Annotated in this window: 53 protein-coding genes and 1 tRNA gene (1 of these 54 running past the window's edge); 34 read left to right on the plus strand and 20 right to left on the minus strand. The window is 75.5% G+C overall.

Annotated features, from left to right (window positions below; translation table 11 throughout):
* Positions 1-940 precede the first annotated feature (940 nt).
* Genes D0Z06_RS25490 through D0Z06_RS25120 form a run of 3 tightly spaced genes read left to right on the plus strand, consistent with a single transcriptional unit; the run spans position 941 to position 2552 of the window.
* Positions 941-1093: a hypothetical protein gene (locus D0Z06_RS25490; protein ID WP_158580032.1), complete on the plus strand. Its 153-nt coding sequence runs from the start codon at positions 941-943 to the stop codon at positions 1091-1093.
* A gap of 31 nt (positions 1094-1124) precedes the next feature.
* Positions 1125-2237: an IS630 family transposase gene (locus tag D0Z06_RS18860; RefSeq protein ID WP_117379093.1), complete on the plus strand. Its 1113-nt coding sequence runs from the start codon at positions 1125-1127 to the stop codon at positions 2235-2237.
* Between the two features lie 6 nt (positions 2238-2243).
* On the plus strand, positions 2244-2552 hold the full coding sequence (locus D0Z06_RS25120; RefSeq protein ID WP_147332081.1) for a hypothetical protein: 309 nt from the start codon (positions 2244-2246) through the stop codon (positions 2550-2552).
* Positions 2553-2634: 82 nt separating this feature from the next.
* On the opposite strand, the gene D0Z06_RS18865 is transcribed toward D0Z06_RS25120, so the two are convergent.
* Positions 2635-3723 carry a DUF4062 domain-containing protein gene (locus tag D0Z06_RS18865; protein ID WP_158580033.1) on the minus strand — a complete coding sequence of 363 codons (1089 nt, stop codon included), beginning with the start codon at positions 3721-3723 and terminating at the stop codon, positions 2635-2637.
* A gap of 527 nt (positions 3724-4250) precedes the next feature.
* Between D0Z06_RS18865 and D0Z06_RS27200 the strand changes: the two genes are divergently transcribed.
* Together D0Z06_RS27200 and D0Z06_RS18875 are read left to right on the plus strand one after the other, a co-directional pair.
* Positions 4251-4523 (plus strand): DUF2510 domain-containing protein, encoded by a 273-nt coding sequence (locus D0Z06_RS27200; RefSeq protein ID WP_370453375.1) that lies wholly within the window; start codon positions 4251-4253, stop codon positions 4521-4523.
* Between the two features lie 356 nt (positions 4524-4879).
* Complete coding sequence (locus D0Z06_RS18875) at positions 4880-5902, plus strand: tyrosine-type recombinase/integrase (protein WP_158580034.1); 1023 nt, start codon at positions 4880-4882, stop codon at positions 5900-5902.
* Positions 5903-5975: 73 nt separating this feature from the next.
* On the opposite strand, the gene D0Z06_RS18880 is transcribed toward D0Z06_RS18875, so the two are convergent.
* Positions 5976-6051, minus strand: a tRNA-Arg gene (locus D0Z06_RS18880).
* 243 nt (positions 6052-6294) lie between these two features.
* Here D0Z06_RS18880 and D0Z06_RS18885 point away from each other — a divergent pair.
* Positions 6295-6831 (plus strand): single-stranded DNA-binding protein, encoded by a 537-nt coding sequence (locus D0Z06_RS18885; protein ID WP_158580035.1) that lies wholly within the window; start codon positions 6295-6297, stop codon positions 6829-6831.
* Between the two features lie 98 nt (positions 6832-6929).
* Positions 6930-8600 carry an energy-dependent translational throttle protein EttA gene (gene ettA / locus D0Z06_RS18890; RefSeq protein ID WP_117379098.1) on the plus strand — a complete coding sequence of 557 codons (1671 nt, stop codon included), beginning with the start codon at positions 6930-6932 and terminating at the stop codon, positions 8598-8600.
* A 158-nt stretch (positions 8601-8758) separates the two neighbouring features.
* On the opposite strand, the gene D0Z06_RS18895 is transcribed toward ettA, so the two are convergent.
* Positions 8759-9229: a protein-tyrosine phosphatase family protein gene (locus D0Z06_RS18895; protein WP_233517805.1), complete on the minus strand. Its 471-nt coding sequence runs from the start codon at positions 9227-9229 to the stop codon at positions 8759-8761.
* 60 nt (positions 9230-9289) lie between these two features.
* Between D0Z06_RS18895 and D0Z06_RS18900 the strand changes: the two genes are divergently transcribed.
* The gene (locus D0Z06_RS18900; RefSeq protein ID WP_117379156.1) at positions 9290-9703 is read left to right on the plus strand and encodes an acyl-CoA thioesterase; all 414 of its coding nucleotides are present in this window, start codon (positions 9290-9292) and stop codon (positions 9701-9703) included.
* Positions 9704-9736: 33 nt separating this feature from the next.
* Here the strand turns inward: D0Z06_RS18900 and D0Z06_RS18905 are convergent, their stop codons facing one another.
* The 6 genes from D0Z06_RS18905 to D0Z06_RS18935 all read right to left on the minus strand — a co-directional run bounded on the left by D0Z06_RS18905 (position 9737) and on the right by D0Z06_RS18935 (position 15137).
* A complete protein-coding gene (locus tag D0Z06_RS18905) occupies positions 9737-10192 on the minus strand; it encodes a YccF domain-containing protein (protein WP_117379100.1) in 456 nt (151 codons plus the stop codon).
* A gap of 131 nt (positions 10193-10323) precedes the next feature.
* Positions 10324-10923 carry a biotin transporter BioY gene (locus tag D0Z06_RS18915; protein ID WP_117379102.1) on the minus strand — a complete coding sequence of 200 codons (600 nt, stop codon included), beginning with the start codon at positions 10921-10923 and terminating at the stop codon, positions 10324-10326.
* A 114-nt stretch (positions 10924-11037) separates the two neighbouring features.
* A complete protein-coding gene (locus D0Z06_RS18920; RefSeq protein ID WP_117379103.1) occupies positions 11038-12321 on the minus strand; it encodes an alpha-amylase family glycosyl hydrolase in 1284 nt (427 codons plus the stop codon).
* Positions 12322-12394: 73 nt separating this feature from the next.
* Positions 12395-12832: a globin gene (locus D0Z06_RS18925; protein WP_117379104.1), complete on the minus strand. Its 438-nt coding sequence runs from the start codon at positions 12830-12832 to the stop codon at positions 12395-12397.
* On the minus strand, positions 12829-14118 hold the full coding sequence (locus tag D0Z06_RS18930; protein ID WP_233517807.1) for an MFS transporter: 1290 nt from the start codon (positions 14116-14118) through the stop codon (positions 12829-12831). The genes D0Z06_RS18925 and D0Z06_RS18930 overlap by 4 nt, the downstream gene beginning before the upstream one ends.
* Positions 14115-15137 carry a mechanosensitive ion channel family protein gene (locus tag D0Z06_RS18935; RefSeq protein ID WP_117379105.1) on the minus strand — a complete coding sequence of 341 codons (1023 nt, stop codon included), beginning with the start codon at positions 15135-15137 and terminating at the stop codon, positions 14115-14117. The genes D0Z06_RS18930 and D0Z06_RS18935 overlap by 4 nt, the downstream gene beginning before the upstream one ends.
* 245 nt (positions 15138-15382) lie before the next feature.
* On the opposite strand from D0Z06_RS18935, the gene D0Z06_RS18940 reads away from it, so the two are divergent.
* From D0Z06_RS18940 to D0Z06_RS18950, 3 genes are all read left to right on the plus strand, one after another.
* Complete coding sequence (locus D0Z06_RS18940) at positions 15383-16351, plus strand: ABC transporter substrate-binding protein (RefSeq protein ID WP_117379158.1); 969 nt, start codon at positions 15383-15385, stop codon at positions 16349-16351.
* A 131-nt stretch (positions 16352-16482) separates the two neighbouring features.
* On the plus strand, positions 16483-17472 hold the full coding sequence (locus D0Z06_RS18945; RefSeq protein ID WP_199522417.1) for an ABC transporter substrate-binding protein: 990 nt from the start codon (positions 16483-16485) through the stop codon (positions 17470-17472).
* Between the two features lie 246 nt (positions 17473-17718).
* Positions 17719-18705: an ABC transporter substrate-binding protein gene (locus D0Z06_RS18950; protein ID WP_117379106.1), complete on the plus strand. Its 987-nt coding sequence runs from the start codon at positions 17719-17721 to the stop codon at positions 18703-18705.
* A 50-nt stretch (positions 18706-18755) separates the two neighbouring features.
* Here the strand turns inward: D0Z06_RS18950 and D0Z06_RS18955 are convergent, their stop codons facing one another.
* Positions 18756-20837, minus strand: coding sequence for a prolyl oligopeptidase family serine peptidase (locus tag D0Z06_RS18955; protein WP_117379107.1), 2082 nt, complete (start codon positions 20835-20837; stop codon positions 18756-18758).
* A 277-nt stretch (positions 20838-21114) separates the two neighbouring features.
* On the opposite strand from D0Z06_RS18955, the gene D0Z06_RS18960 reads away from it, so the two are divergent.
* The 4 genes from D0Z06_RS18960 to D0Z06_RS18980 all read left to right on the plus strand — a co-directional run bounded on the left by D0Z06_RS18960 (position 21115) and on the right by D0Z06_RS18980 (position 24450).
* Positions 21115-21579: an HNH endonuclease gene (locus D0Z06_RS18960; RefSeq protein WP_233517808.1), complete on the plus strand. Its 465-nt coding sequence runs from the start codon at positions 21115-21117 to the stop codon at positions 21577-21579.
* Positions 21576-22436 carry an SCO6745 family protein gene (locus D0Z06_RS18965; RefSeq protein WP_117379108.1) on the plus strand — a complete coding sequence of 287 codons (861 nt, stop codon included), beginning with the start codon at positions 21576-21578 and terminating at the stop codon, positions 22434-22436. The genes D0Z06_RS18960 and D0Z06_RS18965 overlap by 4 nt, the downstream gene beginning before the upstream one ends.
* A gap of 249 nt (positions 22437-22685) precedes the next feature.
* Positions 22686-23759 (plus strand): hypothetical protein, encoded by a 1074-nt coding sequence (locus D0Z06_RS25495; protein ID WP_158580036.1) that lies wholly within the window; start codon positions 22686-22688, stop codon positions 23757-23759.
* Position 23760: 1 nt separating this feature from the next.
* Positions 23761-24450: a class F sortase gene (locus D0Z06_RS18980; protein ID WP_117379111.1), complete on the plus strand. Its 690-nt coding sequence runs from the start codon at positions 23761-23763 to the stop codon at positions 24448-24450.
* Between the two features lie 142 nt (positions 24451-24592).
* On the opposite strand, the gene kynU is transcribed toward D0Z06_RS18980, so the two are convergent.
* Both kynU and D0Z06_RS18990 read right to left on the minus strand, forming a co-directional pair.
* Positions 24593-25849: a kynureninase gene (gene kynU, locus D0Z06_RS18985; RefSeq protein ID WP_117379112.1), complete on the minus strand. Its 1257-nt coding sequence runs from the start codon at positions 25847-25849 to the stop codon at positions 24593-24595.
* Between the two features lie 20 nt (positions 25850-25869).
* Positions 25870-27072 carry an MFS transporter gene (locus D0Z06_RS18990; RefSeq protein ID WP_117379113.1) on the minus strand — a complete coding sequence of 401 codons (1203 nt, stop codon included), beginning with the start codon at positions 27070-27072 and terminating at the stop codon, positions 25870-25872.
* Positions 27073-27096: 24 nt separating this feature from the next.
* Here D0Z06_RS18990 and D0Z06_RS18995 point away from each other — a divergent pair, with 24 nt between their 5' ends.
* Genes D0Z06_RS18995 through D0Z06_RS19005 form a run of 3 tightly spaced genes read left to right on the plus strand, consistent with a single transcriptional unit; the run spans position 27097 to position 29443 of the window.
* Positions 27097-28521: an amidase gene (locus tag D0Z06_RS18995; RefSeq protein ID WP_117379114.1), complete on the plus strand. Its 1425-nt coding sequence runs from the start codon at positions 27097-27099 to the stop codon at positions 28519-28521.
* Between the two features lie 37 nt (positions 28522-28558).
* Entirely contained in the window at positions 28559-28930 is a 372-nt protein-coding gene (gene ctaJ / locus D0Z06_RS19000; protein WP_199522418.1) for an aa3-type cytochrome oxidase subunit CtaJ, read from the plus strand.
* 51 nt (positions 28931-28981) lie between these two features.
* Positions 28982-29443 (plus strand): DUF5130 family protein, encoded by a 462-nt coding sequence (locus tag D0Z06_RS19005; protein ID WP_117379115.1) that lies wholly within the window; start codon positions 28982-28984, stop codon positions 29441-29443.
* Positions 29444-29654: 211 nt separating this feature from the next.
* On the opposite strand, the gene pepN is transcribed toward D0Z06_RS19005, so the two are convergent.
* Complete coding sequence (gene pepN, locus D0Z06_RS19010; protein WP_117379116.1) at positions 29655-32204, minus strand: aminopeptidase N; 2550 nt, start codon at positions 32202-32204, stop codon at positions 29655-29657.
* 112 nt (positions 32205-32316) lie between these two features.
* On the opposite strand from pepN, the gene D0Z06_RS19015 reads away from it, so the two are divergent.
* Positions 32317-32982, plus strand: a complete 666-nt coding sequence (locus tag D0Z06_RS19015) for a mycothiol-dependent nitroreductase Rv2466c family protein (protein ID WP_117379117.1) — start codon at positions 32317-32319, stop codon at positions 32980-32982.
* A 123-nt stretch (positions 32983-33105) separates the two neighbouring features.
* On the plus strand, positions 33106-33861 hold the full coding sequence (locus D0Z06_RS19020; protein ID WP_117379118.1) for an SDR family oxidoreductase: 756 nt from the start codon (positions 33106-33108) through the stop codon (positions 33859-33861).
* A 21-nt stretch (positions 33862-33882) separates the two neighbouring features.
* Here D0Z06_RS19020 and D0Z06_RS19025 read toward each other — a convergent pair whose 3' ends face one another.
* Positions 33883-34560, minus strand: coding sequence for a DUF429 domain-containing protein (locus D0Z06_RS19025; RefSeq protein WP_117379119.1), 678 nt, complete (start codon positions 34558-34560; stop codon positions 33883-33885).
* 26 nt (positions 34561-34586) lie between these two features.
* Between D0Z06_RS19025 and D0Z06_RS19030 the strand changes: the two genes are divergently transcribed.
* Positions 34587-35078 (plus strand): ribose-5-phosphate isomerase, encoded by a 492-nt coding sequence (locus tag D0Z06_RS19030; protein ID WP_117379120.1) that lies wholly within the window; start codon positions 34587-34589, stop codon positions 35076-35078.
* Positions 35079-35258: 180 nt separating this feature from the next.
* Here D0Z06_RS19030 and D0Z06_RS19035 read toward each other — a convergent pair whose 3' ends face one another.
* Genes D0Z06_RS19035 through D0Z06_RS19050 form a run of 4 tightly spaced genes read right to left on the minus strand, consistent with a single transcriptional unit; the run spans position 35259 to position 39233 of the window.
* Positions 35259-36494 (minus strand): GNAT family N-acetyltransferase, encoded by a 1236-nt coding sequence (locus D0Z06_RS19035; protein WP_117379121.1) that lies wholly within the window; start codon positions 36492-36494, stop codon positions 35259-35261.
* Between the two features lie 41 nt (positions 36495-36535).
* A complete protein-coding gene (locus D0Z06_RS19040) occupies positions 36536-37285 on the minus strand; it encodes an MBL fold metallo-hydrolase (protein WP_233517809.1) in 750 nt (249 codons plus the stop codon).
* A gap of 11 nt (positions 37286-37296) precedes the next feature.
* Positions 37297-37941, minus strand: coding sequence for a response regulator (locus D0Z06_RS19045; RefSeq protein WP_117379122.1), 645 nt, complete (start codon positions 37939-37941; stop codon positions 37297-37299).
* Positions 37929-39233 carry a sensor histidine kinase gene (locus D0Z06_RS19050; protein WP_117379123.1) on the minus strand — a complete coding sequence of 435 codons (1305 nt, stop codon included), beginning with the start codon at positions 39231-39233 and terminating at the stop codon, positions 37929-37931. Before D0Z06_RS19050 ends, D0Z06_RS19045 begins: the two co-directional genes overlap by 13 nt.
* 218 nt (positions 39234-39451) lie before the next feature.
* On the opposite strand from D0Z06_RS19050, the gene D0Z06_RS19055 reads away from it, so the two are divergent.
* From D0Z06_RS19055 to D0Z06_RS19065, 3 genes are all read left to right on the plus strand, one after another.
* On the plus strand, positions 39452-41101 hold the full coding sequence (locus tag D0Z06_RS19055) for a hypothetical protein (protein WP_117379124.1): 1650 nt from the start codon (positions 39452-39454) through the stop codon (positions 41099-41101).
* A gap of 83 nt (positions 41102-41184) precedes the next feature.
* The gene (locus D0Z06_RS19060) at positions 41185-42162 is read left to right on the plus strand and encodes a sigma-70 family RNA polymerase sigma factor (RefSeq protein WP_117379125.1); all 978 of its coding nucleotides are present in this window, start codon (positions 41185-41187) and stop codon (positions 42160-42162) included.
* 117 nt (positions 42163-42279) lie between these two features.
* Positions 42280-43038 carry a potassium channel family protein gene (locus D0Z06_RS19065; RefSeq protein WP_117379126.1) on the plus strand — a complete coding sequence of 253 codons (759 nt, stop codon included), beginning with the start codon at positions 42280-42282 and terminating at the stop codon, positions 43036-43038.
* A 53-nt stretch (positions 43039-43091) separates the two neighbouring features.
* Here the strand turns inward: D0Z06_RS19065 and D0Z06_RS19070 are convergent, their stop codons facing one another.
* A complete protein-coding gene (locus tag D0Z06_RS19070; RefSeq protein ID WP_158580037.1) occupies positions 43092-45452 on the minus strand; it encodes an Ig-like domain-containing domain in 2361 nt (786 codons plus the stop codon).
* Positions 45453-45769: 317 nt separating this feature from the next.
* Positions 45770-46588, minus strand: coding sequence for an alpha/beta fold hydrolase (locus D0Z06_RS19075; RefSeq protein WP_158580038.1), 819 nt, complete (start codon positions 46586-46588; stop codon positions 45770-45772).
* 160 nt (positions 46589-46748) lie between these two features.
* On the opposite strand from D0Z06_RS19075, the gene D0Z06_RS19080 reads away from it, so the two are divergent.
* The 10 genes from D0Z06_RS19080 to D0Z06_RS19125 all read left to right on the plus strand — a co-directional run.
* Positions 46749-49634 carry a BTAD domain-containing putative transcriptional regulator gene (locus tag D0Z06_RS19080; RefSeq protein ID WP_117379129.1) on the plus strand — a complete coding sequence of 962 codons (2886 nt, stop codon included), beginning with the start codon at positions 46749-46751 and terminating at the stop codon, positions 49632-49634.
* A 113-nt stretch (positions 49635-49747) separates the two neighbouring features.
* Positions 49748-50245: a hypothetical protein gene (locus D0Z06_RS19085; protein WP_117379162.1), complete on the plus strand. Its 498-nt coding sequence runs from the start codon at positions 49748-49750 to the stop codon at positions 50243-50245.
* Between the two features lie 214 nt (positions 50246-50459).
* The gene (locus D0Z06_RS19090) at positions 50460-51164 is read left to right on the plus strand and encodes an Ltp family lipoprotein (protein ID WP_117379130.1); all 705 of its coding nucleotides are present in this window, start codon (positions 50460-50462) and stop codon (positions 51162-51164) included.
* Positions 51165-51342: 178 nt separating this feature from the next.
* Positions 51343-51765, plus strand: coding sequence for a response regulator (locus D0Z06_RS19095; RefSeq protein ID WP_117379131.1), 423 nt, complete (start codon positions 51343-51345; stop codon positions 51763-51765).
* A gap of 70 nt (positions 51766-51835) precedes the next feature.
* On the plus strand, positions 51836-52600 hold the full coding sequence (locus tag D0Z06_RS19100) for a class I SAM-dependent methyltransferase (protein ID WP_199522419.1): 765 nt from the start codon (positions 51836-51838) through the stop codon (positions 52598-52600).
* Entirely contained in the window at positions 52597-53490 is an 894-nt protein-coding gene (locus tag D0Z06_RS19105; protein ID WP_117379132.1) for a class I SAM-dependent methyltransferase, read from the plus strand. The genes D0Z06_RS19100 and D0Z06_RS19105 overlap by 4 nt, the downstream gene beginning before the upstream one ends.
* A 301-nt stretch (positions 53491-53791) precedes the next feature.
* The gene (locus D0Z06_RS19110) at positions 53792-56074 is read left to right on the plus strand and encodes a CDP-alcohol phosphatidyltransferase family protein (RefSeq protein ID WP_147332084.1); all 2283 of its coding nucleotides are present in this window, start codon (positions 53792-53794) and stop codon (positions 56072-56074) included.
* A 55-nt stretch (positions 56075-56129) separates the two neighbouring features.
* Positions 56130-57137 carry a zinc-dependent alcohol dehydrogenase gene (locus tag D0Z06_RS19115; protein WP_117379134.1) on the plus strand — a complete coding sequence of 336 codons (1008 nt, stop codon included), beginning with the start codon at positions 56130-56132 and terminating at the stop codon, positions 57135-57137.
* On the plus strand, positions 57125-57523 hold the full coding sequence (locus tag D0Z06_RS19120) for a 6-pyruvoyl trahydropterin synthase family protein (RefSeq protein WP_117379135.1): 399 nt from the start codon (positions 57125-57127) through the stop codon (positions 57521-57523). The genes D0Z06_RS19115 and D0Z06_RS19120 overlap by 13 nt, the downstream gene beginning before the upstream one ends.
* Positions 57520-57671: the beginning of a glycosyltransferase family 4 protein gene (locus D0Z06_RS19125; RefSeq protein WP_117379136.1), read on the plus strand. Its footprint extends 901 nt past the window's final position; the window shows 152 of its 1053 coding nt (coding positions 1-152); its start codon is at positions 57520-57522; its stop codon lies beyond the right edge, outside the window. The genes D0Z06_RS19120 and D0Z06_RS19125 overlap by 4 nt, the downstream gene beginning before the upstream one ends.

The raw sequence follows: 57671 nt of genomic DNA on the forward strand, positions 1-57671 counted from the left end.
CCTACCACCGCCGGCGTCGCCAAGACGCCCTCGGTCGACTCACGCCCATCGAGTACGAGACCATCACACCCACACTGGCCGCTCAGGCCGCCTGACCCAACCTGTCACCGATCCGTGCAGCAGTCCCCCCTGTGGCTGCGCGTGGCTTGCCTGGCTTACGGCCACCACCTCGGGAACGGACACGCGACGTTCGGGCCGGGCGAGGTGCGGCTGGCACTGAGCACCGTGGATCGGGATGGCGTCCTGCGTCAGCCGGCCAGCAGCGACGTCACCCGCGCAATCAGGACCGCCGTGGGGTACGGGTGGCTGGCCGAGGGGTCGGGGGCGCGGTGCCTGATCATCCCTAGGCATGCCATCGAGGGCGGCCGCGGGGGCTTCTCCACCGAGCACACCCCCTGCCCCGTCCACGACCCGGAACGACGCGTCGGGCGACACCTGCGCGCGCTCGGGAAGTGAGGCACTGCGCACTCAGTGCCCCGATTCAGGGCGATAGCTGACATTCAGTGCTAGCCGAGCTGGCACTGAGTGCCAGGTGGCAAGCCCCTGACCTGCACCTTCGCCTCGCCCTTCTCTAAGTCTTCTAGGTCAACGGCGATCAGGAGACGAGGAACGCCGGTAACCGTCTGTGCCCTCGTCCCGAGGGCCATCCCGGCATCGCACACACCCGTGATCGAGAACAGGCCCCCTCCGGGGGCCACCTCGGTCATGCCGTCAACAGCTCTGCCAAAGGGCCGAGCAGAACAGGAGATCCGTCCCCCGTCGCCACCACCCGCAAGACCAAGACCACCACCACCGCCGCCGGAGTACGAGGCTGTCCTCCGGGGACCGCGAGGCTGCGGAACAGGCGCACGCCGAGGCGGTCGCCGCGCTGGCACAGGCGGAAGCGCACCACGCCGGCCTGACTGGGCGGAACCGTAACGGCGACACCACAGTGACCGGGATGGAGCTGCTGTCCGCCGAGGCGGACACCACCGTCCACCGTGGACTGGTCGGAGCTGCCGCCGACGCCGTCGAGGCAGCCCGCGCCGCTGAGGCTTCGGTGCTGGCCGAGCACTGGGCGGAGGGGCTAGTGCTCCGTCGCAATGCTCCTTGATGTGATCACGGCTCGGGGTCGACCATTTCCTATGCCTGCGCATGTGCGGACGGTCGAGGTATCGGAGGCCGATCGGCAGGAGCTGGAGCGGCGGGTCCGGGACAAGGGGGCGCCGGCCCGGGTGATCGAGCGGGCCCGGATCGTGCTGCTCGCCGCCGAGGCGGTGCCGGGCAAGCAGATCGCCACGATCGTCGGCTGCGCCGAACCGACCGTGGTCACCTGGCGCGGCCGCTACGCCGAACGCGGCCTGGCCGGCCTGGAGGATCTGCCCCGGCCGGGCAAGCCGGCACAGCTACCCGAACAGCTGCGGGATCGGGTGCTCGAGCTGACCCTGACCGAGCCGCCGATCCAGTTCGCGGCGACGCACTGGTCCTCGCGGTTGCTGGCCGCGGCGCTGGCCGGCGAGGGCACGCCGATCTCGCACGCCACGGTGGCCCGGATCTGGCACCGCTTCGGAGTGCAGCCCTGGCGGGCGCAGACGTTCAAGTTCTCCACCGATCCCGAACTCGAGGCCAAGATCCGCGACGTCGTGGGCCTCTACCTGCATCCGCCGGAGAAGGCGGTGGTGCTCTGCGTCGACGAGAAGCCGCAGATCCAGGCGCTGGAGCGCACCGCCCCACCCCTGCCGGTGCGACCCGGGCATCCGGCGGCGGCCAGCTTCGACTACGTCCGGCACGGCACCACCACGCTGTTCGCTGCCCTCGAGGTGGCCACCGGCAAGGTCACCGAGGCCTGTACCGAGCGACACCGTCACCAGGAGTTCCTGGCCTTCCTGCGCCAGGTGGCTCGGGCCTATCCGCGCCGCGAGCTGCATGTCGTGGTCGACAACCTGTCCACCCACAAGCATCCGGCGGTGCGCGCCTGGCTCGAGCGCCATCCCCGGGTGACCCTGCACTTCACGCCGACCTCGGGGTCCTGGCTGAACCTCGTCGAGGCGTTCTTCTCGATCATCACCCGCCAGGCCCTGCGCCGCGGCAACTTCCCGACCGTCGCCGACCTCATCGCCGCCATCGAGAGCTTCATCGCCGCCTGGAACGACCGCTGCCGGCCGTTCACCTGGACCAAGGACCCCGACACCGTCATCGCCAAGGCCACCGACCCTCACCGCCGGAAGACGCAAACGACGTCAGTTACGGAGCACTAGCGGACCGTGTGGCCGAAGCGGGCAGCGAGGACAAGGCCGAATGCCGTCGAGACCACCGCCGCGCTGGTCAAGCTGGCCGAGGGCATGGACACGCGGCAGTGCCTCGTTGGTGAGGCTGTCGTCGATGCACGAGCCGCAGGGGTGGATCCACAGGACAAGAGCGTGGCGTTCCGCTGGGAGGTGGGCTGGCTTCGCAAGCACCCCACCGCCGTGCACATCCGTGGTGAGCGCATACCGGTCACCACGCCGCCGCAGGCGATCGTGGCCGTCCTCGCCCGTGCCGTCACCACCATCAGGTACCGGATGGTGGCCTAGTACAACAGCGTGACCGTTAAGGCGACTGACCCTGAACACCTGTCAGCCCCGGGACAACGCGGTCCGAGGGCTGACCCAACGTCTAAATCTCGATCGCTTGCTGTGCCGGTTCCGGCCGACGCTCAGCAGACAGCCGCATCAGGTGGTCCCTCCCCTTCTGCGTGAGGGTCCAGTAACTATTCTGATCCTGCACGGGATGGCGCTTCTGACTGTGTCCAATAAGTCCAAGCGCAAAGAGCTGCACCTTTATCTTGTTCAGGACGTCAGGTCCCGCCATGACTCGATCGACTTCCCCAACCTCCTCAGGCACTTCGGGATCGTCATCCCGCAGAAAAGTCGCCTGGAAATCCAACTCCTCGGATAGGTCGACTTCCGACGCCTCGTCTAGCATCAACGGCGCGAGTATCGAGAATATGTTGTCCCAGGTGACCCTGTAGTTCTTGGAGTGGATCTGCCGCTTCGCCGGCCATGTTCGACCGGCCTGAACATCGGCAGGCGTCCAGTAGTACAAGAGGGTGTTGAACATGTGGACGTCTTCGCCTTGCGCCAGCTCGCCAACGTCGACGCCTTCGGCCTGCTGGTGTCTCTGCGCCTCTAGCTCAGCGTTTAGCTTTTCGACTGTCGCCCGCAGCTCTGCCATCTCCTGCTCTACTTCAGGCGTCAGGGCACCTCGCGCCCTCACCCAACCTTCCGCCGGGTGATACTTGCGCGCCTGGATGAGGCTTCGCGCCACAGCTCCAGCGAGATCGCTTGGTGAGCTCCAAAACTTCACCATCCGCTTGCTTACCTTCTCGCGGAACGCTTCAAGTTTCTCGCGCAACGCCGGGTCTAGGTCCATTTTATCCGCAACGATCGACCCGGGAGCGCCATGCAGGAAGCCAAGGACTGGCGTCTTCGTCTCGACGGCGTAGTCAAACTCCTTCTCCGTGAAACTAAGTCCACTGTCGTCTAGGCTTCCATATCTTCCTCCGACGATGACAACATAGTAGTCACTGTCATCGATAACGCGCTTGATTAGGTCCCACTTTTCCTCGTCTGAGGCCGGGAAAAGTTCCATGCCCGCTGGAAAACAGTCAGCCTCCAATAGTGTTTGAATGACGGCTTGCCGCTCTTCCTGCAAGTCAACATAGGTGGAGCTGACGAAGACCTGTTCGCGCTTCTCGACGACCACGACATAACGGTATCGACAAGCTTGCCCGCACATCCCCGGCGGTCCACCGACCGGCCCCGCTCAACGACCCTGGCACCGTGGCGCGATCCGGGCTGCTATCACGAGGCGGTGTCCGTGAACGGACTTCGGGGGTCATGTCCCCACCCCTGTGAAGATGCCCGGCGGGACGCGGCCCATCTGGTACATCCACCCAAGGATGCTCGGCAGGGCTGTCGGCCGGCCTCGCGGACCTCACAGAGGCCCGCGTGGGCAGGCGAGGACCAGGGGCCCCCGGATACCCGCCCGTCCCTCCTAATGGCGCGGGCGCGTCGCTACGATACCGGTTCGTCCGCTTCGCTTACCGTCCGAGGCCGAGCGACCTCAGCCAGTGAGTCGGGACCGGAGGTAGGACGTTGGGCAAGTCGGTGCGTGTCGAGCAGGGATGCCGAGACTGCAAGAAGTGCACGAACTCAGGAGTAGCCAACCTGGGGCGGAACACGGGCCGCACATCGATGGCGCTCATGACGGGCGGTCTCTCCGAGGTCGGGATGCGGGCATTGGCCAAAAAGTGCCGCATCTGCAACCACCAGCTCAGCCTTCACCAGGGTGCCGACGCCAGCACGCCGCAGCCTGCGGTGTCGTTGACGCAGCGGGCATCGTCGCTCATCGCTTCGGCGTCAGCACCGCCGGCACCGGCAGCGCCGCCGGTGGCGAGTGGTCCGCCAGCAGGCTTCTACCCGGACCCCCAAGGGATCGCTCCTTATCGATGGTGGAACGGGCAGGACTGGACGGAGCACACGACCACGACGCCGCCCCAGTAGAACCGCGCACGAGCAGCAGACGAGGCCCTGGCCCTCTCGCATAACAGCGGGAGCACCAGGGCCTCTGACTGCTCAAGAGCTGAAAGGTTGACCACCCCGTCTGGGGGAGGGAGTCAGTTGGTTACTACCTCTCTAATCGTTACCTGTGTATGGTCGTGCGCATGGGTAGACGAGCCCTCGGGCTAGGGGAGCGAGGCGAGGTCGAGGCGACCCCGCAACGGCGCGACGAGCAGGGCAAGTGGAAGACGGCCCCGAACGCTCGCAGTGCGGAGAGGTGGCGTGCTCGCTGCTACTACCGGGGATACGACGGCGTTCAGCGCGACCTGTCCCGGGTCGCCCCGACGAAGGCCAAGGCTATGGCGGCGCTGGACGCGGCGTTCACCGAGCGCCTGAACAGCGTCGGCGACGTCGAGATGACCGCGACCATGCCCCTGGTCGAGGCTGGCCGGGTATGGCTCGCCGGCATCCGGCGCACCGACTCGGGCTTAGCGCCACGGACCGTCGAGGACTACGGCCGCACCTTCGTCCGCTACATCGACAGGCCGGGCGCGACCATCCACGGCCTGACTCTGGCCGAGGCCAACAACACGCAGCGGCTCCGAGCCTTCCTGCAAGCGGTCGCCGACAAGCACGGCACCGGGGCGGCGAAGATGACCCGGTCCGTCCTGATGGGGATCTTCAACCTGGCTGTGGACAACGGGACGCTGAACGCCAACGCGCTGCGCAACGTCCGACCGATCGCGTCGCAGACGACGAAGTCTCTCCGTGAAGGCCGCGAAGCCCGGGACACCACACGGGCGCTCACCCGGGCGGAGCGAGCGGCCCTGCTGGCGTACGCGGATGAACGGGCGGCAGAGGAGCCCGCGCTGCCGCAGACCCGGCGCAAGTGGCAGGCCGCCGCCGACCTAGCCGCGTTCATGATGGGGACCGGTGTCCGGGTTACCGAGGCTCGGTCCCTGCGATGGGAGGACGTCGACCTGACCTCCGGGGCCGCGCTGATCCGGGGGACAAAGTCCCGCCACTCCCGCCGACGGGTCGACTTCCCCGACTGGCTGGCCGATCGCCTTCGGGTGCGCGCGGAGCGGACGGGGGGCACGGGTTACGTCTTCGCCTCGCCGCACTTCGTCGGCGACGGCGAACGCATGTGGGATCAGTCCAACGCTGCCAAAACTCTGGCAGAGCTGTTCAAGGGTGCCGGGCTGTCATGGGCGACCCCACACACCTGGCGTCGCACCGTGGCCACCATCGCTCATCAGGCGGGCGCGCCACTGGTCGCCATCGCCGACCAGCTCGGTCACGCTGACCCGTCGATGACCGCCCGGATCTACCTCGGTCGGGACTCCCTCGGTGAGCGCAGGTCGGTTGCTCAGCACCTATAGTAGGTAACTATCTCGGTAACGACTCGTTCCTCTTTGGATCGAGCAAGAAGTAAGCGCAGGTCAGGGCCATGGATGGCGCGCCCGGCAGGGATCGAACCTGCGACCAAGTGCTTAGAAGGCACCTGCTCTATCCGCTGAGCTACGGGCGCTCGCGACCGATCATCGCACCGCGGGTGCCGCCGGCCTGGGCGGGCCGCGCGGGCGGGCGGCGGGTTCGTCACAGCCGCAGCCGAGCACCGGCCCCCGACGCGACCGCGCCGTCCGTCCACAGGCCGGCCCGCCGTCCACACACCGGCCCGACGGGCTCCCCGCCCGGCGCGGAGAGGCCACGGTCGTCGGTGTCCGGCACCGCGCCGGTCCCGCCACCCGGCGGGGACATCTCGAGGAGCACCGTGAACGACACCTACGTGACCGTCGTCGGCAACGTGGTCGACGCGCCCCGCCGCTACCGGCCCGACAGCGGCAACCCCGTGACCAACTTCCGCATGGCGTCGACCTCCCGCCGCTACGACAACCGCAGCCACGAGTACGTCGACGGCGGCACCTTCTGGGTCGACGTCGAGTGCTGGAACGACCTGTCGGGCAACGTGTCCGGCAGCATCAGCAAGGGCGACCCGGTGATCGTGCACGGCGCCCTGACGACGCACAGCTGGGAGGGCGACAGCGGCCGCCGCAGCGTGCCGCGGATCAAGGCCTTCGCCGTCGGTCCCAACCTCGCCCGGGGCCGGGCCGACTTCACCCGCACCCAGCGCGCCGCCCGGCCCGGGGGCGAGGGCGGCCAGGAGCCGGAGGCCGAGGGGCAGGGGGCCGGCGGGGGGCCGACCGGATCGGACGAGATCCCGGTGCCCGGGCGGGACTACGTGACCGCCGACGCGGCGTTGCACCGGTCGGACGCCCCGGAGCTCGCCGCGGAGCCCGCGCACGTCTAGTTGCCCGGGCTGGGAGGATCGGGGGCGAGCACGCACGGGGCGGGCCGGCCACCGGCCGGCCCGCCCCTCATCGCGACCGACGGAAGGCCCCCAGCCCAGTGGCTCAGTACATCTACACGATGGTCCGTGCGCGCAAGGCGCACGGCGACAAGGTGATCCTGGACGACGTCACCCTGTCGTTCCTGCCCGGCGCCAAGATCGGCGTGCTCGGGCCGAACGGCGCGGGCAAGTCCACGGTCCTCAAGATCATGGCAGGGATGGAGCAGCCCTCCAACGGCGAGGCGTCCCTGGCCCCCGGTGCCACGGTCGGCATCCTCGAGCAGGAGCCCCCGCTCAACGAGGAGCTCGACGTCCGCGGCAACGTCGAGGAGGCGGTCAAGCCCCTGCGGGACGCCCTGACCCGGTTCGAGGAGGTCAGCGCGGCGATGGGGGAGCCCGACGCCGACTTCGACGCCCTCCTCGCCGAGCAGGGCGAGCTGATGGAGGTCATCGAGAACGCCGACGGGTGGGAGCTCGACGCCCGCATCGAGCAGGCCATGGACGCGCTGCGCTGCCCGCCCGGTGACGCCGACGTGAAGGTCCTCTCCGGTGGTGAGCGGCGCCGCGTCGCGCTGTGCAAGCTGCTGCTCGAGGCCCCGGACCTGCTGCTGCTCGACGAGCCGACCAACCACCTCGACGCCGAGAGCGTGGCCTGGCTCGAGCAGCACTTGGAGAAGTACGCCGGCACCGTCGTCGCCGTCACCCACGACCGGTACTTCCTCGACAACGTCGCCCAGTGGATCCTCGAGCTCGACCGCGGTCGCGCCTACCCCTACGAGGGCAACTACTCCACCTACCTGGAGACCAAGGCCGCCCGCCTGAAGGTCGAGGGGGCCAAGGACGCCAAGCGGCAGAAGCGGCTGAAGGACGAGCTGGAGTGGGTCCGCTCCGGCGCCAAGGCCCGCCAGGCCAAGAGCAAGGCCCGGCTGCAGCGCTACGAGGAGATGGCCGCCGAGGCCGAGAAGTACCGCAAGCTCGACTTCGAGGAGATCCAGATCCCGCCGGGCCCGCGCCTGGGCAACGTCGTCGTCGAGACCGACCGCCTGACCAAGGGCTTCGGCGACCGGGTCCTCATCGACGACCTGTCCTTCACGCTGCCCCGCAACGGCATCGTCGGCGTGATCGGGCCCAACGGCGTCGGCAAGACGACGCTGTTCAAGATGCTCGTCGGCGAGGAGAAGCCCGACGACGGCGACATCAAGGTCGGGGAGACCGTCCAGGTGTCCTACGTCGAGCAGAGCCGCAGCGGCATCGACCCGAACAAGACGCTGTGGGAGGTCGTCTCCGACGGCCTCGACCACATCCAGGTCGGCAACGTCGAGATGCCCTCGCGGGCCTACGTCGCCGCCTTCGGCTTCAAGGGCCCGGACCAGCAGAAGCCGGCCGGTGTACTGTCCGGCGGGGAGCGGAACCGCCTCAACCTCGCCTTGACCCTCAAGCAGGGCGGCAACCTGCTCCTGCTGGACGAGCCCACCAACGACCTCGACACCGAGACGCTGACCAGCCTCGAGGGCGCGCTGCTCGACTTCCCGGGCTGCGCCGTGGTGGTCAGCCACGACCGGTGGTTCCTCGACCGCGTCGCGACGCACATCCTCGCCTACGAGGGCGACTCGAAGTGGTTCTGGTACGAGGGCAACTTCGGCGACTACGAGAAGAACAAGGTCGAGCGGCTGGGGCCCGAGGCGGCCCGCCCGCACCGCGCCACCTACCGCAAGCTCGCCCGCGACTGAGCGCGGCCGCGGTCGACCCCGCGGTGGACCCACGACCGGCCGGTCGGAGCACTGCTCCGGCCGGCCGGTCGCCGTCCGGGGGCGCCATCACCGTGATCATGGGGATGATGCCGGGGACACGCCGGACCGCGGCGTGTCCGGGTGTGAGAAGCCCATGATCACGGCGGGTCAGGCGTGAACCGGGTGACCAGCGCCCGCTGCCAGGGCGTCTCCACCGCCCGGCGGCGGTAGCGCGCCCGCACGAAGGCCACCGCCTCCCGCGCGGGGACGCCGTCCAGCACGGCCAGGCAGGCCAGCGCCGTCCCGGTGCGGCCGGTGCCGCCGCGGCAGGCGATCTCCACCCGCTCCGCGGCCGAGCGCTCCCACGCCGCGCGCAGCGCATCCCGCAGGACGGCGGGGTCCGCGGGCAGCGAGAAGTCCCGCCAGCGCACCCACCGGCTCTCCGCGGCCGGCCCGGTGACCGGGCGCCCCGCCAGGTACACCCCGAGCGCGACCGGCCCGCCCGGCGGCTCCCGCAGCGCCCGGCCCCGCACCCGGCGGCCCGAGGGCAGCTCGAGCACGCCCGGGAGCGCGGCGTCCCACACGCCACCGCCCGCACCGGGGGGTGCGGCGTCCTCCGGCCCCGCCACGGCGCCACCGTAGGCCGGTGCCTGCGTGGCGCCGGGAGCCGGTGCGGCACAGTGTCGGCCGTGAGGCACACGGTGCAGGTCCCGATGCGCTGGTCGGACATGGACGCCTACCAGCACATCAACAACGTCGCCTTCCTCGGCTACTTCGAGATGGCCCGCGTCAGCCTGCTCTTCGAGCACCCGACCCACGACGAGCGGACCGGCATGCGCCGCGGGCTCGTCGTGGCCGCCCACGACATCCGGTACAAGCGCTCGGTGGTCTACGACGCCGAGCCGCTGGAGGTGCAGATCTGGGTGTCCGGGGTCCGCGCGGCGGCCTTCACCTGCCACTACGAGGTCTTCGACCACGGCCGGCTGGCGGTCACCGGCAGCACCCTGCTGGCGCCCTTCGACTTCGCCCTGCAGCGGCCCCGTCGGCTCACCCCGGGGGAGAGGGAGTTCCTCGCCCGCTGGGGCGACGAGCCCGCCGACTGAGACCCCCGGCCGGGCACCCGGCCGGGACGCGGCTCAGTAGCGGTAGGCCGAGCCGGCCGGCGCCCCGGCCACCACGCCGGAGCCGGCGTGCACCCAGTCCCGCGGCGGGGCGGTCTCCACCACCCGCTTGCCCAGCGGGAACAGCCCGACGGCGGCCAGCTTGAACGAGGCGACGCCGAAGGGGATCCCGATGATGGTCAGGCAGAAGCCGATGCCCGCGACGATGTGGATCAGCGCCAGCCACCAGCCCGCGACGAGGAACCACAGCAGGTTGCCGACCGCCGAGGCGACCCCGGCGCCCGGCACGGGCACGGTGGTGCGCCCGAACGGCCACAGCACGAAGGAGGCCAGCCGGAACGCGGCGATGCCGAAGGGGATCGTGACGACCAGCAGGCAGGCGATCAGCCCGGCGACCGCGTAGGCCAGCGCCAGGATCCAGCCCTGCAGCACCAGCCAGACGAGGTTGAGCAGCAGTCGGAGGGTGTCCACACCTGTCTCACGCCCGGCGCGCGAGCGGGGTTCCGTCCCCCGGGACGGCGCCCGCCCCTGGGACGGCCCCGCCCCCCGGACGGCGACGGGCCCCGCCCCCGGCAGGGGAGCGGAGCCCGTCGGGACCGGTCTCAGCGGCGGCGCTGCGCCACCCGCCACGCGGTGCCGAGCACGGCCGCGGCCACCGCGGCCTTCACCAGCCCGCCGAGGATGAAGGGGTAGAAGCCGGCGTCCAGCGCCTGGGAGGCGGTCATGCCGGTGCTCACCGCCAGCCACGGCACGCCCACCGCGAAGATCACGGCCTGGCCGGCGACGAACAGCGGCACCGCCTTGAGCGGGGTCCGGTCGGCGCCGCGCCGCGCCGCCAGGCCGATGAGGTAGGCGGCCGGGATGAAGCCGAGGACGTAGCCGCCGGTCGCGCCGAACACCACGTCCCACCCGCCGCTGGCCTCCGAGTAGAAGGGCAGGCCGACCAGGGCGCTGAGGATGTAGAGCACCTGGACCGCGACGCCGAGCACCGGGCCCAGGCTGGCCGCGACGAGCACCACGGCCAGCGTCTGGCCGGTGATCGGCACGGGCGACCCGGGCACGGGCACCGACACCTGCGCCAGCAGCGCGGTGAACAGCACCCCCGCGGCCACGAGCGCGGCGTTGCGCGCCCGGACGGCGGGCACCAGGTCGGCGAGGACGAGCGGGCGGGACGGCAGCGCCGGCACGGATGCGGTGGCCAAGGATCCTCCTGCGGCTCGGGCGGCCCCCGGGGTCGGGCGCCGTCGGTCGCGGGTGAGTCTGCCGCATCCGCGTGCCCCGCGGCAGCGCCGGGCACGGGGACGGCACCGGACCGGTCAGCCGCGCAGCCACACGGCCACGTCCGGGCCGACCTCCCCCGCGGAGACGTCCGCGCTGGCCAGCAGCACCTCGCCCTCCGGGACGGGGACCGGGGCCCCGGAGAGGTTGACCAGGCAGACCAGCCCGCCGGGACGGCGGAAGGCCAGGCAGCCCTCGGGGGCCGGCAGCCACTCCAGCGACCCACCCGAGGCCACGGCCGACGTCCGCAGCCGCAGCGCACCTCGGTACAGCGACAGCATCGATCTCGGATCGGCGGCCTGGGCCTCGGCGGTCAGCGCGGCCCACCTCTCCGGCACGGGCAGCCAGGTGTCGGGGCTGGTCGAGAAGCCGTAGGGCGGCTCGGTGCCCGACCACGGCACCGGGATGCGGCAGGCGTCCCGGCCCCGCTCGGTCCGGCCCGAGCGCTCCCGGATCGGGTCCTGCAGCGCCGCGTCCGGCAGCTCGACGTCCGGCATGCCGAACTCGTCGCCGTTGTAGAGGTACGCCACCCCCGGCAGGGCCAGCTGCAGCAGGGCTGCGGCGCGGGCGCGCCGGGTCCCGACCTCCCCGCCCCCGTAGCGGGTGACGTGCCGGGGGCGGTCCTCGGAGACCCAGACCTCACCGACCGCCATCCGCCCCGGGTAGGCGTCCAGCACGGCGCGGATCCGCCGGTGCATGTCGTGCACGGCGTCCTGGTCGAACCGGTGGTCGCCCGGGCCGTGGTCGGCGAGCAGCCCGGTGTCCTCCACCGGCAGCACGTCGGGTTCGGCCATGCCGTGGGCGACGTCGATCCGGAAGCCGTCCACGCCGCGGTCGAGCCAGAACCGCATCGTCGTCTCGAGGTCGTCGAGGACCTCGGGGTTGCCGAAGTTCAGGTCCGGCTGCTCGGGGGCGAACAGGTGCAGGTACCACTGCCCGTCGGGGACCCGCGACCACCCCGGGCCGCCGAACACCGACGGCCAGTTGTTCGGCGGCTCCGCGCCGTCCGGGCCGCGGCCGTCGCGGAACAGGTAGCGCGCCCGCTCGGGCGACCCGGGGCCGGCGGCGAGGGCCGCCTCGAACCACTCGTGCTGGTGCGAGCTGTGGTTGGGGACCAGGTCGACGGTCACCCGCAGGCCGGCGGCGTGCGCCTCGGCCAGCAGCGCGTCGAACCCGGCGAGGTCGCCGAGCACCGGCTCGACGTCGCGCGGGTCGGCCACGTCGTAGCCGTGGTCGGCCATCGGGGACGGGTAGAACGGGGTGATCCACAGCGCGTCGACGCCGAGCTCCACCAGGTGCGGCAGGCGGGCGCGGATCCCCAGGGGAAGGACCTCGGCCTCCTCACCCCTCGCACGCTCGGGGCGGACCTCGGGCCGAGGCCGGGGGACGGGGGTCCTACCGGAGGGGGGAGAGGCCGCCGGGGGCGTCGTCGGGCCAGCGGTTCTGCATGCTGCGGGCGGCCATCTCCAGGTACCCCCACAGCGTGGCGTCCTGCTCCGCGGGCAGGTCGAGGGAGTCCACCGCGTCGCGCATGTGCTCGAGCCAGGCGTCCCGCTCGGCCGGGCCGATGGCGAACGGCGCGTGCCGCATCCGCAGCCGGGGGTGCCCGCGCTGGTCGGAGTAGGTGGTCGGCCCGCCCCAGTACTGGGCCAGGAAGGCGCGCAGCCGGGCCTCGGCGCCCGCCCAGTCGTCCTGGGGGTACAGCGGTGCGAGCCGGGGGTCGGTGCGGACGCCGGCGTAGAAGCGGGCGACGAGCCGGGCGAAGGTCGGGGCGCCGCCGACCTCCTCGTAGAAGGTCCGCGCCGAGGGCAGGGTCCGGCCGGGGTCGCTCACGGCACCGATCGTCCCGCAGCCCGGGCCCCCGCTGCCATGTGACCCTGGGCTCGGACGTAGGTGAGCAGCGGGACGACGACGGCCACCAGGCCGAGCGCCCCGATGACCGCGACCACCTCGGACGGGGCGAGCCGCTCGGCGACCACCCCCGCGGCCAGCACGCCGATGCCCTGGACGCCGTAGAGCCCGCTGACCGCGACGCCGAAGGCGCGCCCCCGGTAGGCGGGCGGCACCGCCTGGACGAAGGCCACGTTCAGGGGGATCGACCAGGCCGCGCCGAGCCCGGCGACGAACATCAGGCCCACCACGACCAGGTAGGTGCCGCGGCCCGGCTCGGCCCAGGTGGCCACCAGACCGGCGAGCAGGATGGGCGCCAGCGACAGCACCACCAGGGGCGGCACCAGCCGCTCGCGCAGGTGCGGCGGGACCAGCCGGGCGATCACCAGCCCGCCGAGCGTGGCCCCCAGCGGGTTGGCCGCCAGCAGCACCCCGACCTCGGCCGCGCGCTGGTCCAGCTGGTCGACCAGCGGCGCGGCGATGCCCTCGGCCGCGTTGGCGAACAGGGTGCCGACCCAGGTGAGCGCGATGATCGTCCGGAGCCGGGCCGAGCGGCCGATCAGCCGCAGCCCCTGGCCGGTGTCCCGCCAGACCGACCGCGGCCCGTCGTCCTCCTCGGCGGCCGGTGCCGGGCGCCGCTGCAGCCGCGCGCCGAGCCAGACGGCCGACAGCACGAACGTGCCCGCGTCGAGGAGCAGCACCAGCGACGGCGACAGCACCGTGATGAGCGCGCCCGCCAGCACGAAGCCGACGACCTGCGAGACCTGCCCGCAGACGTTGGTCAGCGAGGTGGCGACGGCGTAGCGGTCCCCGGTGAGGACGTCGGCCATCAGCGCCGAGCGCGCCGAGTCGAACGGGGGCGCGCAGACCGCGACCAGCAGGAGGAGGGCGAGCAGCACCGGCAGCGGGGTGCCGGGGACGGCCATGCCGGTGACCAGCAGGGCGCGCAGCACGTCGCTGGCGATCAGCACCCGGTGCCGCGGCAGCCGGTCGGCCAGCGTGGACAGCAGCGGCCCGCCGAGCAGCCAGGGCAGGTAGCTGATGCCGAAGGTGATCGCGGCGAGCAGGGGCGACGACGTCCGCTGGTAGACCAGCACGGTCAGGGCGACGCGGGCCAGCTCGTCGCCGATCGTCGACAGCAGGTACGTGCCGAACAGCGGCCGGAACTCCGGTACGGCGAAGACCTCGCGGAAGGTGGCCGGCCGCCGACGCGGGACGTCGTCGGTCACGGCGAGCCCGCGGTCGCGGCGGGGACCGCGCCCAGCAGCGGCAGCGGCGTCCGGATGCCCTCGGCGACGAACCGCTCCTTCAGCCGCAGCCGCAGCTCCCGGCCGACCTGCCACTGGTCGGCGTTGGTGCTGCGCACCTGCACCCGCATGAGCACCGCCTCGGTGGTGATCTGCTCGACCCCGAGCGACTCCGGCGGCGCCAGCAGCACAGCGGCCCACTCGGCCTCGCCGTACATCGCGTCGGCGACCTCCTGCATGAGCTCCCGGCAGCGCTCGAGGTCGGTGTCGTGGGCCACCGGCAGGTCGATCACGACTTGGGCGTAGCCCTGGCTCTTGTTGCCGACGCGGAGCACCTCGCCGTTGCGGGCGTACCAGACCACCCCGTTGACGTCGCGCAACCGGGTCGTCCGCAGCCCCACGGCCTCCACCGTGCCACGCGCCTCCCCGAGGTCGACCACGTCCCCGACGCCGTACTGGTCCTCCAGGATGATGCCGATGCCGGCGATGAAGTCCTTGACCAGGTTCTGCGCGCCGAAGCCGAGGGCCACACCGACGACCCCGGCGCTGGCGAGGATCGGCGCCAGGTTGATGCCGAGCTCGCCGAGCACGAGGACGACGGCGATGCCGGTCACCACCATCGACGCGCAGCTGCGCAGCACCGACCCGATGGCCTCGGCGCGCTGGGTGCGGCGGGCCGCGGCCGGCTCCGGGGTGTCGCCGGGCACGGTGGCGCGCGGCCGCCGCGGGCGCAGGACCGCCGGCACCGCGCCGCTCGCGGTCCGGTCGGTGAGCCGGCGGATGGCCCGGTGGGCGAGCAGCCGGACCAGCACCGCGACGAGCAGGATGACGGCGATGCGCGCCGGCGTGGCCACGAGCGTGTCCGCGTTGGCCGCCAGCCAGTCGAGCCCGGCGAGGTCGTAGACCCGGGCGCACAGCGTGGTGGGGTCGTCCACGCAGTCGGGCACCGTCTCCGCCAGCCCCCCGTCCGCGGCGGCGACCACGTTCAGTGAGGATCTCATCACGGGCGATCCTCTCAGGTCGGAGGGGCCGCGTCAGCGGTTTGTGACAGATGTGCCACCGGCGCGGGAACGGCTCCGGCACCCGCGTGTCGGGCCGTCCCCGGGGCGGGCGACCCGGGGGCACCCGATCGGGTGCGACCGACCGCGGGCGGGTGCCGCGGCGGCCGGCGCCTGCCTAGCGGGCGGCCCGAGTCCGCCGCCGACCGGCGCGGACCGGTCGTCCTGGAGGACCCGTGCGCCGCTCGTTGCTCAGTCTGACCCTCGCCGGGGCCGCCCTGCTCACCGCCTGCGGTGCCGAGGAGGCGGCGCCCGCCGCGCCCGGGGCCGCGACCGTCGACGGCGGCACGACCGCCGTCCGCCTCGGCGCCATCCCCATCGTCGACGTGGCCCCGGTCTACCTGGCCCAGGAGCAGGGCATCTTCGCCGAGCACGGCCTGGAGGTGGAGGCCTTCCTGGCCCAGGGCGGGGCGGCGATCGTGCCGGCGGTCATGAACGGCGAGGCCCAGTTCGGCTTCTCGAACGTCACCAGCCTGCTGCAGGCCGAGGCCCGCGGCGTGCCGCTGGGCCTGGTGGCGCCGGGGGCCGGCCCGACCGGCGACCCGGCGGCGGACTACGCGCTGGTCATGGTCGCCGGCGACAGCGCGTACCGCACCGCCGCCGACCTCGAGGGCGGCCGGGTCGGGATCAACACCATCAACAACATCAGCGACACCGTGGTGCGGGAGAGCGTGCGCCAGGCGGGGGGCGACCCCAGCGGGATCGAGTTCGTCGAGATCCCCTTCCCCGACATGGTCGCCGCGGTCGCCTCCGGGCAGGTCGACGCGGCGTTCGTGGTGGAGCCCTTCGCCACCCTCGGCGCCGCCCAGGGCCTGCGCTCGGTGGCGGCGCCCTACACCGAGACCGCCGAGGACCTCACCGTCGCCGGCTACTTCACCTCCGACCGGTACGCCGCGGAGAACCCCGACGTCGTGCGCCGCTTCACGGCCGCCATGGCCGAGGCCAACGCGTACGCGCAGGCCAACCCCGACGCCGTCCGCGAGGTCCTCGGCAGCTACACGAGCATCCCGCCGGAGGTGGCCGCGCAGCTGACGCTGCCGGACTTCCAGACCGAGGTGAACGAGGACTCCGTGGCCCGGCTGCTGGAGCTGGGGGAGCAGGACGGGATCATCGAGGGCGACGTCGAGGTCTCCGACGTCCTCACCGACGTCGGCTGACAGGCCGCGGGTCACGATGCGGTCGAGATCCGAGGCTTCGCGTTGACGGTCGTCGTCCGGGCTGCCTAACGTCGCCCGACCCGTCGGTCCCCGTCCCGGGGGCGGCGGTGTGGGCGGACGAGGAGGAGCGCGTGCGACGAGGGACGTGGACGAGCCTGGCCGTGGCCGGTGCCCTGGTGCTGGCCGGCTGCGGCGGGGACGACGAGGGGACCGCCTCCGGTGGCGGGGGTGGGGCGGCCGGGGACGGCGGGACGACCTCGATCCGCGTCGGGGCGATCCCGATCGTCGACGTCGCCCCGCTGTACCTGGGCATCGAGGAGGGCATCTTCTCCGACGCCGGCCTGGAGGTGGAGCCGTTCCTCGCCCAGGGCGGGGCGGCGATCGTGCCCGCGGTGGTCAACGGCGAGGCCCAGTTCGGCTTCTCGAACATCACCAGCCTGCTGCAGGCCGAGGCCCGCGGCGTGCCGCTGACCCTGGTCGCGCCGGGCCCCGGTGCGACGGGGGACCCCGCGGAGGACTTCGCCGGGGTGATCGTGCCGGCCGACAGCCCGGTGCAGTCGGCCGCCGACCTGGCCGGCCTGCGGGTGGCGATCAACTCGATCAACAACATCAGCGAGACCGTGGTGCGGGAGAGCGTGCGCCAGGCGGGGGGCGACCCCAGCGGGATCGAGTTCGTCGAGATCCCCTTCCCCGACATGGTCGCCGCGGTCAGCTCCGGGCAGGTGGACGCCGCCTTCGCCGTGGAGCCGTTCGCCACGCTGGGCGAGAGCCAGGGCCTGCGGGTGGTCTCCTCCCCGTACACCGAGACCGACGACGACCTGAGCGTCGCCGGCTACTTCACCTCCGACCAGTACGCCGCGGAGAACCCCGACGTGGTGGAGGCCTTCGCCGACGCCATGGTCGAGGCCCAGCAGTACGCCCAGGACAACCCCGACGCCGTCCGGGAGGTGCTGGGCACCTACACCCAGATCCCGGCCGAGGTCGCCCAGCAGCTCACGCTGCCGACCTTCCAGACCGAGCTGAACCGCGAGTCGATCGAGCGGCTGCTCGAACTCGGCGAGCAGGACGGGATCATCGAGGGGGAGGTCGACCTCGAGGCGATCTACGCCGAGACCGACTGACACCTCGCCCGCCGGGCCCCGCACCGCCGCCGCGGTGCGGGGCCCCCGCGTTCCCGCCCCCACCCGCCCGGAGGCGGCTCACCTGCGCGGAGGCACCGCACCCGTGCGGAGCCGCCCAGGACACGATGCGGTCACGCCGGCGGGTGCGGTCGGCCGGCGTCCGTACCGTGTTCCACGGGCCGCGCGGAAGCGCGGTCACGGCGGCCGGCGGTGGTCGCCGCCCGAGCGGTAAGCGTGGAGGACCGAGTGCGCCGGACCCTGATGACCCTCACCGTCGCCGGCAGCCTGCTGCTGGCCGGCTGCGGGGGCGCGGACGAGGAGGCCCCCGAGGCCGGTGGCGGGGCACCGACCGAGGACTGCGGCGAGGTCGACGCGAGCATCCGCGTCGGGGCGATCCCGATCGTCGACGTCGCCCCGCTGTACCTGGGCATCGAGCAGGGGATCTTCTCCGACGCCGGCCTGGAGGTGGAGGCGTTCCTGGCCCAGGGCGGGGCGGCGATCGTGCCCGCGGTGGTCAACGGCGAGGCCCAGTTCGGGGTCTCCAACATCACCAGCCTGCTGCAGGCCGAGGGCCGCGGCGTCCCGCTGGCGCTGGTGGCGCCGAACTCGGGGGCCAGCGGCAACGCCGAGGACGACTACGCGGCCGTCATCGTCGCCGGGGACAGCCCCTACCAGAGCGCCGCGGACCTCGACGGCACGCGGATCGGGATCAACTCGATCAACAACATCAGCGACACCGTGGTGCGGGAGAGCGTCCGGCAGGCCGGCGGTGATCCGGACTCGATCGAGTTCGTCGAGATCCCCTTCCCGGACATGGTGTCCGCGGTCAGCTCCGGGCAGGTGGACGGCGTCTTCGCCGTCGAGCCGTTCGTCACCCTGGGCGAGCGGGCCGGGCTGCGCGCCGTGTCGTTCCCGTACACCGAGACCGACGAGGACCTGCTCGTCGCCGGCTGGTTCACCTCGGACCAGTTCGTCCAGGAGGAGCCCTGCGTCGTGCAGGCCTTCACCGAGGCGATGGTCGAGGCCCAGCAGTACGCGCAGGACAACCCCGACGCCGTCCGCGAGGTGCTGGGCACCTACACCCAGATCCCGCCGGACGTCGCGCAGGAGCTGACCCTGCCGGCCTACCCGACCGAGATCAACCGGGAGTCGGTCGAGCTGCTGCTCGATCTCGGCGAGCAGGACGGCATCGTCGAGGGCGAGGTCGACCTCGACAACCTGATCGTCGAGTAGGAGCGTCGTCCGCCCCGCCCCGTGCAGGTCCGGGGCGGGGCGGACGGCGGTCAGCCGGTCAGGCCGGTGTGCGCGGCCAGGAACGCCAGCTGGTCGGCGGCCAGGCCCACGGTCCGGCTGACCGCCCGGGCCCCGTGCCCGACCGAGGTCTCCCGGCGCAGCAGCACCGGCGCGTCGGAGGCGGTCGCGTGCTGCAGCGCGGCCGCCAGCTTCCGGGCGTGCAGCGGGTCGACCCGGGTGTCGGACTCGAAGGTCGTGAACAGCACCGCCGGGTAGGCGGTGCCCTCGACCACCCGGTGGTACGGCGAGTAGCCCAGCAGCCAGCCGAGCTCCTCCGGGTCGTCGGCGGTGCCGTACTCGTCGTTCCAGGTGCGGCCCAGGCCGAAGCGCTCGTAGCGGACCATGTCCAGCAGCGGTGCGCTGCAGACGACGGCGGCGGCGAGGTCGGGCCGCTGGGTGAGCGTGGCACCGACCAGCAGCCCGCCGTTCGACCCGCCCATCACCGCCAGCCGGCCGTGGGTGGTCCACCCCTCGGCGACCAGGTGCTCGCCGGCGGCGGCGAAGTCGTCGAAGACGTTCTGCTTGCGCTCGCGCATCCCGGCGCGGTGCCACTCCTCGCCGTGCTCGGACCCGCCGCGCAGGTTGGCCACCGCCCACACGCCGCCGGCGGCGACCCAGGCGAGGGCCTGCGCCGAGTAGGCGGGGGTGAGGGGGACGTTGAACCCGCCGTAGCCGTACAGGACCGTCGGCCGCGGGGTGCCGGGCCGGCCGGTCCCCGAGAGCACGAACAGGTGCACCGGGGTGCCGTCGGCCGAGGTCGCGTGGGTCTCGACGACCTGCACGGCCGGGACCTCGCCGGCGACCGGGGCCCGCTCGTCCGGGGCGAGGTCGGCCGGCCGGGCGGCGTCCCAGCGCAGCACCGACGGCGGGGTGGCGTGGTCGGTGAACCCGACCCAGGCCGTCGTCCCGCCCTCGGGCGGCGCGCTCACGCCGGAGACGCTGCCGGGCGGCAGCGCGGTCACCTCGGCGCGGCGGGCCGGGCCGTCCGGGGAGCCGGGGCCGGCCCACACCGACAGCCGGTCGGTGGCGTCCACCGAGTGGACGGCGAGCACCAGCAGGCCGCCGTCCGGCCCGTCGACCAGCGCCACGTCGGAGAGGACGCCGTCCTCCTGCTGGGGGACGACGTCCCGCCAGGCGCCCGGCTCCCAGGTCGCCGGGTCGGCCGGGTCGGCCACGGCCAGCCGCCAGCGCGGGGTGCCGCGGTCGCTGAGCAGCCACAGCCGGCCGTCGCGGGCCACCCAGGCGGCGGTCTGCGCGTCGAGGCCGACCTGCAGGGGCTGCAGCGCGCCGTCCCCGCCGAGGTCGGCCAGCCACACGTCGTCGCGCGGGGCGGTGCCGGCCGAGGCCGAGACGACCAGCCAGCGGCCGTCGCGGCTGGTGCGCACGCCGTAGTAGTTGGTCGGGTCCAGCCCCTCCCCGTGCACCAGGACGTCCTCGGCGGGGTCGGTGCCGACGCGGTGGCGCCACACGCGGCGGTGGAACTGCTCCTCCCCGGCGGGCACCTGGTCGGGGGCCAGCCGCCGGACGTAGAAGAGCTCCTCGCCGCCGGGCAGCCACGCCACCGGGGAGTAGCGGCAGCGGTCGACCGGCCCGTCGAGCAGGTCGCCGGTGGCCACGTCCAGCACGTGCAGCCGGGACTCCTCGTCGCCGCCGGTGGAGAGCTGGTAGGCCAGCCGGTCGCCCTCCCAGGAGGGGGACCAGGCGTCGAGCGTCGTGGTCCCCTCCGGGTCCAGCGCCATCGGGTCGACCAGCACGCGGGTGCTGCCGTCGGCCTCGCGCACCCGCAGCACCGCGTGTTCCTGGCCGGGGTCGCGGCGGGTGGAGAAGGCCCGGCCGCCCCGGTGCACGGGCACGCCGACCGCGCCGGCGTGCACCAGCTCCTCGAGCCGGCGGGCGAACGCCGGGCGCAGCGGCAGCCCGGCCAGCGCCTCGGCGGTGAGCGCGTCCTGGGCCTCGGCCCAGGCGGCGGTCCGCGGGTCGGCGGGGTCCTCCAGCCAGCGGTAGGGGTCGGCGACGGGGTGGCCGTGCAGGTGCTCGACGAGGTCGAGCCGCGGGGCGTCGGGGTAGCGCACGGGAGGCACGGTAGCGACGGCCGCGTGCCCGGTCGGGACCGCACGCGAGCGCGCGCACGCACTCGCAGGTCAGAATGGGGGCGCCCGTGGGCCGCACTGCACCCGGCGCGCGGTCGGCGGGCACCGGAGGTGCTCCGTGCCGCGATCCCACCCGGGGTCGCCCGCAGGCCATCCAGGTCCGCGGCGCGACTCCCCACCCCGGCCCCGCACGCCTGTCCCGGCGCGGGCCACGACGGCAGCCACGCTGCTGCTCAACGCCACGTACGAGCCGTTGTGCGTGGTCTCCAGCCGGCGCGCGATCGTGCTGGTGCTGACCGAGAAGGCGGTGTCGGTCGACTCGGCCGCCGACGTGGTGCACGCCGAGACGGTGGCGCTGCCCGTCCCCGTCGTCGTCCGGCTCACCCGCTACGTGCGGGTGCCCTACACCGCCCAGGTGCCGCTGTCCCGGCGGGCGGTCTTCGCCCGCGACGGGTCCTCGTGCGTCTACTGCGGGGGGTCGGCGACCAGCATCGACCACGTCGTGCCGCGCAGCCGCGGGGGCACCCACACCTGGGACAACGTCGTGGCGGCCTGCCGGCGGTGCAACCACGCGAAGGCCGACCGCTCGCTGGCCGAGATGGGCTGGGAGCTGCCGCACCCGCCGCGGACCCCCAGCGGGGCGGCGTGGCGGCTGCTCGGTGCGCGCACGGTGGACCCCCGCTGGCGCGAGTGGCTGGGCGTGCCGGAGAGCGTGTCGGCGTGACGTCGCCAGGGACGGCGCGGCGGCTGTGGGCGCTGGGCGAGCCGTACCACGCGCTCACCTACTTCGCCGACGAGTGCCGGGCGGCCGGTGCCGACGCCGGCCTGCAGGGCTTCTGGCAGACCTACTTCGGGCTGCGGGCCGCGCCCCTGGGCCCGGCCGGTCCCGAACTGGTCACCGCGGTGTTCTACAACTTCGCGCCGGGCTTCGTCGCCCGGCGGGTGCCGGCGGTCTGGTCGGCGGTGACGCCCGCGGCGGCGCTGGAGGCCCGGCTGGCGGGGGTCGACGGCGCCGTCCGGCGGGTGCTCGGGGAGTGGGCCGGCTCGCAGGAGGCGGGGGAGGCCGCCCGGCTGCTGGGCGAGGCCGCCGCGGCGGTCGACCTGCCCGGCCGGCCGATGGCGGCGGCCAACGCGGGGCTGCCGGTGCCCGCGGAGCCGCACCTGGCGGTGTGGCAGGCGCTCACCACGCTGCGCGAGCACCGCGGGGACGGCCACAACGCCGCGCTGCTCCAGCGCGGCATCCCCGGGGTCGGCGGGCACGTGCTGGCCGCGGCCGCCGGCCGCACCGACCGGGAGTGGCTGCAGCGCGCCCGCGGGTGGGACGACGCGGCCTGGGACGTCGCCGCCGCGGACCTCGCGGCGCGCGGCTGGCTGGCCGACGGCGAGCTGTCCGCGGAGGGCGCGGCGATCGTGGCCGCGGTGGAGGCCGACACCGACCGCCTGGCGCTGGGCCCGTGGCAGGCGCTCGGCGACGCGGGGTGCGACCGGCTGGCCGAGCTGCTGGCGCCGGTGCGCCTGGCCGTGGTGACCGCCGGGCTGTGGCCCGACCGCAACCCGATCGGCGTCCCCGACCCCGTCTGACCGCGGCGAGGCGGCGGCACCCGGTCGTCGTCACCCGGTGGGCGACTGTTCCTCATGGATCGCCCGCTGTCATGGCAGGTCCTGCCGAGGGGTCGGGTGACGACTCGCCGACGGCTTGTTGCGGTGCCATGACGGGATCACCCACAGGGCTGGCCGCCCTGTCGTTTCCTGCTGACAGCGCTGCGTGACCGTTAGGTTCCGGATCGTCGGTGCACGGGGTGCCGACCACCGGGAAGGGAAGTCCGCAGCATGTCCGTCCGCCCGCCCCTTCGTCGACCTGCCGCCCGGCGCATCGGCGCCCGCGTCTCCCTGGTGGGTCTGGTCGCCCTGGTCTCGAGCGGTCTCGGGGTGGCGGCCGCGTCGGCCGCCCCGGCGGACGCCGTGGTGTGGGGCGGGCCCGGTCTCATCGGGCTGTCGGCCACCGAGAACGTGGGGCCCGTCGACCTGACCATGTCGGGAGGGGAGCCCACCCGCACTCCCGCGCCGGTGGCCTGGGGAGGAGCGGTGACCCTCGAACTGCCGGACGTGGTGGACGGAGCGGCCACCGAGGCGCGGCTCGTCCTGACCTCCTCCCCGGGCGCGGACGCCACCCGGGTGTACTCCAGCCTCAGCACCGACCCGGCGGAGCAGATCGCGCTCACCGACCTCGGCGGCGGTAGCTACCGCGTCGACCTCCCGGCCGACGACGGGGTCAACGGGCCGATCGGGCTGCTCTCGCTCAAGCCGATCGACTCCTCCCACGACGTCGTCGTCAGCGCTGGTGCCGGCTTCGGCCTCGACACGTTCGGGTACTGGCTCGACCTCTCCGCAGGTGGGCCGGCCGCGGTCACGCTGTCGCCGCAGGCCACGCTGAACGCCTGGCTCGACGGTCCCTCCCTCCGTGCCGGCGAGAGCCTCGACGTGACGATCCCCGCCGGGTCGTGGCTGGACACCCACGGCTTCCCCGGCATGGGAGTCCCCACCGCCGCCCTGGCCGCGGCCGAGCACGACCTCCGGACGGGCCCGGCGGTGCCCGTCACGCCTGCCGTGTCGGCCGACGGCCGGACCGCTACCGTCACGGTCCCGGCCGGGACCACCGCGGGCTCCTACCTCCTCGTCATCGCCGTGGGCGAGGCCACGGACGAGGTGATCGCGCGGGCCGTGGTCCGCCTCGAGGTCTCGCAGGCCCTCAACACCGGCCTGCGGTCGGACACCGGATGGGTCGAGGAGGCCCCGGCCGGCGCCGGGACGTCCCCGCTGGTGCCGCTCGGCGCCGGGATGGTGCTGACCGCCGGGACCGTCGCCGTGCTGGTGCTCCGGCGCCGGGCGGGCACCCGGTCCTGACGTGCGCCGCCCGACCCGGCCGACCCGCCGCGCGGCGGCCCTCACGGGGGCCGCCGCGCTCGGCGTGGCCGGCGTGCTGCTGCTGGTCCTCGGCCTGACGGCAGGCGGCCCTCTCGCCCCGACGCGGGCCGGGGAAACGGTGGCCGCGCCGGCCGTCCCGTCGACCCCGGTGCCGCCCGCGTCGTCGCCGACCCCCGCGCCGGCGCCGTCCTCCCTCCCGACCGCCCGCCACACGCCGTCGTCCGCCGTGCGACTGGTCGTCCCGTCGGTGGGCCTGGACCTGCCGCTGCTCGGGCTCACCCCGCGCCGCGGCGTGATCGACCCGCCGCTGCTCACCGCCGGCTACTGGCTCGAGCCGTACGGCGCGCCGGTCGGGGCCGCCGAGCGGGCGACCAACACCCTGTACGTCGCGGCGCACTCGGCGGGGCGCGGGGACGACGGCTTCGACCCGCTGCTGACGCCGGATCACCGGGGTGCCGCGGTGGGACCGGGCGACGTGGTCGAGGTGCGCACGCCGGAGGGCACGGTCAGCTACACCGTCACCGGCACCCAGCGGGTCGCGAAGGGCGCCCTGCCCGACGCCGCCGGCGTGTGGGAGAGCTCCCCGGGCCGGCTCGTGCTGATCACCTGCTTCCAGCGCGCCGACGGTCGCGAGGCCACCGAGAACCTGGTGGTCGTCGCCGAGGCGTGACGCCCGCCGACCGCGCCAACCCCGTAGCCCCGCCGATGATCAGGTGACCTGGTCGTTGCCGGTCCTGGCTCACCACCGGTGGTGAGCCAGGACCGGCAACGGTGATCTGACCTGATCGTCGTCGGGGGGCGCCGCCGCGAGGTCAGGTGACCCGGGAGCGCTCGGTCGGGTAGCTCTCGTGGGCGCCGGTGGCGAGCACCTCGCGCAGGCGGTCCACCGCGTCCCACACGTCGACGAAGCGGGTGTAGAGCGGTGCCGGGCCCAGGCGCACGCGGTCCGGCGTCCGGAAGTCCGGCACCACGCCGCGGTCGACCAGCGCCTGCGTCAGCTGCCAGGCCTGCGGGTGGGCCAGCGTGACGTGCCCGCCGCGGCGGGCGGGGTCCCGGGGGGAGGCCACCGCGACGCCGTGCGGGGCCAGCCAGGCGTCGGCCAGCGCGATCGCCAGCTCGCCGAGCTTCCGGCCCTTGGCGGCCAGCCGGTCCACCCCGGCCTCGGCCACCAGGCGGACCCCGACCTCGACCGGGGCCAGGCCGAGCACCGGCGGGGTGCCCACGGCGAAGCGCTCGATCCCCGGCACCGGGTCGTAGGCCGGGCCCATCGCGAACTGGTCGCGCTGGCCGAACCAGCCCCAGATGGGCTGGCGCAGCGACTCCTGCAGCTCGCGCCGCACGTAGAGGAAGGCCGGCGCCCCGGGCCCGCCGTTGAGGTACTTGTACGAGCAGCCGACGGCCAGGTCGGCGCCGGCGGCGGCGAGCTCCACCGGCACCGCGCCGGCGGCGTGCGAGAGGTCCCAGACCACCAGCGCCCCGGCGTCCCGCGCCGTCCGCGTCACCGCCGCGAGGTCGACCAGGGCGCCCGAGCGGTAGGCCACCGCGGAGAGGACGACGGCGGCCACCCGCTCGTCCAGCGCGGCGGCCAGCACCGCCGGGTCCAGCCCCTCGTCGATGTCGGCCGGCACCTCCCGCACGGTCATCCCGCGGGCCGCCGCCACCCCGGCCACCACGTACCGGTCGGTGGGGAAGTCGTCGGCGCAGCACACGAGCACGTCCCGGCCGGGCCGGGCGTCGGCGGCGGCCACGAGCAGCTTGTACAGGTCCACCGTGGTCGAGTCGCCGACCAGCACCTCGCCGGGCCGGGCGCCGAGCACGCCCTCGGCCAGCAGGTCGCCGATCCGGGTGGCCGCGCCGATCCACGACGACCACGAGCCGATCAGCCCGCGGGCCCACTCCTCCTCGACGACCCGGGCCAGCGCGGCCGGCGTCTCGCGGGGCATCCGGCCGAGGGAGTTGCCGTCGAGGTACAGCACGCCGTCCTCGCCGGCGCCGGCGAAGCGCGCGCGGAAGCCGGCCAGCGGGTCGGCGTCGTCGAGGGCCGCGGCGGCGGCGCGGGTGAGGTCCACGCCGTCGTGTCTACCGGGTTTCAGGCCGGGCGCGGGCCGGGGGTGGACGCCAGCCACCAGGCGGCCGTGGCCGCGACCCCCAGGGCGGCGGCGAGCAGGAACGGGGCCTCGAGGCCGGCGCCCGACGCCAGCCACCCGCCGCCGAGGGCACCGAGCGCGGCGGCGCCGTACACGGCGGTCCGCCAGGTCGCCGTCACCCGGCCGAGCAGCCCCCGGGGGACCACCCGCTGGCGCAGCCCCGCGGCCGCCACGTTCAGCAGGCCGAAGCCGGCGCTGGTGGTGACGACGACCGCGCCGGCCGACCACAGCCCGGGCGCGGCCGCCAGCAGGCACGGGGTGGCCGTGGCCAGCAGCGCCCCGGCGGCGACCACCCCGCGGTGCCGCCGGCCGCCGACCAGCCGGTCGGCGAGCAGGGCGCCGGCCAGCCCGCCGCCGGCGCCCAGCGCCAGCAGGCCGCCGAAACCGACCGCCCCGAGCCCCAGGCGCGCCTCGGCGTAGAGGACGAAGACGGCGAACCAGGCGCTGTCGGCCAGCGCGACGACCGCGACGGCGCCGGCCAGCACGCGCAGCAGCCGGTCCCGGGCCAGCCACCGCAGCCCCGCACCGGCCCCCCGGGGCGGGTTCGCCCCGGGCCCCGCGGGAGCGGCGGTCACCGACAGCACGGCGGCCGGTACCGACAGCACCAGCAGGACGGCGACCGCCGTGGCCGCACCGTTGACGAGGAAGGGCAGCGCCGCCCCCGCGGCGAACAGCAGCCCGCCCACCAGCGGGCCGACGAACTCGTTGCCGACGAGGGTGCCCGCGACCAGCCGGCCGTTGGCCCGCTCCAGCAGCGCCGTGGGCACCAGCCGGGGGACGGCGGTCTCGGTCGCGACGTCGCGGACGGTCTCGGCCACCCCGAGCAGGAAGGCGGCGAGCGCGACGGCGGGCACGGTCGCGCGGTCGGCCAGCAGCAGCGCCACCAGCGCCAGCAGCACCAGCACCCGGCCGCCGTCTGCGGACGGCAGCAGCACGCGGGCGCCGTGCCGGTCGGCCAGCACGCCGGCCACCGGGCCGGTGAGCAGCCACGGCAGCGTCCCGGCCGCCGCGACGGCGCCGACGGCCAGCGGGTCCCCGGACAGCCACGCCGCGAGGAGGGGGAAGGCGGCCAGCCGGATGCCGTCCCCGAGGTTGACCAGCACCGCGGCGGACCAGAACGTCCAGAACGGGCGGCCCAGCCTCACGCGGGGAGGCTAGCGTCGACGACCGTGACCCAGCTGCACGACCTGACCGCGCTCGAGCAGGCCGCCGCCGTCCGCGCGGGGGAGACCGGCCCGGTCGAGCTCGTCGAGCACGCGCTGCGCCGGATCGAGGCCCTCGACGGCGGGCTCGGTGCCTTCCTCACCGTGACCCCCGACCGGGCGCTGGCGGCCGCCCGGCGGGCCGAGCACCGGCGGGCGCGCGGCGGGGAGCTGCCGCCGCTGCTCGGCGTCCCGACCGCGATCAAGGACCTGAACAACACCGCCGGCGTCCGCACGACGTTCGGCTCGGCGCTGTTCGCCGACAACGTGGCCGCGGTGGACGACGCCGTCGTCACCAAGCTCGCCGCGGCCGGGACGATCAGCGTGGGCAAGACGAACACGCCCGAGTTCGGCTTCCCCTGCTACACCGACAACGCCCTCGCCGGGCCGGCCCGCTGCCCGTGGGACCGCGCGCGGCTGGCCGGGGGGTCCAGCGGCGGGGCCGCGGTCGCGGTGGCCGCCGGGATGCTGCCGGTCGCCCAGGGCAGCGACGGCGGCGGCTCGATCCGCATCCCGGCCAGCATCAACGGGCTGTACGGCATCAAGCCCAGCCGCGGCCGGGTCAGCAACGCCCCGCTCGGCGGCGACGTCACCGGCCTGGGCACCAACGGCCCGATCGCTCGCACCGTCCGGGACGCCGCCGCGCTCCTCGACGCGATGGCCGGGCCGGTGCTCGGCGACGCCACCTGGGCGCCCCCGCTGCCGCCGGGGGAGACCTTCCTCGGCGCGGCCGACCGGCCGGTGGGCCGGCTGCGGATCGGCCGGCACCTGGAGTCGCCCATGCCCGACGCCGTCCTCGACCCCGACGTGCAGGCGGCGCTGGACGACGCCACCACCCTGCTCACCGGCCTCGGGCACGAGGTCGAGGACGTCCCCGGCGGGCTGCTCGGCCCGGACGTGCTCGCCGCCTTCGAGCGGGCCTGGACGCTGTCGGGCACCCTGCTGCCCGTGCCGCCCGAGCGCGCGCACGAGCTGCGCCCGCTCACCCGCGAGCTGCGCTCCCGGGGCCTGGCGCTCTCGGCCCAGGCGGCGATGGAGGCGCTCACCGCCCTCCGGCTGTTCTCCCGCCGCTTCCTGCACGCCACCCGGCGCTTCGACGTGCTCGTCGCGCCGGTGACCACGATGACGCCGCGGCCGCTGGGCTGGTTCGACGCCGACGGCGACGGGGCGGCGGACTTCGAGCGGCAGAAGCGGTACGCCGCCTTCACCGCGGTCTTCAACGTCACCGGCCAGCCGGCGGTCAGCGTGCCGCTGCACTGGACACCCGAGGGCCTCCCCGTCGGCACCATGCTGGTCGGCCGCCCCGCCGACGAGGCCACGCTGGTCGCGCTCTCCGCGCAGCTGGAGGCCGCCCGCCCCTGGGCGCACCGGCACCCGCCCGGGTGGGCCTGAGCGGGGGCCGGCAGGCGCCAGCCGGTAGGTTGGCGGCGTGACCGTCGTCGAGACACTCCTCGTCTTCGTCGTGGCCCCGCTGGCCGTCATCCTGATCTTCTGGGCGCTGGTCTACCTGCCCGGTGGGCGGCGCCGGAAGCTCCGCTACAAGCCGGGGCAGGCCTGGGAGCACGAGCCCGTCTGGTACGAGCCGCACCCGGCCGGCGGCGCCGGTGGCGGGCACGGGACCGGCCCGGCGGCCGTCCCGGGCTCGGGCACCAGCGCCCTCGGCTCGTCGATGTACCCGGAGCAGCGGCCCGAGCTGGAGGCCGGCGACGGGCAGGCGCGCGCGGCCGGGGCCACCGCGGTCGGGGCCGGCGGGCAGGCCGTCGTCGGTGGCCCGCTCGGCGGCGCCCGCGGCACCTGGTGACGACGTGACCGCTCCCGACCCCCGCACCCCGAGCGCCCCCGGAGACCGCCGATGACCGGCTCGCTGGAAGTCACCTCGCACGACACCGCGACGAACGCCGGCACGCTGCCGACGCGCGACGAGGAGCCGGACGGCCCGCCCATCTTCTCCGACCGGGAGCTGGCGCGCCTCGACGAGGCGCTGACCATGTCCTCCCGCGAGACCGGCCTGCGGTTCACCCTCTACATCGGCGACCTCGGGCCGCAGACCCGCAGCTACGCCGAGGAGCTGTTCGCCCGCTCGGGGGACCACCTGGCCGACTCCTGCCTCCTCGCGATCTCGCCCGGGCAGCGGGTGATCGAGGTCGTCACCGGGGCCGGTGCCGCGCGCCGGCTGCCCGACCGGGCCTGCGCCCTGGCGGTGCTCTCGATGACCAACGCCTTCGCCGGCGGGGACCTCGTCGGCGGCATCGTCAACGGGCTGCGCCAGCTCTCCGACCAGGCGGGGCACCCGCGCGGGCTGCACACCCACTAGAAGGACCCCGTCCTCCTCCCCGCTCGCAGGCTCGCGGCGAGCCTCGGGACGGGGCCGTCCTGCCCCCCGCCACCCGCACGCTCGCGGCGGGCCTCGGGACGGGGCCGCGGCGGGCGGGTGAGCCGCGATCATGATGTCCGGGAAGCGACACCCCGGCCCACGCCGGCGCGGCGCTTCCCGGACATCATGATCGTCGCGGCGAGGGGCCGGTTCAGCCCGCGGCGGTGTCACGCTCGCGCGCCCGCAGGGCCCGGGCGATGCCGTCCCGGCCCTCGGTGACCAGCCGCCGCAGCGGTGCCGGGTGCGCCCCGTCGGCCAGCCAGGCGTCGGCGGCGTCCAGGGTGCGCTGCTCGACCACCGGCGGGAACAGGTACTGGACGGCGTTCTTCGCGATCTCACCCGGCCGGTGCGCCCAGAACGGGCCGATCTCGGCGAAGTAGCGGTCGACGTAGCCGGCGGTCAGCTCGCGCTGGGCCGGGTGCCAGAAGCCCCCGACCATCGCCTCGTGCACGGCGTTGGGCAGCGTGTCGTCGGTGAAGGTGCGGCTCCAGGTCTCCTCCTTGGCCGCCGCCGTCGGCCGCAGGGCCCGCGCGGTCGCCGCCCGGCGCTGCCCGGTGGCGGTGGGGTCGCGCTCCTCCTCGGCGTCGATCTCGGCGTCGCCGGCCGCACCGATGGCGACCAGCCCGTTGAGGAAGGCCCAGCGGGCGTCGGCGTCCACGGCGCACCCCTCGATCACCCGTGACCCGTCGAGCAGGCCGCGCAGGACGGCGGCGTGCTCCTCGGTGCGCGCGGCCGCCGCGAGGGTGCGGGACCACTGCAGCTGCACGTCGCTGCCCGGCTCGGCGGTCTGGAGCGCGGCCAGCGCCTTGTCCGCCAGCGCCCGCCACCCGCTCTCGGCCCACTGCGGGTCGGCGTACGAGGTCAGCGCGCTCTGCACCCGCGCCAGCAGCGACTGGACGACGCTGATCTCGGTCTCGGCGTCCACCCCGGCCAGCACCAGCCCCACCCAGTCGCGGGCCGGCAGCTCGGCGTCCCGGGTCATGTCCCAGGCCGCCGACCAGCACAGTGCCCGGGCCAGGGAGTCGGGGATGTCGGCGATGGACCGCTGCAGCGTGGCCAGGGACCGCTCGTCGAGGCGGAGCTTGGCGTAGGTGAGGTCCTCGTCGTTGACCAGGACCAGGTCGGCCGCCGGGTGGCCGGCCAGCTCGGGGACCTCGGTGCGCTCGCCGTCGACGTCCAGCTCGACGCGGTGCGTGCGGGTCAGCCCCTCGGGCCCGGCGCTGTAGAGGCCGACGGCCAGCCGGTGCCGGCGCAGCACCGGGTGCTCGGGAACCGCCGTCTGCTCGATGGCGAAGGAGCGGTAGCGGCCGTCGTCGGACAGCTCGAGGACCGGGCGCAGGGTGTTGACCTGGCTGGTCTCCAGCCACTGCCGCGACCACTCCGACAGGTCGCGGCCGGTGGCCTCCGAGAGCGGGTCGAGCAGGTCGGCCAGCGTGGTGTTGCCGTACTCGTGGGCCCGGAAGTAGCGGCGGATCCCGGCCAGGAACTCCTCCCGGCCGACGTAGGCCACCAGCTGCTTGAGCACCGAGGCGCCCTTGGCGTAGGTGATGCCGTCGAAGTTCACCTCGACCGCTGCCACGTCGACCATGTCGGCGGCCACCGGGTGGGTGGAGGGCAGCTGGTCCTGGGCGTAGGCCCAGGCCTTCTCGCTGTTGGCGAAGGTGGTCCAGGCGGTCGCGTACTCGGTCGCCTCGGCCTGGCACAGCACCGAGATGTAGGTGGCGAACGACTCGTTGAGCCACAGGTCGTCCCACCAGCGCATGGTGACCAGGTCGCCGAACCACATGTGGGCCAGCTCGTGCAGCACCGTCTCGGCGCGCCGCTCGTAGCGGGCGCGGGTGGCCCGCGAGCGGAACACGTAGTCCTCGAGGAAGGTGACCGCACCGGCGTTCTCCATGGCCCCGGCGTTGAACTCGGGGACGAACAGCTGGTCGTACTTGTCGAACGGGTACGGGTAGTCGAAGACCCGCTGGTAGAAGTCGAAGCCCTGCTTGGTGACCCGGAACAGCTCCTCCGGGTCGAGGTGCTGGGCCAGCGAGGCGCGGCAGTACAGCCCCAGCGGGATGCCCTCGTGCGAGTCGGTCACCCGGGCGTAGGGGCCGGCGACCAGGGCCAGCAGGTAGGTCGACAGCCGCTTGGTCGCCGCGAAGTGCACGAGCTGGGAGCCACCGGGGCCGGCCTCGACGGTGCGCTCGCCGCTGTTGGACACCACCTGCCAGTCGAACGGCGCCGTGACGTGCACCGCGAAGGTGGCCTTGAGGTCGGGCTGGTCGAAGCAGGCGAACACCCGCTTGGCGTCGGCCGGCTCGAAGTGGGTGTAGAGGTAGACCTGCGCGTCCTCGGGGTCGACGAAGCGGTGCAGCCCCTCCCCGGAGTTGGAGTACCGGCAGTCGGCGTCCACCACGAGCGTGTTCTCCGCCGCCAGGCCGGGCAGCGGCAGCCCGTCCTCCTCGGTCCAGGTGGCGACGTCGAGGGGCACCCCGTTGAGGGTCGCCGAGCGGACCCGCTCGGCGACCAGGTCGATGGACGTGCCCGCGCCCGGCTCGCGGCAGGTGAAGCGCACCGTCGTCGTCGAGCGGAAGGTGCCCTCACCCGGCCGGCCGGCGCCGTCGGTCAGGTCGAACCGGAGGTCGTAGCCCCCGATCGCCAGCAGGCGGGCGCGGGCGGCGGCGTTCTCGCGGGTCAGGTTGGGTACGGCCACGCCCGGCAGCCTCCCACGCGCTGCCGACGCACCGTCGGTTGAGGGAACAACCACCTCGCCGGTCGGCTTGGCACGGAGGAGGCACCGACCCGACCCGCAGCGAGGAGACCCCATGACCGAGGCAGTGCAGAGCGCCCCCGTGAAGGCCCGGGTGGACTTCTGGTTCGACCCGCTGTGCCCGTGGGCGTGGCTGACCAGCCGCTGGGTGCTCGAGGCCGCCAAGGTGCGCGACATCGACGTGCACTGGCACGTGATGAGCCTGACCGTGCTCAACCGCGGGCGGGACCTCCCCGCCGACTACCAGGAGATGATGACCAAGGCCATCGGCCCGGTCCGGGTGGCCGTCGCCGCCGCCCAGCAGCACGGTGACGAGGTCCTCGGCGACCTCTACACCGCCATGGGCACGCTGCGGCACCACGAGGGCGTCGAGATCGACGAGCTCGTCGCCCCGGCCCTGGAGCGGGTCGGCCTGCCGGCATCCCTCGCCGAGGCGGCCACCTCCACCGAGTACGACGAGGACCTGGAGAAGAGCCACCACGCCGGCATGGACCCCGTGGGCGACGACGTCGGCACCCCCGTCATGCACATCGACGGCGTGGCCTTCTTCGGCCCGGTGATCAGCAGGGTGCCCACCGGTGAGGAGGCCGGCAAGGCCTTCGACGGTGCCGTCCTCCTGGCCAACCTGCCCGACTTCTGGGAGCTCAAGCGCACCCGGACCTCCGGCCCCGACATCTCGTCGGTCCCGGCCGACGCGCTGGAGCTGACCGGCCGCCGCTGAGGAAGGGCCTCGTCCCCGGGCGGGGCCTGGACGGGGCCGTGGTGAGCCGCTGGACGGGGCCCGCCCGGGGGGCCGTCGCGTGCGGGCTGCGGCACGGCGGGCGGGGTGCGGCATGCTGGCCCGGTGCCGCACCCCGTCCGCCAGCGCATCCTGATCACCGGTGCCAGCTCCGGCCTGGGCGAGGGCATGGCCCGCCGGTTCGCCGCCCTCGGCCGCGACCTCGCCCTGGTCGCCCGCCGCACCGACCGCCTCGACGCGCTGCGCGCCGACCTGCTGGAGCACCACCCCGGCATCCGCGTGGTGACCGCCGGGCTGGACGTCGACGACCCCGACGCGGTGGCGCGCGTCGTGCCCGGGCTGGTCGAGGAGCTCGGCGGGCTGGACCGCTTCGTCGTGAACGCCGGCATCGGCAAGGGCGCCTCCGTGGGCACCGGTCAGGCGGCGGTGAACCGCGCCGTCCTGCACACCAACGTCCTCGGCGCGCACGCCCAGTGCGAGGCCGCGATGGAGGTCTTCCGCGCCCAGGGCAGCGGTCACCTGGTGCTCGTCTCCTCCGTGGCGAGCGTCCGGGGGATGCGGCAGACCCGCACCGCCTACGGCGCCAGCAAGGCGGCGCTCAACGCGCTGGGCGAGGGCATCCGCTCCGACGTGCTGGGCACCGGCATCCGGGTGACGACGGTGCTGCCCGGCTACATCGCCACCGACATCAACGTGGGACGGCGCGGCCCGTTCACCGTCGACCTCGACACCGGGGTGGACGCCCTCACCGCGGCGATCGAGCGGGAGCCGGTGCGCGCCTACGTGCCCACCTGGCCGTGGCGCCCGGTGTCGGCCCTGCTGCGGGTGCTCCCCCTGCCCGCCGTGCGCCGCGTCACCTGACGGCGGCCCTCCTGCGGGGTCCTACCAGCAGATACGCATCGGCCGGTCGCGGGCGTCGACCGCGCCGTCCCCGACGCACTCCGCCGTGCCCTCGGCGACCCGCCGCGCCGACCAGGCGGCGGCGCAGGCGTCGAGCGCGTCCACGGCCGGCACCCGCGGCGGGGCCTCCAGCAGGGCGGCGTCCACGTCCATGACCGTGCGCAGCGCGGCCAGCCGCCGCGCCAGGCCGCGCGCGGTGACCTTGGCGTCCCGGAGCGCCGGGTCCAGCTCCCGGAAGGCCAGCTCGGGGTGCACCTCCACGACGTGCCCGGCGGGGGGCTCCCCGAGGGCCCGGTCGAGGGCGCGGATGGCCTTCACCAGCTGGAACGACTGGGCGGACGGCGCCCGCGGCGGGTTCGTCGCCGCCCGGGAGAGGGCGCGCGCCTCGGCGTAGTCGTCGGTGGCGAGCACCGCCCGGACGGGGGTCGGGAAGACCGAGCTCGCCGCGCCGTACGGGCGGAGCCGGTCGCGCGCCGCGACGTCGCAGGCCCGGACGCCGTCGTCCGCCAGCCCGATCGGCATGTCGATGCCGACCACGTCGACCCCCGGGACGGCGAGGACGGCGGCCACGTCGGCCAGGTCGAGCAGGCGGACCGACCGCCCGTCGAGCAGGGCGCCGACCCACCGGCCGCGCCAGCCGTCGACCCCCAGCACCGCCACCCGCGCAGCCTGACAGACTCCCGCCCATGCGCGTCTTCGTCGGGACCGACCACGCCGGCCTGGAGTTCAAGGAGCACCTCAAGCGGGCCCTCGCCGACGCCGGGCACGAGCCGGTCGACTGCGGGGCCTTCGAGTACGACGCCCAGGACGACTACCCGCCGTTCTGCTTCGAGGTCGGCGAGCGCACGGTCACCGAGCCGGGCAGCCTGGGCGTGGTCATCGGCGGCTCCGGCAACGGCGAGCAGATCGCGGCCAACAAGGTCCCCGGGGTGCGGGCCGCGCTGGTGTGGAACCGGTCGACCGCCGAGCTCGCCCGCCAGCACAACGACGCCAACGTGGTCTCGATCGGCGCCCGCCAGCACAGCGTCGAGGAGGCCACCGAGCTGGTGCTGGTCTTCCTCGCCACCCCGTTCAGCGGGGAGGAGCGGCACGCCCGCCGGATCGACCTGGTGAGCGAGTACGAGCAGGAGCGGCACCGCCCGGCCGGCGGGCTGCCCACCCGCGAGGACCGCGTCTAGCGGGCACCTCGCGCAGCGCAACGGCGGCCTCCGTGCAGGGCCCCGCGCCGAGCGTCAGCGCGGCGTGGGGGCACGGCCCTCCTGCAGGGTCCCGCCCCCGGCCCTCCTGCAGGGTCCCGCCCCCGGCCCCGTCCAGAGGCTCGCTGCGAGCTTTCGAGCAGTGAGGAGGACGGGGTCCTCTCAGAACTCGTCGGGGCACCACGGGGTGACCGGCCAGCGGAACGCGGTGGCCGCGAGCGTGACCGCGCCCGGGCTGACCTCGGTGACCCGGCCGGCCGCCTGCAGCGTCGCCAGCGAGACCCCGCCGAGGTAGGCGGCGCCCAGCGCCTCGACGTCGACGACCAGGTCGGGGTCGCGGTCGGTGCGGGCGCAGTGCCCGCCCGCCGGGTGGCCGGTCAGCCGCCAGCGGCCCTCGTTCCACGGGCAGAAGCGGTCGCGCACCTCGAGGACGAGGTCGATCGGCGCCGGGTAGCGGCGGGCGGCCAGGGCCCGGTCGACCTCGACCAGCCGCACCCACAGCCCGTCGAAGGGCTGCGCGTTGAGGGCCCGCGGGTTGGCCAGCAGGTGCCGGACGGGGTCGTCGGGCGACAGGAGCGGCGCCCGGACGGTCCGCACGAGGTCCACCGAGAGCAGCAGGCTCCACAGCGCGGCGTAGGCCGGCGTCGAGGAGGCGCGGACCTCCTCGACGGTGATCGTGCCCTCCGGCTCGCCGGCGTCGGTCCAGCCGGCCTTGAGCCGGAAGGCGGCGTACCCGCTGACCGTGCCGTCGGGCTCGGTGCACAGCGCGTACTGCCGCTGCATCGCGCCCTCGCGCCGGGAGGGGTCGTCGCGCACCTGGCGGTCCCACCAGCGGTCGTCGCGGGTCAGGTTGCCGGGCACCCAGCGCCGGAGCCGCTCGTGCACGGCCGGGGCGGCGGCCCGGTAGGCGGCGGCGTCGACCAGGTCCACCCGGCCCGCCCCGAGGTCGACGTCCGGGCGCAGCCGCAGCCGCTCGGTGCGCCCGTGCAGCCCGCCCTTCCAGGTGGCGGTGCCGTACCCGAACCGGCCGTAGATGGAGGCCTCCGACGCCCACAGCGCCGCGACCGGCTCGCGGCCGCGCATCCCGTCGAGCTGGCGGCGCATGATCCCGGTGAGCACGCCCCGGCGCCGGTGGGTGGGGGAGACGGTCACCCAGGTCACCCCGCCGCAGGGGACGACGGCGCCCGGCACGGTCAGCTCGCGGCTGTAGACCCCCGAGGTCGCGACCACCCGGTCGCCCTCCCACAGGGCCAGCGAGCGGTCCAGCTCCGCGTAGGGCGGGACGGCGTCGACGAACGAGGCGGGCCCCTCCTCGGCGAACACGGTGTGCATCGCGCGGGCGAACGCGGGCCACTCGTCGGCGGTCACGGGGCGGAGGTGGTCGGCGAGCTCGGTCACCTCCGCTGTCTACCGGGTGGGGACGACGGCCGGCGACCCGGTTACCGGTCGAGGGCCCGCGCCACGGCGTCGCGCACCGCACCGCGGAACGGCTCGCCGTGCCCGGGCAGCACCACGTCGGCGTCCAGCCGGGCGAGCGCCTCCAGCGCGGCGGCGGCCCCGGCCGGGTCGTGGTGGAACATCCGCGGCAGCAGCTGCGGGCCCGGGCGCGCCGAGGTCGGGTGCCCGGTGACCAGCGCGTCGCCGGTGAGGACGACGCCGGCCGCGGGCAGGTGCAGGGCGGTGTGGCCCGACGTGTGCCCGTGCGTCGGCACCGGCACCGGCGCCCCCGGCAGGTCCAGCGGTCCGCCCGGCGGGAACGGCACGACCGACGCCACCCGCACCTCCCGCGTCCCCCCGCGGCCCAGCGCGCGCACCGCCCAGGCGGCCACCCGCGGCCGCCACGCCTCCGCGAGCACGCGGGGCACCGTGACCTGCTCGAGGCGCTCCCGCCGGACGTGGGCCACCTCGACCGGGTCGGCGTGCACCGGGATGCCGTGCGCGGCCTGCAGCCGGGGCACCGCGCCCAGGTGGTCGGTGTGGGCGTGGGTGACCACCACGGCCCGGAGGTCCTCGGTGCGGTGGCCGGTGAGCGCGACCGAGCGCGCCACGTCGTCGGCGTCGCCCGGGTAGCCGGCGTCCACCAGCGTCAGGTCGGCCCCGTCCTCCAGCAGGTACCAGTTGACCAGGCCGCCGCGGACCCGGTGCACGCCGTCGGCGACCTGCACGACGTCGTCGGGGTGCAGGGCCACGATGGCCTCCTTCAGCCGCGCAGGTAGGCCAGGGTGGCCATGACCCGGCGGTGGTGGTCCTCGTCCTGGGCCAGGCCGAGCTTGGCGAAGATCCGCTGGGTGTGCTTCTCCACCGCGCCCTCGGTGACCACGAGGAGGCGGGCGATGGCGCTGTTGGAGTGGCCCTCGGCGATCATGCCCAGCACCTCGCGCTCGCGCGGGGTGAGCCGGCGGACCGGGTCGTCGGCGCGCCTCCGGGCGAACAGCTGGGCGACCACCTGCGGGTCCAGCGCGGTGCCGCCGGCGACGACGTCGGCCAGCGCCGCGACGAAGGAGTCGACGTCGGTCACCCGGTCCTTGAGCAGGTAGCCGACGCCGCCGCGGCCGTCGGCGAGCAGCTCGTCGGCGTAGGCGACCTCCACGTACTGGGAGAGCACGAGCACCGCCGTCCCCGGCACCGCCGCGCGCGCTTCGACCGCCGCGCGCAGGCCCTCGTCGGTGTGCGTGGGCGGCATGCGGACGTCGACCACGGCGACGTCCGGGCGGTGCTCGCGCACCGCCCGGACCAGGGAGGGCCCGTCGCCGACGGCGGCGACCACCTCGGAGCCCTCGTCCTCGAGCAGCCGGACCAGGCCCTCCCGCAGGAGCACCGAGTCGTCGGCGATCACGACCCGCACGGCACCTCCGCGACCAGCCGGGTGGGCCCGCCGGCGGGGGAGTCCACGGTCAGGACGCCGTCTACCGCGCGCAGCCGGTCGGCCAGGCCGGCCAGGCCGTGCCCGGGCGCGGCCACCGCGCCGCCGCGGCCGTCGTCCTCGACGACGACCCGCAGGGCCGGGCCGGCGGCGACCACGACGACCTGGCACGCGGTGGCGCCGCTGTGCTTGGCCACGTTGGCCAGCGCCTCGCTCACCACGAAGTACGCGGTGTTCTCCACGACCGGCGCCAGGCGCTCCTGCGGCAGGTCGACGGCCAGCTCGACCGGCACGGGGGAGCGGGCGGCGACGGCGGCCAGCGCCGCGGCCAGGCCGCGGTCGGCCAGGACCGGCGGGGCGATGCCGCGGGAGAGGGCGCGCAGCTCCTCCAGCGCCTCCTTGGCCAGGCCCGCCGCCTCGCCGAGCGTGGCCCGCGCGGCCTCGGGGTCGCGCTCGAGCTGCCGCTGGGCGCGGGAGAGGTCCATGCCCAGGCGCACGAGGTGCTGCTGCGGGCCGTCGTGGATGTCGCGCTCCAGCCGGCGCAGCGCCACCGCCTCGGCGGCGACGGCGGCGTCCCGCCCCCCGGCCAGCCGGCCGAGCTCGGCCTGCGTGGCGGCGCGGGAGGTCAGCAGCGCCCGGCCGACCTGGGCCTGCAGGACGGCGACGACCCGGACGGCGAGCGGCAGCAGCAGGGCGAAGACGACGCCGATGAGGGTGTAGAAGGCGATCCGCGCGCCGCGGCCGGTGTCGAGGCCCAGGAGCTGGAGCAGGTCCTGGTCGCCCTCGCTCTCGGGCAGCGCCCAGTCCCAGGCGCCGTAGGTCAGCCCGCCCAGGGCGCCGGCCCAGAAGGTCACCGTGACGACGAAGGCCAGGACCGCGAACGGGAACCGGACGACGGCGTGCAGCGCGTCCAGCCAGCACTGCGGGTCGCGCAGCGGCGTGGTGAGCCGGCGGACGCGGCCGCCGGTGGGGGTGGCGTACGCCGGCCGCGGCAGCGGGCGGCCCAGCACGGCCGGCAGCCAGGCCCGCTCGGCAGCGGCCAGGCCGCGGGCGGCCAGCAGCGTGGCCGCGAGGACGGCCACGCCCACCCACACGACGAGCAGCCCGGCGCCGGTGGCCAGCCCGGTGACGACGACGACGAAGGCGGCCACCCCCAGCGGGAAGGCGGCCAGCGAGTAGCCGGTGTCGAGCCCGAGCTGCCGCAGCCGCCCGCGGAGCGCGACGGCGGGCGGGGGCGTGGACACGGGAGGCCGGACGGCGGTGTCGGTGGTCATGCCGTCGAGCCTGCTGGCGGGACGGCGCGGGGCCGATCCCGCCAGCAGGCCGATCGGGTGTCGGGCTGGCCCGACGGGCAGGTGCTCATCTCGGCGGCGATGGTCCTGGCCCGCCCGGGCGGTGTCCAGCACCCGGGTCGCTACTGTCGGCCGCGAGCCGTGGCCCCCCGCCGCCGTCGTGCCACCGCGCGACCGGGAGCCCGGCCGGGGGAGGTCCCGTGCGCGCAACGTCCGTGCCGATCGTGCTCACCGTGCTGCTCGTCGGGAGCGGGTGCACCGGTTCGCCGGGGTCGGACGCCGACGCCCGGGAGTCCGCCGCGGTGACCACCGCCGAGCCGGACGCCGGCCTCACCCTCGTCGCCGACGAGGACCCGGTCGCGGCGGCCGTGTCGGCCAGCCGGGCGCTGTTCGACGGCGCCGGGGTGGTCGCGCTCGCCCGCGACGGTGACACCCCCGGCACGCTGCTGGCCGCCTCGGCCGCCGCGGGCCTCGGCGTCCCCCTGCTGCTGGAGCCCGGCGGCGGGGGCGGCGCCGCCGTCGCCGAGGAGCTGGAGCGGCTGGGCGCGGGCACCGTGCTCGCGGTCGGCGAGGCCGAGGGCCCGGCCGAGGACGGCCCCGCGGTGGTGCGCGTCCCGGCCGACCCCGCCGCGGTGGGCGAGGTCACCGGGCTGGACCTCGGCGACCCGCAGCAGGTCGCCGACGGCGAGGCCGCCGCGGCCGTCGCGGGCCTGGACCCGGAGGATCCCGTCGCCCTCGTCGCCGGCGGCACCGGGGAGGAGGAGGCCGCCGGGGAGGACCCGGGCACGCTGCCCGAGGTGGAGCGCGGCGAGCCGCTGGCCGACACCCTCGTGCTGGCCACCGGTGCGGACGACGAGCTGGCCGGCCTGGCCACCGCCCGGGCCGCGGGCGCGCAGGTGCAGCTCACCGACGGCGCCACCGACCCGCGGGCCTCGGAGGACCTCGTGGCGCTGATGGGCGAGGCGGACCCGGGCAGCGTCGTCGCCCTGGGTGCCGGGTTCGCCGCGGAGGACGGCCTGGACTGGAAGCTGCAGACCGCGGCCACCGGCACGCAGCTGCCCGCCGGCGGGCAGCTGCTGTTCCCGGAGCACTTCTTCGTCGCGCTCTACGGGCACCCGGGCACCGGCGCGCTCGGCGTCCTCGGCGAGCAGCCGCTGGACGCCGCGATCGAGCGGGCGCAGGCGCACGCGGCGCCGTACGAGCCGCTGGTCCAGGACGCCACCGTCGTCCCCTCCTTCGAGATCATCGCGACGGTGGCCTCGGAGTTCGCCGGCCCCGACGGGAACTACTCCACCGAGGTGCCCGCCGAGGAGCTGCGCCCGTGGGTGGAGGCCGCCGGCGAGGCCGGGCTCTACATCGTGATCGACCTGCAGCCGGGGCGCACCGACTTCGTCACCCAGGCCGAGCTCTACCGGTCGCTGCTGGAGATGCCGCACGTCGGCCTGGCCCTGGACCCGGAGTGGCGGCTGGGGCCGAACCAGGTGCACCTGACCCAGATCGGGCACGTCGACATCGAGGAGGTCAACCGGGTCGTGACCTGGCTGGCCGACCTCACCCGGGAGAACCAGCTGCCGCAGAAGCTGCTCGTGCTGCACCAGTTCCGGGTCGACATGATCCCGGACCGCGATCAGCTCGACATGTCGCGCGACGAGCTCGCGGTCATGGTGCACGCCGACGGCCAGGGCGGGCAGGGTGCCAAGCAGGACACCTGGCGGGTGCTGCACCAGACCGGCCCGGAGGACCTGTACTGGGGCTGGAAGAACTTCTACGACGAGGACCTGCCCATGCTGAGCCCGGAGGAGACCATCGCCCAGGTCGACCCGCGCCCGCAGCTGATCAGCTACCAGTAGGCCGCCGGGGCTCCCGTTCCGTCGGTCCCCTGTGGTGAGGTGACCGGGCCATTCACTCCTGCACCGTCTCCTGAGGAGGGCCCGTGACCACCGTCGTCGGCGAGGAGCTCGACCCGCGCCTGCTCGAGCACCGGCGCGAGCTGACCGGCTACTGCTACCGCATGCTCGGCTCGGCGTTCGACGCCGACGACGCGGTGCAGGAGACCATGGTCCGGGCCTGGCGCGGCCTGGCCGCCTTCGAGGGCCGCTCGGCGCTGCGCTCGTGGCTGTACCGCATCGCCACGAACGTCTGCCTCGACCAGCTCTCCGGCCGGCAGCGGCGCGCCCTGCCGATGGACCTCTCGGGGTCGCCGTGGAAGCCGGTGGAGGCCTCGCTGTCGGCCCGCCGGCCGGCCGAGGCCTGGGTCGAGCCGGTGCTCGACCGCCGGGTCGTCGCCGAGGACGCCGACCCCGCCGAGCAGGCCGTGCAGCGGGAGTCGGTGCGGCTGGCCTTCGTCGCCGCGCTGCAGCACCTGCCGCCGCGCCAGCGGGCGGTCCTGCTGCTGCGCGACGTGCTGCGCTGGAAGGCCGACGAGGTCGCCACGCTCCTGGAGACCACGGTGGCGTCGGTGAACAGCGCGCTGCAGCGGGCCCGGGCGACGCTGGCCGCGCTCGACGGGGAGCTGCAGACCCAGCCGCTGGACGACGACGCCCGCGACCTGCTCGACCGCTACGTCGACGCCTTCGAGCGCTACGACATCGACGCCTTCGTCGCCCTGCTGCACGAGGACGCGACCCAGCACATGCCGCCGTTCGAGATGTGGCTGCGCGGCCGCGACGACATCGGCGCCTGGATGCTGGGCCCCGGGGGCGGCTGCCGCGGCTCGAAGGTGCTGCTCACCGAGGCCAACGGCGCGCCGGCGGTGGCCCAGTGGCGCCCGTTGGAGGGAGGTGGTCACACGCCGTGGGCGCTGCACGTGCTCGAGGTGCGGGCGGGCCGGGTGGCCCACATCTCGAGCTTCCTCGACCTCGACAACGACCTGTTCGCCCGGCTCGGCCTGCCGGCGCACCCCCCGGCCTGACCGCGGACGCCGCCCCACCCTCCCGTCCGCCCCGGCAGGTGTCGTCCTGGTGACAGGACGCGGGGCGCGGGGGCGGTGCCGCGGTCGGCCGGCGGGGCGCCGCTAGCGTCCCGGCGCATGGCCCACCCCGTCCCGACCGACGACCGACTGGAGCGGTGGGAGCAGGCCGCCGAGTGGCCGCTCATCGCCGCCGCCGTCCTGTTCGTGGTCGCCTACGCGTGGCCGGTCATCGACCCCGACCTGGCCGCGCCGTGGCCCGAGGTGCTCACCGTGCTCACCTGGGCGACCTGGACGGTGTTCGCCGTCGACTACCTCGTCCGGCTGGGGCTGGCCCGCGACCGGGGGGCGTTCGTGCGGACCCACGTGGTGGACCTCGCGCTCGTCGTCCTGCCGCTGTTCCGCCCGCTGCGGCTGCTGCGCCTGGTGACCCTGCTCAACGTGCTCAACCGCAACGCCGGCCGGTCGCTGCGCGGGCGGGTGGCGGTGTACGTGGCGGGCGCGACGACGCTGGTGCTGTTCCTCGCCGCCGTCGCCGCCCTCGACGCCGAGCGCGACGCCCCGGACGCCAACATCACCGGCTTCCCTGACGCCGTCTGGTGGGCGTTCGCCACCGTGACCACCGTGGGCTACGGCGACCGCTTCCCGGTGACCCCGACCGGCCGCGCGATCGCGGTCGGGCTGATGCTCGCCGGCATCGCGCTGCTCGGCGTGGTGACCGCCGCGCTGGCGTCGTGGCTGGTCGAGCGGGTGGAGGAGGTCGAGGAGGAGTCGCAGGCGGCGACGCGGCGGGACGTGCACGCGCTGGCCGACGAGGTGGCCCGGCTGCGGGCCGAGCTGGCCCGGAGCCGGGCCCGTCCGGAGCGGGACAGCCGCTGACGCCGCGACCGCCGGTCAGCGGCCGCGGCGGGGGACGGCGGACGGGCCCCGGGTCAGGCCGTCGTGAAGGTCCACGTCACGGTGTCCGCGAGCGGGTTGCCGGCCAGGTCGGTGACCCCGTCGGCGCCGCCGGCGACCGTCGCGGTGTAGGTGGTGCCGGCCGACAGCGGAGCGCTCGGCGTGAGGATCCACCTCCGGCCCTCGGTCCCGCTCGGGGTCACCGTCGCGTCCACGGTGGAGCCGCCCGCGGTCAGCGTGACCGTGGCGGCAGTGACGTTCTGGACCGCCTCGCTGAAGGCCACCGTGACGGGCTGGGCCGGATCGACGCCGGTCGCGCCCGCGGCGGGGATCTGCAGGGTCACGCGCGGCGCCGGACCGGTCAGGAAGGTCCAGGAGACGGGGGCGAGGGCGGTGCCGGAGGCATCCGTGACGGCGCTCGTCGCCTGGACGGTGTACCGCGTGTCCGCGGCCAGGTTGGCGTCGGGGTTCAGGACCCACCGGGTGCCGGCCGAGTTGCTGCTCAACGCCGCGCTGACCGGCGCCCCGCCGGCCGGCGTCAGCGTGAGACCGGCATCGACCCCCATGACCCGCTCGCTGAACGTCACGACGACGTTGGTGGCGGCGCCGACGGCGACGGCGCCGTCGGCCGGGCTGGCGGCCGTGATCGTCGGGGCGGTGCCGTCGCCGGCCGCGGGGGCGGTGGTGAAGCTCCAGCTGGTGGCGGGCAGCGGGTTGCCGGCGGCGTCGGTGATGGCGGTGCTGAGGGTGGCGGTGTAGGTGGTGCCGGCGGTCAGGGCGGCGGCCGGCTGCAGGGTGGCCACGTTGCCGGTGCCGTCGTAGCTGACCGCGGCGGGCACGGTGGCGCCGCCGGTGGTGAGGGTGAAGGTGCCGGTGGTGACGTTCTGCACCGGCTCGCCGAAGGTGGCCGTGACCGGGGTGGTGGTGGGCACCCCGGTGGCGCCGTCGGCGGGGGTGGTGGCGGTGACCGCCGGCGGGGTGGTGTCGGCCGCGGGGGCGGTGGTGAAGCTCCAGCTGGTGGCGGGCAGCGGGTTGCCGGCGGCGTCGGTGATGGCGGTGCTGAGGGTGGCGGTGTAGGTGGTGCCGGCGGTCAGGGCGGCGGCCGGCTGCAGGGTGGCCACGTTGCCGGTGCCGTCGTAGCTGACCGCGGCGGGCACGGTGGTGCCGCCGGTGGTGAGGGTGAAGGTGCCGGTGGTGACGTTCTGCACCGGCTCGCCGAAGGTGGCCGTGACCGGGGTGGTGGTGGGCACCCCGGTGGCGCCGTCGGCGGGGTCGGTGGCGGTGACCGCCGGCGCCGTGCTGTCGGCGGACGCATCGGGGAAGATCGCGAAGTACGGGTACCTGTTCTGGCCGCCCACCCGGGAGCCGGCCGCGGTGAAGTCACCGCCGACGTACAGGCGGCTGCTGGTGCTGGCCATCGCCCAGACGCCCGGGTAGCTGGTCACGAACCGGGTGGAGAACGGGCCGAGCACCGCACGGTTCCCGCTCACGTCGAACTCGGCCACGAGCATCCGGGTCTGGCCGGCGACCGTGACGAAGTGACCGCCGATGTAGAGGGTCCTGCCGTCGGGCGACAGCGTCACCGCCTGGCTGTCCCCGTTGACGCCACCGGTCACCCGCAGGACGAAGGCGCCGGTGTTCTTGTCTACGGTGTACCCGGTCCCGGCGTTGCGGCCCACGGTGTACACCCGGTTGCCGCCGACCGTGAGGTCCCAGATCAGGTTGCAGCCGGTGCACGCGCGCGCCGGGGCCCAGCTGTCGAGGCTGTGCGAGGACAGCGTGACGGAGGCGAGCTGGTTGCGGGGCTGGCCGTCCACGGTGGTGAACCCGCCGCCGATGAAGAGCCGGGAGCCGTCGGTGCCCAGCGCGTACACGGTCCCGTTGGCGCTCGCGGTGAAGCTGCTGACCAGCGCCCCGGTGGTCGCGTCGACGGCGCCGAGCCCCTGCTGCGCCATCCCCCCGTGCTGGGTGAACGCGCCGCCGAAGTAGGCGGTGTTGCCGACCACGACGATGTCGCGGACGGTGCCACCGGCCGTCCCGCGGAACGTGTTGTCCACCGCGCCGGTGCCGGCGTGCACGGAGGCCAGCTTGCGGTGGGTGGTCCCGCCCACCGTCGTGAAGGCGCCGCCCAGGAGCAGGTGGCTGCCGTCGGTCGTCAGCGCCAGCGCGCGGACGTCGCCGTTGGCCGTGCCCCGCCAGATCAGCTGCCCGGTGTCGGCGGTGAGCGCCGCGACACCGCCGGTGAAGGAGCCGCCGACGTAGACCACGCCACCGGAGACGGCCACCGCGTGGACCCCGCCGTCCGGCACCCAGGCGGGGCCGACCGGTTCGGGGGAGTAGGCGGCCGACGCGGCCGGCGCCAGGCCGACCACGGTCACGAGGGCCGCCAGGACCACGATCAGGGCTCGGAGCGGTGCCCACCCGCGCCTGCGCGCACCGTCCCCCGCTCGTCCGCGCACTGTGGCCACCCTCCGTCGGAACGGGTCGGAGCCGTCGGTCGTCGTGCTGGCTGTGAGCCAGCTGGGAACGCCGGCGGCTCCGGGAGGGTAGGTACACCGACGGGCGCGGGACAAGGGCCGGCGGCCCGGCACCCGGATCCTCACCGGAGACCGCGCACCCCCGGACCGGACGGCGGCCAGGTGGTCCGGCGGGCGTCCGGGGAGGTCGGCAGGCGTGTCGGGCGCCGGACGGTGCGTGCCGGTCGCTCTCGCGCTCAGACCGGTGCGGTCGCCCGGATCTCGGTGCGGGCGGCGACGAAGCCGGCGACGACCTCGTGGACGCGGTCGCGGTCGTGCTCGTTGAGCACGTCGTGCAGGTCCCCGGGGAAGGTCACGACGCGCGCCTGCGGGAGCTGCGCGGCGCTCGCCCGGGAATCGGCGACGGGGACGACCGGGTCGTCCTCGCCGTGCACGAACAGGACCGGCAGGTCCGGCAGTCCCTGCGCCAGACCCGCGGCGGCCTCCGGCCACGCGCGGACCAGCGCCCGCAGCATCTCCGGCCGGAAGCCCCCGTGCCAGGTCAGCGGGTCGTGCAGCAGCGCGTGCACGTACCCGGGGTGGGTGCTGAAGACCTCGCTGGGGTCGACGTCGGCGACCTCCTCCTCCGGGCCGTCGGCGAGCACGGCCTCGACCCACTCCTGCCGGCGCAGGGGTGCCCCGGAGAGCACCAGCCCGTCGGCGGTGCCCGGGGAGCGCAGCGCGAGCAGGTAGGCGGCCAGGCCCCCGGCGGAGTGCCCGACGAGCACGACCGGCCGGCCGGGGTGCCGGTCACGGGCGAGGTCGGTCAGCTGCCGGGCGTCGTCGACCCAACCGTCCCAGTCGAGGACGGCGCGCTCGCCGTCGCTGCGGCCGTGTCCCATGGCGTCCAGGGCGTGCACCGCGGCGCCGTCGGCGACGAGCCGGCGCACCAGGGGGCCGTAGAGACCGAGGTGCTCGCCGTAGCCGTGCAGCAGGACGACCACGCGCTCGGCCGCGCCGTCGGGGAGCCAGGCCTCGTGGTGGACGCGGCCGTGGGATCCGGTGAAGAAGGGCATCGTCGTGCCTCCCGGGGAGTGGGCCGGCGGGTCGCCCGGCCCGGTGCCCCGAGCCTCGGGGGCACGGCTGTCGTCCCCCTGTCGTCGCGGTGCCGCGGACGGCCCCCCGGGCGGGGCGGCCGTGCCAGACTCCACCGGACCGACGTCGAGGTGGACGGCCATGCTGGTCCGCGTGCTCGGTCCGCTGGAGGTCGAGGTCGGGGCCGAGCGGATCACGATCCCGGGGGAGCGGTCCCGCGCGCTCCTCGTCGCCCTGGTGCTCGCGCCGGGTACCGCCGTCCCGACCTCCCGGCTGGTCGACGCGCTGTGGCCCGGCGCCCCGCCGGAGGACCCGGCCAACGCGCTGCACCAGGCGGTGCGGCGGCTGCGGACCGCGCTGGGCCCGCTCGGTGGCCTGGTGCGCAACCGGGCGCCGGGCTACGAGCTCGCGGTCGACCCGGCGGCCGTCGACGCCGAGCGCTTCGAGGCCGCGTGCCGCGAGGCGCGCCGGGTCGGCACGGCCGACCCGGCCGCCGCCGTCCGCCTGCTCGAGGAGGCCCTGGCCCTCTGGCGCGGGCCGGCCTACGGGGAGTTCGCCGACGGGCTCGCCCGTGCCGCCGCCGTCCGGCTGGAGGAGCTGCGGACGACGGCCTGTGAGGAGCGCGCGGACCGGCTGCTGGCCGCCGGGGCGGTGGCCGACGCGGTCGCCGCGGCCCGGGACCTGGTCGAGCGCGAGCCGCTGCGCTCGCGTCCGGTCGAGGTGCTTGTGCAGGCGCTGGCCGCCGACGGGCGGCCCGCCGAGGCGGTCGAGGCCTACCACCGGCACCGCCGGCTGGTGGCCGACGAGCTGGGCATGGACCCGTCGCCCGAGCTCGGCGAGCTCGCGACGCGCGTGCTCCGCGGCGGCACCCGGCGGCCGGTGCCGCGCGACCCCGGGCCGTCCCGGGCGCTGCCGTGGCGGCCCGACGCGCTGCTCGGGCGGGAGGAGGACCTCGCCCTCGTGCGCGCCTGCCTGCGGACCCAGCAGCTGGTCACCGTGGTCGGCCCGGGCGGGGTCGGCAAGACCCGCCTGGTGCTCGAGGTCGCGCACGAGCTGGCGGCCGGGGGGACGCGGGTGTGGTGGGTGGACCTGTCCACCGCGGACGCCGACCGCCTGGCCGACGTGGTCGCCGGTGCCCTGGGGACCGAGACGCCGCGCGGTCCGGACGCCGTCGGTGCGCTCGCCGCCACGCTGGGCGGGTTCCGCGGCGTCCTGTGCCTGGACAACGCCGAGACGGTCCTCGCGCCGCTGGCCCCCCTCGTGGAGCGCCTGCTCGCGACCGCGCCGGGCCTGACCCTGCTGGCGACCAGCCGGGAGCGGCTCGAGGTGGCCCGCGAGCACGTCCACCTGCTGGCCCCGCTGCCCCTGCCCTCCGGCGCCGACCGCGGCAACCCCGCCGTCCGGTTGTTCCTCGACCGCGCGCCCGGGCTGGAGGCCGGGCGGCTCCCGGACGACGACGTCGAGGTCGTCGCCCTGATCTGCCGCCGCCTCGACGGCCTCCCGCTGGCCATCGAGATCGGCGCCGCCCGCGCGCCCGCGCTGGGCCTGCACGGGTTCGCCGAGCGGCTGGACCGCGGGCTCGGGCTGCTCACCGGCGGCCGCCGGACGGCCGCGGAACGGCACCGCTCGGTGCGGGCGGTCGTGGACTGGTCCTTCGGGCTGCTCACCGACGAGGAGGCCCGGCTCCTCCTCCGGCTCGGCGTCTTCCCGGCGTCCTTCCCGCTGGACCGGGCCGAGGCCGTCTGCGGGGGCGACGGGGTGCCCGCGGAGGAGGTGGCCGGCCTGCTCGGCCGGCTGGTGGACAAGTCGCTGGTCCAGGCCGGCCGGGGCCGGTTCTGGCTGCTGGAGACCCTGCGCGCCTACGCGCGCGAGCGGTGCGACCCCGCGGAACGGGAGCTCCTCGCCCGGCGGCACGCGGAGGACGTCGCCGCCCGGCTGGCCGCGCTGGGCCCGCGGCTGGCCGGTCCCGACGAGGCGGAGGTCGCCGCCGCCGTCGCCGCGCTCGAACCGGACCTGCACGTCGCGTGGGCGCACGCCGTCCGGCACGACCGGGGGCTCGCGGTGCGGATGGCCGCCGACGTCATGGACTACGCCTACGTCCGCCAGCGGCTCGACCTGCTCGAGTGGGGGGCGACCGTGGCCGGGTGGGACGTCGAGCACCCCCGGCTGCCCGACGCCCTCGCGGCCGCCGCGGCCGCGGCCTGGGCGGTCGGCCGGATCGACGAGGCCGGCGAGCTCGCCCGCCGCGGCGTGGCGGCGGCCGGCGGTCCCGACACGCCGGCGGCGGGGCGGGCGGTCAACCAGTGCGCCTGCGTGGCGATGTTCCGCACGCGCGGCGAGGAGGCGGCCGGGCTGTTCCGCCTCCGGGCCCGGCTGCACCGGTCCGTCGGGGAGGACGTGATGGGCCTGCTCGGCGACCTCTCCGTCCACCAGGCGCTGACCTACGCCGGGCGGGCCGCCGAGGCGGTCGAGGCCCTCGGGCCCCTGCTGCAGGAGGCGCGGGAGCTCGGCAACCCCGGCGCCCTGTCCTGGGGGCACTACGTGCTGGGTGAGGCCCTGGCCGGGCTCGACCCGACCCGGGCGCTGGCCGCGTACGCCGCGTGCATCGAGCACGGGACGCCGGTGGACAACCGGCTCTACGTGGTGCTCGCGCGGAGCTCGGCGGTCGCCCTGGTGGCCGTGCACCAGTCGCCGCGCGAGGCGGTCGCCGAGTTCGAGCGGGTGCTGGGGGAGTGGGAGGAGATCGGCAGCGAGCTGTCCCAGTGGTGGGTGCTGCAGAACCTGGCGATCTGCCTGACCCGGGCCGGCGCCTGGGCCGACGCCGCGCTGCTGGCCGGGGCGGTCTCGGCCAACACCGACCGGTTCCCGGCCTTCGTGCGGGGGGACGACGGGCCCGCCCGGGCGGTCGACGAGCTGGCGCGCCACCTCCCGGCGGCCGAGCTGGCGGCGCTGCTGGACGAGGGGAGCCGGCTGCCGATCGCGGCCGCCGCGGCGCACGCCCGCGCCGCCATCCGGCGGGCCGCCTGACGCCGGACCGGCCACGGCACCCGCCGGCTCCTGGCAAGCCTGCACCCTTGACGGCGTTCCGCGGGAACGCCGAGTCTCCCGCTCCCGGCCCCGGGTCGCGGGAGGATGCCGTGGTGCCGAAGCGCGAACCGATCGACCGTGCGGCGCTGCGCCGTCACGCCCAGGTCGCCGTCCTCTCCGGCCTGGTCCGGGGGGACGACGTCGACGACCTCATGGCGGCGGTCGCGCCCAGCCACGTGCCCGGCCGGTTCAGCCCGGACGTCGCCCTGCTGGAGCTTGCCGCCACCGCGCTCGACCTCGCCTGCCCGGCCGGCGCCGAACCGCTCGGGTACGAGGGCCTGCGCGAGCGCCTCCTGCCGGAGGTGCCGTTCCGCGGCCGGGTCGAGCACCGCAACAGCCAATACGCCCTGTACGCCGTCGCCTGCATGCGCGGCGGCCTGCAGCCCGACCTGCTCGCCGACGCCGGCTGGTGGCAGGCGCCGCTGTGGCAGTACGCGGTCTTCGCCGTCGTCATCTACAGCCGGGCCGCGGCCGAGCGGCTGGCCGTGCCGGTGGCCGAGATCGCCCGGCGGACCGCCGCGCGGCATGCGGTCGAGCTGGAGGGGGTCTGACCTGCACCGGGCGTTGTCGGCCGGCCAGGAGACGTGAGCTCGGGCTGGATCGGACGCCGGTCACCGCGGTGTCGCCGCCGGCCGGGAAAGCCGTCGGTACCCGCAGTTGCGCCGTCCCGATGGCAGACCCGGCGCTCGGCCGCGAGCCGCCTGGAGTCGAGATGGAGTTCCGATACCGTCCCGGCACCTACTGGAGCACGTCGCGGGGGACAGCATGACCATGCCCGTACCACCACCAGCGCAGCCCGGCACGCAGCCCCCGGCGCAGCCGCGGACATGGCTCCGGTGGGCCATCCCGGTCGCCGCCCTGGTGGTGGGCATCGTGATCGGCGGCGCAGCAGGTGGTGGGGACCCGGCCAGCGACGGTGCGGGGATCGTCGCCGCTCGGTCCGAGGTGCGGGAGCTCGAGGAGCAGCTGGCGGCTGCCGAGGAGCGCGCGGATGCCGCGGAGGACCGAGCGGCTGCGGCGGACGCCGAGGCGCAGGTCGCATCGGCACCGGGCGTCACGCCGCCGCCCGCCCCGTCGTCCACGCCGGCCCCCTCGCCCGAGCCGACGCCAGCCCCCGCTCCGGCGCCCGCCCCCGCTCCGGCCCCGGCACCACCACCCGCTCCGGCCCCGGCGGCCGACCTGACGGCAGGTCAGAGGAACGCACTCGATAAGGCCCGGGAGTACCTGTCGTTCACCGCTTTCTCCCGCTCCGGCTTGATCGGGCAGCTGGAGTTCGAGGGCTTCTCGACCGCCGACGCCACCTGGGCCGTCGACCACGCGGCCGTGGACTGGAACGCGCAGGCAGCCGAGAAGGCCGAGGAGTACCTGTCGTTCACGTCCTTCTCCCGCTCCGGGCTCGTCGACCAGCTGGTCTTCGAGGGCTTCACCCGCGAGCAGGCCGAGCACGGGGTCACTGCAGCCGGGTTCTGATCGGTGCCTGGCCGTTCGACCTGCACCGGCTCCTCCCCGGCGGTCGGGCCCCGAGCGGCGTGCCGCAGGACCCTTGCGGGGAGCGGCCGACGTGCCCGAGGGTCGTGGCCGGCGTGCCCGGCTGATCGGTCGCGCCGGACGTCCGAGGGCTGCGTCGTGCGATCAGGTGGTGTGCGGGATGAACGGGAAGAGCTGCGCGTGCGACACGTCCGCCGACGTCCGCGTTCTCCTCGTCGACGACCACCCGCTGGCGCGCAGGACGCTGACGGACGTGCTGTCCGAGGAGGACGGCCTCACCGTCGTCGGTGAGTGCGAGGACGGCTCGCAGGTGGTGGAGGCCGCCGCGCGCCTGCGACCCGACGTCGTGTTCATGGACCTCTCGATGCCGGTGATGGACGGGCTGGCGGCGACGCGGGCGCTGCGCGCGGCCCGGCCCGAGACCCGGGTCATCGTGCTGACCGCGGAGGGCGGTGAGGCGCGGGCCGAGGCCGTCGTCGCCGGAGCGCACGCGCTGGTCCCGAAGGGCACCCGCCTCGGTCCGCTGCTGCGCTGCCTGCGCACGGTGGCCGAGGGGGGTTCGGACTGCCCCTACTGCCTGTGACCGGAGACGGCCGGGCCGATCGGCGGTCGACGGCCGGGCGGCGCGGAGCGGTCCGTGGTCTGATGCGCTCGTGGTCGGGCAGGACGAGCGGGCGCCGTTCGCGGGGGCGCTGGAACGGGCGCGGTCGGCCGCCTACCCCGCCGGGCAGTACGTGGGGCAGGAGAGCTTCGTGCTCGCCGACGAGGTCCGCCGCCTGGCGGGCTCCGCCGGGATCGGCCCCGGCACCGCGGTGCTCGACCTGTGCTGCGGGGTCGCCGGGCCCGGCCGGCTGATCGCGGCGGAGACCGGCTGCGGCTACCTCGGCGTGGACCGCTCGGCCGCAGCGCTCCGCATCGCCCGCCGGCTGGCCGGCGACCTGCCCTGCCGCTTCGTGCAGGGGGACGTGCCACCGCTGCCCGACGGCCGGTTCGACGTCGTGCTTTTGCTGGAGACCCTGCTCGCCTTCCCCGACAAGGCGGCGCTGCTGCACGCGGTGGCCGGCGCGCTGGCGCCCGGTGGCCGCTTCGCCTGCACCGTCGAGGAGGGGCGCCCGCTCGACGCCGTGGAGCGGCGGCGGATGGCCGACGCCGACACCGTCTGGCCCGTCGAGCTGCCCCGGCTCGCGGCCCTGCTCGACGCGGCCGGGCTGGCGGTGACCTGGCAGGAGGAGTGCACGGCCGCCCACCACGGGACGGCGGCGGCGCTGCTGGGCGCCTACCGCGCCGAGGAGGCCGGCATCGCCGCCCGGGTCGGGCCGCGGGCCGCGGCCGAGCTGGTCGCCGCGCACGAGCTGTGGGTGACCTGGCTCGGGACCGGCCGGGTGCGCAAGTTCGCCCTGGTGGCCGAGAAGCGGTGACCTACCCCTACACGCGCTACCTCGCCGCCAAGCGCACCGTGGACGACCGCGCCCTCAACCGCCGGGTGCTCGACGACCTCCGCGAGCTGGTGCCCGCGCACCGGCCGCGGGTGCTCGAGGTCGGCGCGGGGCTCGGCACCATGGTCGCCCGCCTGGTGGAGTGGCGGGTCCTCGACGCCGGGGAGTACACCCTCCTGGACGTCGACCGGCAGCTGCTGCAGGACTCCCGCGCCTGGCTCACCGCGTGGGCGGGGGGCCGCGGTCTGCCGGTCGACCCGCAGCCGGACGGGCTGCTCCTCGGCGACCTGCGGGTGCGGCTGGTCGAGGCCGAGCTCGGGGCCCACCTCGACGCCGGTCGCGGCGACCCGGTGGACGTCCTGGTCGCCCACGCGGTGCTGGACGTGGTGGACGTCCCCGCCGTCCTGCCCGGGTTGCTGCGGCTGCTGGCCCCGGGCGGCGCCTACTGGTTCACCGTCACCTTCGACGGCGACACCATCTTCGCGCCGGACCACCCGGCCGACGACGACATGCTGGGGGCCTACCACGCGAGCATGGACGACCGCGTCCGGTACGGCCGGCCCGCCGGGGAGAGCCGGGCCGGGCGGCACCTGTTCCACCGGCTGCGCGACGCGGGGGCCCCGGTGCTGTCCTCGGGCTCGTCGGACTGGGTGGTGCACGCCGGCCCGGACGGGCGCTACCCGGGTGACGAGGCGTGGTTCCTGGACTTCGTCCTCGGCACGGTCGGGACCGCCCTGGCCGGCCGCGTGCCGCCGGCCACCCTCGCCGACTGGCTGGCCGCCCGCCGCCGCCAGCTGGCCGACGGCGACCTGGTCTACATCGCCCACCAGCTCGACGTCCTCGGCCGGGCGCCCGGCGCAGCCCCGGTCTGACCCCGCCCGACTCGGGAGAGCAGCGCGGACACCGCCTGCAGCCGGACGCGGACGCTGCGGAGCCGACGCGTCGACCAGGGGTGGCCCGACCAGGCCCCGGGACGGGCGCTGGATCGGTCGGGCGCGATTCACTCAGCCTGGTGTTCACTGCACGTCAGATCTCAAGACACCTGCGATTCACTGCATCCGAGGTCCGAGGCACCCGAGAAGACCTGGGTACCTGGGAAGACCGAAGCACCTGAGGTCCGAGGCACCTGACCGGTGCGGCGAGGGGGGCGCGGTGGGCACGGTCCGGCGACCGGTGGGAACCGCCGTGCTCGCCGTGCCCGCCCTGCTCGGTGCCCTGGCCGCGACCGCCGGCCTGCCCCCGGCCGGCTGGGTGGTCGGGCTGGCCGCCGGGTGGGGTGCCACCGCGCTGATGGCCGCCGCCCGGGTGCGCGGCGGGGAGGGGCTGCTGCCGGCCGACCTGGTCACCCTGGCCCGCGCGCTGCTGGCCGCCGGCGTCGCCGCCCTCGTCGTCCCCGCCGCCGACCGGCCGCTGCCGGTGATCGCGGTGGTCGTGCTCGCCTCCGTGGCGCTCGCCCTGGACGCCGTGGACGGCCGGGTGGCGCGCCGCACCCGCACCGCGACGCCGCTGGGCGGCCGCTTCGACGGCGAGGTCGACGCCTTCCTGATCCTGGTGCTCAGCGTCGCGGTGGCGCGCGAGCACGGTGGCTGGGTGCTGGCCATCGGCGCCGCCCGCTACGCGTTCCTGGTCGCCGGGTGGGTGCTGCCCTGGCTGGCCGCCCCGCTGCCGTTCCGGTACTGGCGCAAGGTCGTCGCCGCCGTGCAGGGCGTCGTGCTCACCGTCGCGGTCTCCGGGGTGCTGCCCGGCGCGCTGCCCACGGCCGCGCTGGCCGTCGCCCTGCTGCTGCTGGCCGAGTCCTTCGGCCGTGACGTCGTCCGGCTCTACCGGGACGGCGCCGGCGAGGGCACCCGCCGGGCGCTGCGGTGGGCGCTCAGCGCGGCCGCGGTCGCGGTGCTCTGGGCCGTCCTCGTCGCCCCCGACCGGCTGGACCTGCTGCACCCGGCCGCGTTCGCCCGCGTCCCCGTCGAGGGGCTGGCCCTCGTGGCGGTCGGGCTGCTGCTGCCGCCCCCGTTGCGCCGCGCGGCCGCGCCGGCGGTCGGCGCCGTGTGCGGCCTGCTCGCCGTCGCCAAGCTCCTCGACATGGGGTTCCGCTCCCAGCTCGGCCGGCGGTTCGACCCGCTGCTCGACTGGGGCAGCTTCGGGCCGGCGATCGGCGTCCTGCGCGACTCGGTCGGGGACGCCGCCACGAACGGCCTGCTGGCCCTGGTCGGCCTCGCCGTCGTGCTGCTGGTCGCGGTCGTCACCGCGTCGGCGGTGCGGGTCAGCCGGGTGACCGCCCGCCACCGGCGGCGCTCGGCCCGTGCGCTCGCCGCCCTGGGCACGGCGTGGGCGGTGAGCGCGGCGCTGTCGCTGCAGCTCGTGCCCGGCGCCCCGGTCGCCTCGGCGAGCACCGCCGGGCTGGTCGCGGCGCAGGTGCGCGACGTCGCGGCGTCGGTGCGCGAGCAGCGGGAGCTGGAGGCGGCGCTGCGCAGCGACGAGCTCGTGTCCCGGTCGGGCGGGGAGCTGCTCGCCGGGCTGCGCGGCAGGGACGTCCTCATCGTCTTCGTGGAGAGCTACGGGGAGGTCGCCCTCCGGGGCGGCTCGTTCTCCGCCGGCGTCCAGGCCGTGCTGCACGAGGGCACCGAGGCGCTGGCCCGGGACGGCTGGACCGCGCGCAGCGCGCTGCTCGACTCACCCACCTTCGGCGGGGTCAGCTGGCTGGCCCACGCGACCCTGCACTCCGGGCTGTGGATCGACGACCAGCAGAGCTACGACCGGCTCCTGGCCAGCGACCGGTTCACCCTGGCCGCCGCCTTCGGCCAGGCGGGCTGGCGCACCGTCGCCGCCATCCCCGCGAACGACCGGGACTGGCCGGAGGGGAAGGCCTTCTACGGCTGGGACGAGATCTACGACCGGCGGACCGTCGGCTACCAGGGCCCGGGGTTCAGCTACGCCCCGATGCCGGACCAGTACACCCTGGCCGCCTTCCAGCGGCTGGAGCTGGGCCCCGGGCACGGCCCGGTCATGGCCGAGATCGACCTCGTCTCCTCGCACCACCCGTGGACGCCGCTGCCGACCCCCGTGCCCTGGGAGGAGGTCGGCGACGGCTCGGTCTTCGACCCCGTGCCGGCGCAGGGCCTGTCGGTCGAGGAGGCCTGGCGCGACCCCGCGGTGGTCCGCTCGCTCTACGGCCAGTCGGTCGAGTACTCCCTGGAGGTCGTGCTCTCGTGGCTCACCACGCAGGTCGAGGGCGACCCCGTCGTCGTCCTGCTGGGCGACCACCAGCCCGTTCCCGTCGTCAGCGGCCCCGACGCCGGCACCCACGTCCCGGTCTCGCTCATCACCCGCGACCCCGCGGTGCTCGCCCGCACCGCCGGCTGGGGGTGGGCGGACGGCCTGGTGCCGCCCGCCGACGCCCCGCGGTGGCCCATGGACTCCTTCCGCGACCGGTTCCTCGACGCGTTCGAGGCGCCGTGACCGGCCGGCGCGCACCCGTGCGGCTCCCCTCCCCGGCACGACGGGGGAGGGGCCGGTGACCGCGGCGCCGGGGGCGGCCCGCGCGTTCTGGCTGCGGGAGCCGGGGCGCGGGGAGATCCGCGCGGTGGAGCTGCCGGAGCCGGGCCCCGACGAGGTCCTCGTCCGGGCCCTCCACTCGGGGGTCAGCCGCGGCACCGAGGCGCTCGTCTTCCGCGGCGGCGTGCCGGCCGGCCAGCGCGCGGCGATGCGGGCCCCGTTCCAGGACGGCGACTTCCCCGCGCCGGTGAAGTACGGCTACCTGAGCGTCGGGGTGGTCGAGCGGGGGCCGGCGGAGCTGCGCGGGCGCGCGGTCTTCTGCCTGTACCCGCACCAGACGGCGTACGTGGTCCCGGCTGCCGCCGTCACCCCCGTGCCCGACGGCGTCCCGGCCCGGCGGGCCGTGCTGGCGGGCACGGTGGAGACCGCGGTGAACGCGCTCTGGGACGCCCCGCCGCTGATCGGCGACCGGGTGAGCGTCGTGGGCGCCGGGATGGTCGGGTGCGCCGTGACCCGGCTGCTCGCCCGGGTGCCCGGCGTGGCGGTGCAGGTCGTGGACGTCGACGGCGGGCGGGCGGACGCCGCCGCCCGGCTCGGGGCCGCCTTCGCCCGGCCGGAGCACGCGGCGCGCGGCCGGGACCTGGTCGTGCACACCAGCGCGTCGGCGGCCGGGCTGCAGCTCGCCCTGGACCTGCTGCGCCCCGAGGGGGTGGTGCTCGAGCTGAGCTGGTACGGCGACCGGGAGGTCACCGTCTCCCTGGGCGGCGCCTTCCACTCCCGGCGGCTCGACGTGCGGGCCAGCCAGGTGGGCGCGGTGGCCCCGGCGCGCCGGAGCTCCCGGACGACCGGTGACCGGCTGGCGCTCGCGCTCGACCTGCTGCGCGACCCGGCCTTCGACGTGCTGCTCACCGGCAGCTCGCCGTTCGACGAGCTGCCCGGGGTGATGCCGCGGCTCGCGGACGGGCGGCTGCCGGCCCTGTGCCACACGATCGACTACGCCGAAGGGGTGAGCGGGTGTTCAGCGTGACGGTCCGCGACCACATGATGGTGGCGCACAGCCTCCGGGGGGAGGTCTTCGGCCCGGCGCAGCGGCTGCACGGGGCCACGTTCGTCGTGGACGCGACGTTCCGGCGCCGCGAGCTCGACGACGACGGCGTGGTCGTCGACATCGGCGCCGCCACCGAGCTGCTCAGGGCCGTCCTCGGCGAGCTGACCTACCGCAACCTCGACGACGAGCCGGCGCTCGCGGGCACGAACACCACCACCGAGGTGCTGGCCCGGGTGGTCTCCGACCGGCTCGTGGCCGGGCTGCGCGCCGGTGCCCTGGGCCCCGGGGCCGACGGCCTGGACGGGCTGGCGGTCACCCTGCACGAGTCCCACGTCGCCTGGGCCGGCTACGACCGGACGCTGTGAGCGCGGTCGCCGTCGTCGTCCCGCCCGGGGTGGACGACCCCACCCGGGTCAGCGGGGGGAACCGCTACGACCGCCGGGCCTGCGACGGCCTGCGCGGGCGCGGGTGGGCGGTCGAGGAGGTGACGGCCCCGGGCCGCTGGCCGCGCCC

This window comes from Geodermatophilus marinus (assembly GCF_003428645.1).
Lineage (GTDB): Bacteria > Actinomycetota > Actinomycetes > Mycobacteriales > Geodermatophilaceae > Geodermatophilus.

What these genes read in the sequence shown, in the direction of transcription:
- D0Z06_RS25490 (WP_158580032.1), top strand. Translation starts at nt 941, where the DNA reads ATGGAGCTGCTGTCCGCCGAGGCGGACACCACCGTCCACCGTGGACTG.
- D0Z06_RS18860 (WP_117379093.1), top strand. Translation starts at nt 1,125, where the DNA reads ATGCCTGCGCATGTGCGGACGGTCGAGGTATCGGAGGCCGATCGGCAG.
- D0Z06_RS27200 (WP_370453375.1), top strand. Translation starts at nt 4,251, where the DNA reads ATGCGGGCATTGGCCAAAAAGTGCCGCATCTGCAACCACCAGCTCAGC.
- D0Z06_RS18875 (WP_158580034.1), top strand. Translation starts at nt 4,880, where the DNA reads ATGGCGGCGCTGGACGCGGCGTTCACCGAGCGCCTGAACAGCGTCGGC.
- D0Z06_RS18935 (WP_117379105.1), bottom strand. Translation starts at nt 15,137, where the DNA reads ATGAGATCCTCACTGAACGTGGTCGCCGCCGCGGACGGGGGGCTGGCG.
- D0Z06_RS25495 (WP_158580036.1), top strand. Translation starts at nt 22,686, where the DNA reads ATGTCCGTCCGCCCGCCCCTTCGTCGACCTGCCGCCCGGCGCATCGGC.
- D0Z06_RS19005 (WP_117379115.1), top strand. Translation starts at nt 28,982, where the DNA reads ATGACCGGCTCGCTGGAAGTCACCTCGCACGACACCGCGACGAACGCC.
- D0Z06_RS19015 (WP_117379117.1), top strand. Translation starts at nt 32,317, where the DNA reads ATGACCGAGGCAGTGCAGAGCGCCCCCGTGAAGGCCCGGGTGGACTTC.
- D0Z06_RS19030 (WP_117379120.1), top strand. Translation starts at nt 34,587, where the DNA reads ATGCGCGTCTTCGTCGGGACCGACCACGCCGGCCTGGAGTTCAAGGAG.
- D0Z06_RS19050 (WP_117379123.1), bottom strand. Translation starts at nt 39,233, where the DNA reads ATGACCACCGACACCGCCGTCCGGCCTCCCGTGTCCACGCCCCCGCCC.
- D0Z06_RS19065 (WP_117379126.1), top strand. Translation starts at nt 42,280, where the DNA reads ATGGCCCACCCCGTCCCGACCGACGACCGACTGGAGCGGTGGGAGCAG.
- D0Z06_RS19075 (WP_158580038.1), bottom strand. Translation starts at nt 46,588, where the DNA reads ATGCCCTTCTTCACCGGATCCCACGGCCGCGTCCACCACGAGGCCTGG.
- D0Z06_RS19080 (WP_117379129.1), top strand. Translation starts at nt 46,749, where the DNA reads ATGCTGGTCCGCGTGCTCGGTCCGCTGGAGGTCGAGGTCGGGGCCGAG.
- D0Z06_RS19090 (WP_117379130.1), top strand. Translation starts at nt 50,460, where the DNA reads ATGACCATGCCCGTACCACCACCAGCGCAGCCCGGCACGCAGCCCCCG.
- D0Z06_RS19095 (WP_117379131.1), top strand. Translation starts at nt 51,343, where the DNA reads ATGAACGGGAAGAGCTGCGCGTGCGACACGTCCGCCGACGTCCGCGTT.